Here is a 42,211-nt window from a genome sequence, read left to right on the forward strand (position 1 = left end):
CGTTAGGCTCGTCGGCAGCGTCAGATGTGAATAAGACACAGGGCGACGCCCCCGCAGCCGCCCGCCGGCCCCCACGCCGCCGCGCCCGCGGCCGGCCCGGCGCGCCCCGCGGAGCCGCCCCGTGTCGCGCCGATCCCGCCCGCGCGCCCCGCCGGGCCCGATGCGGGAGGCGAGGACGATCCGCTGCCGCCCGACGTCACGAAGGCGCGGCAGCGCCCCGTCGCCGAGCAGGCCGAGCGGGTCGCCGAGCTCGGCTTCGCCGAGCGGCTGGGGCTCGGGCGTGACGACGAGGACGAAGTGGGGCCGACGGCATGAGACTCGGACTGATCCTCGGCGAGGTCCTCACGGGGCTCCGCCGCAACGCGTCGATGGTCGTCTCGGTCGTGCTCGTCACGTTCGTCTCGCTGACCTTCGTGGGCGCGGCGATCCTGATGCAGGCGCAGATCGGCACGATGCGGGAGTACTTCCAGGACCGCGCGCAGATCGAGATCTACCTGTGCTCGACCCTGTCCACGCAGGAGACCTGCCTGGAGGGCGCCGCGACGGAGGAGCAGACCGCGGCCGTCGAGGCGGAGCTGCGCTCCGACACGCTGTCGTCGGTGATCCAGCGCTTCACCTACATCTCCGCCGAGGAGGCGCACGCGTCGTTCACCGAGAACTTCCCCGATCAGGCGAATCTGCTCACCCCCGAGCAGACGAACGCGTCGTTCCGCATCACGCTGGTGAACCCGGAGGACCCCCGCAACGCGGACGTGCTCGTGGAGGCGTTCTCCGGCATCGCGGGCGTCGAGGGGGTGACGAACCAGATCGAGCATCTCGAGCCGCTGTTCGCCGCGCTCACGATCGCGACGTACATCGCCGTGGGCATCGCGGCGCTCATGCTCATCTCCGCCGTGCTGCTCATCGGCACGACCATCCGCTTGTCGGCCTACGCCCGGCGCCGCGAGGTCGGCATCATGCGCCTGGTGGGCGCGTCGAACCGCTTCATCCAGACGCCGTTCGTGCTCGAGGGCGTCGTCGCGGCGTTCCTGGGCGCCGCGCTCGCGAGCGTCGCCGTGCTGCTGATGGTCCGCTTCGGCGTCGACGGCTATCTCGCCACCAGCATGGGCACCGTGCCGTGGGTGGGCATGGGCGAGGCGTGGCTCGTCGTCCCCGTCATCATCGCGCTCGGCGTCGTGCTGGCCGCCGCCTCGGCCGGCTTCGCGATCCGCCGCTGGCTGCGCGCCTGATCCAGTAGACTCGAACGCTGCCCGTCATCCGGCGGGCGGCGTTCGAGGTGCCGGATCGCGGAAGGGCGGGTGTCGCATGCCGAAGGAGAAGGGCGAGAAGGTCATCGCCCTCAATCGCCGTGCCCGCCACGAGTACACGATCGAGAAGACCTACGAGGCCGGCCTGGTGCTGCAGGGCACCGAGGTGAAGTCGCTGCGCGAGGGCCACGCCAACCTCACCGACGGCTACGCGTACATCGACCGCGGCGAAGCCTTCCTCGACCAGGTGAGCATCCCGCAGTACTCGAACGGCACGTGGACGAATCACTCGGCCAAGCGCATCCGCAAGCTGCTGCTGCACAAGGACGAGATCGCCAAGCTCGCGCGCAAGACCGCCGAGGGCGGCTACACGCTCGTGCCCATGAAGCTGTACTTCGTCGACGGCCGCGCCAAGGTCGAGATCGCGGTGGCCAAGGGCAAGACCCAGTACGACAAGCGCCAGACGCTGCGCGAGCGCCAGGACCGCCGCGAGGCCGAGCGCGCCATGCGCCTGCGCAACCGCGTGGGGGAGTGACCAACAGGCATCCGTGCCACCCCGCCCCGCGCGCCTACGATCGTCCGGATCGGATGGGCGAGCCGCGGGAGGGGCGATGGATCCGGCCTCGGTCGCGCTGGGCGCGGCGTACCTGGCGTTCGGCGCCGGCGGCCTCGCGCTGATCCGCACCGACCTGGCCGAGCACCGGCTGCCGAACGCCATCATGCTGCCGACGACGGGCGTCGTCGCGGCGCTGCTCGTCATCGCCGCGCTGCTGGCGGGGCGCACGTCCGCCATCGGGGGCGGCGCGGCGGGCGCGCTGCTGCTGGGTGGCTTCTACGCCGCGCTGTGGATCGTCGGCCGCGAGAGCGGCGGGATGGGCGGCGGCGATGTCAAGCTCGCGCTGCTGGTGGGGCTGTTCCTCGGCTGGCACGGCTGGGCCGCGCTCGCGCTGGGCGCGGCGGCCGGATTCCTCGCGGGCGGGCTGGTCGCGGTCGTGCTCGTCGCCGCCGGTCGCGCCGACGCGCGCACGCGGATCGCGTTCGGTCCGTTCATGCTCGTCGGCGCATGCATAGGGCCCCTCGTCGGCTGACGCAAGGCCGGGCACCGCCGCGCGGCGGACGCTAGCCTGTCCGCATGGGGGCGCTGATCGGCATCTGGAATCGCGTGCTGGCGTGGGCGCTGCAGCGGCGCCTCGTGCGCTCGCTTCTGCTCTACTCCGAGAGCAACGGACCGGTGCTCGCGGCGAGCGTGACATACCGGGCGCTCTTCGCGCTGTTCGCGGCCGTGCTGCTGGGGTTCTCCGCGGTCGCCATCTGGCTCTCGGGTCGCCCGGAGCTTTGGGACGCGCTCGTGGCCGGTGTCGACAACGTCATCCCCGGCCTCATCGGCGAGGGTGGGGTGATCGACGCGAGCGAGCTGCAGAAGGCGCCGGGCGCCATCACCGTGGCGGGCGTCATCGCGGTTGTCGCCCTCGTGGGCGCGGCGATCGGGGCGATCACGACGCTGCGCACCGCGATCCGCGTGATGGCGGGCACAGAGAACGCGACGACCTCGCCGATCCTGCTCGCCCTGCGCGACCTGCTGTTCGCACTGGCCGTGGGCGTGCTGCTCCTCGCCTCGGTCGTGGTGACGTTCCTCGGATCGGCGTTCGTCACGACCGTGCTGGACTGGCTGGGGCTGGGGTCGGACCTCGCCGGGGCGATCGTGACGAGGATCATCACGATCGCGGTGACCTTCGCGCTCGACGCGGTGATCATCGCGCTGCTGTTCGCGCTCCTGTCGGGCACGCGCCCCTCGCGGCGGGCGCTGGCCGCCGGCGCCCTCGTGGGCGCCACGGGACTCGTCGTGCTGCAGCAGCTCTCCGGGCTCTTCGTCGGCGGCGCCGATTCGAACCCCCTGCTCACGTCGTTCGCCTCGCTCATCGCGCTGCTGCTGTGGCTGAACTTCTCGGCGCAGGTGATCCTGATCGCGTGCGCGCACGTCATCACGACCATGGCGGAGGAGCGCGATCGCGTGGGGGAGCGCTACGGCGCCACGACGCTCGCGCAGCGCAAGGTGCGCAGCGCCGAGCGGGAGGTGCGCATCGCCACGGCGGCGCTGCGCACGGCCAGGGAGCAGGAGAGCGCGGAGCGCGAGGCGAACGCGGCGCGTGAGGCATGACGCGCGCGGGCGCAACCCCCGCGCGCCGCGCGGAGGCCCGGGGTAGGCTCGGCCCATGGCCATCGCACGACTGAACGGCGGACCCCTCGACGGACAGGTCCTGCCCCTGGATTCCACCGACCAGGACCAGCTGATCATGCCCTACGCGGAGGGTCAGCTCGTCTACCGGCGCGAGGGCGACGCGGAGAACACCGGCGAGGGCGACGGGCCCACCGAGGTGGAGTTCCGCTACGCCCAGGAGCTGAACGACATCGACTCGACGGACGACGACGAGCCGAAGGCGGCCGACCGCTGATGGCGGCGGCCGGGATGACCGGACCGACGCGCTTCGTCGAGGTCGAGCGCAAGTTCGACGTGGACGTCGGCACCCCGGTGCCGGACTGGACGGGAGTGCCCGGCGTGGCCGCGGTGACGCCGGGGGAGGAGCGCCACCTCGACGCGCTGTACCTCGACACGGCCGACCTCGCGCTCGGCCGCGCCGGCGTGGCGCTGCGCCGGCGCACCGGCGGGCCCGATGCCGGCTGGCACATCAAGGGGCCGCTCGTGGACGGCGCTCGCGTGGAGCTCGGCTGGCCCCTCGGCGAGGGAGACGAGGTGCCCGACGCCGTGCGCGCCGAGATCGCGCAGTGGACCACCGCGCCGCTGGAGCCGCTCGCGCGGATCGTGAACGACCGCACCGCCTACGAGCTGCGGGACGCGCACGGCGCGACCCTGGCGGAGTTCGTCGACGACCACGTGCGCACGACCGACCTGCGCGCGGGCGACGAGCGCGAGTGGCACGAGTGGGAGATCGAGCTCGGCCCCGCCGCCCCGGCGGATGCCGCGGCGCGCGAGGCCTTTTTCGCCGCGGTGGCGGAGGCGGCGCTGGCCGCCGGCGCCCGCGGCGCCTCGTCGGCCTCGAAACTCGCCCGCGCCCTCGGCCGCTGATCCGCCGACGACAAAGGGCCCGGATCCGAGGATCCGTGCCCTTTGTCGTTCTGGCTGGCTCACATGTTGATGAAGTGACCCTGGAGGCCGTGGAAGCCCTCCTGCAGCGTCTCCGAGAGCGTCGGGTGCGTGTGCACGTTGCGGGCGGCCTCGACGGCCGTGAGGTCCCACTTCTGCGCGAGCGTGAGCTCGGGCAGCAGCTCCGAGACGTCGGGGCCGACCATGTGGCCGCCGATGAGCTCGAGGTGCTCGGCGTCGGCGATGAGCTTGACGAAGCCGATCGGCTCGCCCAGGCCATTGGCCTTGCCGTTGGCGCTGAAGGGGAACTTCGCGACCTTGATCTCGCGGCCCTCCGCGCGGGCCTGCTCCTCGGTCAGGCCGAAGCTGGCCACCTGCGGCGAGCAGAACGTGGCGCGCGGCATCATGCGGTAGTCGCCCAGCGTCTGGGTCTCGGCCTTCGCGATCGTCTCGGCGGCGACCACGGCCTGCGCCTCGGCCACGTGGGCCAGCTGCAGCTTGGCGGTCACGTCGCCGATGGCGTAGATGCCGTCGACGTTCGTGCGCATGAAGTCGTCGATCTCGATCGCGCCGCGCTCCGTGAGCTTCACGCCCGTCTTCTCGAGGCCGAAGCCCTCGACGTTGGGGGCGAAGCCCACCGACATGAGCACCTTGCCGGCCGTGATCTCGCCCGGCTGGCCGTCGCGGGTCTCGTACGTGACGCGCACCGACGATCCGCTGTCCTCGACGGTCTTGACCGCGGTCGAGGTGAGGATGTCGATGCCGTACTTCTTGTACTGCTTCTGGATCTCCTTCGAGACCTCCGCGTCCTCGTTCGGGAGGGCGCGGTCGAGGAACTCGATGATCGTCACCTTGACGCCGTAGTTCGACAGCACGTAGGCGAACTCCATGCCGATCGCGCCGGCTCCGACGATCACGATCGACTCGGGCAGCTCGCGCGAGAGGATCTGCTCCTCGTACGTGACGACGTTCTCGCTCAGCTCGACGCCCGGCAGCAGGCGCACCTTCGAGCCCGTGGCGATGATCACGTTCTCGTACGTGATCTCCTCGGTGGACCCGTCCGACTTCGCCACCGAGATGGCCTTCGGTCCCGTGAAGGTGCCGCGACCCTCGTACTCGGTGACCTTGTTCTTCTTCATGAGGTAGTGGATGCCCTTGACGTGCGTCTCGGCGACCTTGCGGCTGCGGTCGAACGCCGCGCCGAAGTCGAACGAGACCTCGCCGGAGATGCCGAAGAAGTCGGCCTTGTGCGTGAAGGTGTGCGCCACCTCCGCGTTCTTCAGCAGCGACTTCGAGGGGATGCAGCCGACGTTGAGGCACACACCGCCCCAGTACTTCTCTTCGATGATCGCGACCGAGAGCCCGAGCTGTGCGCCGCGCACGGCTGCGACGTATCCGCCGGGGCCCGCGCCGAGGATGACGAGGTCGTAGTGAGCCATGGCTTCAGCCTATCGCCCGGCGGGCGGCGCGTCGTCCGCGTCGTCGGTGCGATCGCGTCGGGCACGCGCGACGAGGATCGCCACGAGGGCGCCGCCGCCGGCGGCCAGCAGCAGGCCGCCGATGATCCACGGCAGGTTGCGCACGAAGCCGTCGCCGTCGGCCGGGGTCCCGTCGGCGGGATCGGGCGTGGCACTCGGCACGGGCGTCGCCGTCGCGGCATCCGACTCGTCCGGCGTCTGCGGGGTCTGCGTGGGCTCGGGGCTCGGCTGCGGCGCGCTCGGGGTGGCGACGGTGAACGAGAAGGTGCCGTCGATCGGATGCCCGTCGCTCGAGACCACGCGCCACGTCACCGCGTACTCCCCGGCCTCCGCCGCCTCGGCCAGCGGCACGGTCACGACGGCGCCGTCGACCACGGGATCCTCGGCGGTCGCGTCGGCACCCGAGGGCGAGAGGACCTGCACGGCCGTGCCGTCGCCCGCGTCGATGAGCTCGGCGCTGTACGTGAGCGTCAGCTCCGCCGGCATCGTCTCGACGGTCGAATCCGCCGCCGGATCCGTCGACACGAGCGTGTCGTGCGCGGCGGCGGGCGAGGCGCTCGCGAGGGAGGCGGCGAGGAGGACGGCGACGGTCGCGCCCAGCACGGGCATGCGGCGCAGGACACGGGTGGTGGCGGACATGCCACCGAACGTACGGTCGGCGGCTGAGCGAACGCTGGCGGCGCGACTGCCGATAGTGGGCCCGGGATCGTCGAGATGTCCGCCATCCGGGGGACGAACGGATCCCGCGCCCGGCGGTCCATCCGATACGCTGGACGAAAGGAAGGATCGAGCGTGACGGATTCGGAGTTCCAGCCCACCTCTGCGGCGTCGGTGCGACGCGACGGCGGCCACGACGGCTCTGGCGATTCCACGCAGTCGTTCGGCCACGAGTCCGACCTGTCGTTCGTGCCGTTCCACGGCGAGCTCAGCGAGACGGAGCTCGAGGCGATCCAGGCGCTGCCCGCGGGCTCGGCGTTGCTGCTCGTGCGTTCCGGCCCCACCGCCGGCGCCCGCTATCTGCTCGACGGCGACGTGACGACCGTCGGTCGCCACCCCGAGGCCGACATCTTCTTCGACGACGTGACGGTGTCGCGTCGCCACTGCGAGGTCCTGCGCACGGAGGCGGGCTTCGAGATCGTCGACCAGCGCTCGCTGAACGGCACGTACGTCGACGGCTCGCGCGTGGACCGCGGTGTGCTGCGCAACGGCAACGAGGTGCGCATCGGCAAGTTCCGCGTGAACTTCTTCGCCTCGCCGCAGGATCTGCCGGCGACGGGGGCCTGATGGCGGCTGCCCACGCCCGTCTGCCGCATCGGGAGCCGGGAGATGGCGCGCTCCTCAGCATCGGCCAGGTGCTCGCCAAGCTCACCCCCGAGTTCCCGCAGCTGACCTCGAGCAAGCTGCGCTTCCTCGAGATGCAGGGGATCGTCAGCCCGCAGCGCACGGCCGCGGGCTACCGCAAGTTCTCTCCCCACGATCTGGAGCGGCTGCGCTTCGCGCTCACCCTGCAGCGCGATCACTACATGCCGCTCAGCGTCATCCGCGAGCACCTCGCCGACGTCGACGCGGGCCGCGACGTGCAGACGCCGGTCGCGCCGCCGTCGATCCACCCGTCCGAGCGCCGCTACAGCAGGGCCGACCTGCTGGCCGAGGCCGGCGCGGCCCCCCAGCTGTTCAACGACGCGGTGAGCACCGGGGTGCTCACGCCGGCCGAGACCTACGACGAGCAGGCCGTCGCGCTGATGCGCGCGCTCGTCGCCCTCGATCGCCACGGCATCGAGCCGCGGCACGTGCGCGGCCTGCGCCAGAGCGCCGAGCGCCAGGTGTCGCTCGTCGAGACGGCCCTGTCGACCGTGCGCCGCCGCACCGACGCCCGCTCCCGCGCGACCGCGGCGGAGCTCGCGCCCGAGCTGGCCGCGCGCCTGGACGAGGTGCGGGCGATCTTCGTCAAGTCGGCGCTGAGCCGCCTGCTCGACTGATCGTCACCGTTCAATAACGGCTCGCGACACGCCACCCGCGAGCGGCCGGATGTCGTTGCCGGGGCACACGCGGGGGCGTACGTTGGGAAGGTCGAATCGGACCACGAGGGGGACACATGAACGCAGGCACTCCGACCGGTGAGCCCGGCTTCGCCGTCGACCTGCTCTTCACCGACGGTCTCCCGGAGCTGGACCCGCAGATGGGCTACCGCGGCGCCGTCGCCGCGCGTGCCGCGGGCATCACCTATCGGCAGCTGGACTACTGGGCCCGCACCGAGCTGGTCGTGCCCACCATCCGCAGTGCCAGCGGCTCCGGATCGCAGCGCCTCTACGGCTTCCGCGACATCCTCGTCCTGAAGCTCGTCAAGCGACTGCTCGACACGGGCATCTCGCTGCAGCAGATCCGCACGGCGGTCGAGCAGCTGCGTGCGTCCGGCATCGAGGACCTCGCGGGCACGACGCTCATGAGCGACGGCGCCTCGGTGTACCTCTGCACATCGAACGATGAGGTCATCGACCTCGTCAGCCGCGGCCAGGGCGTCTTCGGCATCGCCGTGGGCAAGGTCCTGCGCGAGGTCGAGTCGACGCTCGTCGAGTTCGACCCCACCGCCCCGGACCCCGTCGACGAGCTCGCCGCCCGCCGCACGCGGAAGAGCGCTTGATTCTTTAAGATCTGCGCTGTTCTTTTTTGAATCTGCGCCGCTCGGGCACCCGCTTCGCGGGTGCCGCTAGCGTGCTCTCGCCGGCGCTCCCGCGCCGGCGAGGGGGGGGGCCGCCACGCTCGCTTCGCTCGCACAGTGATCGGTGGGAGCACCATCGGCTGAACTCATCGGTTGAAGCCATCGGGTGAAGCCCGTCGGTTGCTGAACGGAGCGGCGCAGCCGCGGAGATGAAGCGACCACCGCAGCGTCATGGACTTGCTGTGGTCGCTTCATCTTCGTTCGCTGACGCTCACTTCGTTCAGCAACCGTGGGGTTTCACCGGTCGGTTGGGCCCATCGGTTGCTGGGCGGTTGGGCGCATCGGTTGCTGAACGGAGGCGCGGAGCGCCGGAGATTAAGCGACCACCACGAGCCGCTGCGGTTGACCCCATCGGTTGCTGGGCGGAGCGCCGGAGGCGCGGAGATGAAGCGACCACCGCAACCGTCATGGAGTTGCTGAGGTCGCGTCCGCTTTGCGCAGGAACCGGGGGTTTCACCGTCCGGCTACATTCATCGGTTGCTGAACGGAGCGCCGGAGGCGCGGAGATGAAGCGACCAGCGCAACCGGTCGTCGACCGAGCGAAGCGAGCGGAGTCGGCTTGAGCGGAGGCCGCGCAGCGGCCGGAGTCGCAAGCAGGGGCTCAACCCCTTGGCTTCGACTCGCTTCGCTCGCCCGGCCCGTCTCCGCTCCGGCGCTTCGCGCCTCCGGTCGACGAGCGGGACGTTGCTGAAGTCGCTTCGTCTTCGTTCGCTGGCGCTCACTTCGTTCCGCAACCGTGCGGTTGAACTGATCGGTTGCTGAACGGAGGCGCGAAGCGCCGGAGAGGAAGCGACCAGCGCAAGCCGGTCGTCGACCGGAGCGGCGCAGCTGCGGAGCGGAGACGGGCCGAGCGCAGCGCCGGAGGCGCGGAGCCGAGGCCGAGGGGGCGACGGTGCGCAACCCGGCCACCGAGCCGGAAACGGCCCGGAGCGGCTTACTGCTCGCGGGGGTCGGGGATCCGGCCCGATCGCATGATGCGGTCCAGCAGTGCGTCGAAGTCCGCGGCGAGCTCCTGCGCCGACTCGCCCGGCCACACGTGCAGCGGCTTCGCGGCGCCCTGCGCCTGCTGCAGCGAGGTGCGCTCGGGCAGCTGGGGCTCGAGCACGAGCGGCCCGAACATGTCCCGCAGCTCCTTGATGCGGAACTGGTGCTCGATCGACTGCGGGCGCACGCGGTTCACGACGATGCCGAGCGGCTGCAGGCGGGGCGAGAGGCCGCGGCGGATCTCCTCGATCGCGCGCAGCGCGCGGTCGGCAGCGGCCACCGAGAACAGCCCGGGCTCGGTCACGACCGCCACGCGGTCGCTCGCGGCCCACGCCGTGCGCGTGAGGGCGTTGAGCGAGGGCGCGCAGTCGATGAGGACGAGGTCGTACTCGCTCTCGATGAGCGCGAGCGCCTCCTCGAGCTTCCACACGTCCTTCACGCTCGGGTGTGGGCCGTCGAAGTTGATCGCCGACGGGCTGCCGATCATGACGTCGATCGTGCCGGGGTGCGCCTTCGCCCAGCCGCTGTGCGTGATGGCCTGACGGACCGTCTTCTCCTTGGGGGAGGTGAGCACATCGGCGACGTTCAGCTTGCCAGCGGCCTGGATGTCCATGCCGGTCGAGACGTCGGACTGCGGGTCGAGATCGACGACCAGCGTCCGCAGCCCACGGGCGAACGCGGCGGACGCGAGGCCGAGGGTCACGGTCGTCTTGCCGACGCCGCCCTTGAGGGAACTGACGCTGAGTACGTGCACGATCCCCACGTTATCGCCCCTATGCTGTGGAGCACGTGCGGACGCCCCGAACCCACGGCCGAAGGAGGCACATGTTCTCGAAAGTCCTCGTCGCGAATCGCGGAGAGATCGCCATCCGTGCCTTCCGCGCGGCCTACGAACTGGGAGCGCGCACCGTCGCGGTGTTCCCCTTCGAGGACCGCGGATCGCTGCACAGGCAGAAGGCCGACGAGTCGTACGAGATCGGCGAGCCGGGCCGCCCGGTCCGCGCCTACCTCGACGTGGACGAGATCATCCGGGTGGCGCTGCACGCCGGCGCCGACGCCATCTACCCCGGCTACGGATTCCTCTCGGAGAACCCGGAGCTCGCGGCTCGCGCCGCCGAGAACGGCATTACCTTCATCGGCCCCTCGGCGAAGGTGCTCGAGATGGCGGGCAACAAGGTCACCGCCAAGGAGCACGCGATCGCGGCCGGCGTGCCCGTGCTGCGCTCCACCGACGCCTCGGACGACGCCGACGCCCTCATCGCGCAGGCCGAGTCGATCGGCTTCCCGATCTTCGTCAAGGCCGTCGCGGGCGGCGGCGGGCGCGGGATGCGCCGCGTCGAGACGCCCGACGAGCTGCGCGGAGCGCTCGAGGAGGCCATGCGCGAGGCGGGCGCCGCGTTCGGCGACGCGCGCGTGTTCCTCGAGCAGGCGGTCGTGCGTCCCCGGCACATCGAGGTGCAGGTGCTCGCCGACCGCACGGGCGCGACCGTGCACCTGTTCGAGCGCGACTGCTCGGTGCAGCGCCGCCACCAGAAGGTCATCGAGATCGCGCCGGCGCCGAATCTCGACGACGACATCCGGCAGGACCTGCACCGCTACGCCGTGGCGTTCGCCGAGTCGATCGGCTACGAGAACGCCGGGACCGTCGAGTTCCTCCTCGAGACGGCGGGGAAGCGCGCGGGCGAGGTCGTCTTCATCGAGATGAACCCGCGCATCCAGGTGGAGCACACCGTCACCGAGGAGGTCACCGACGTCGACCTCGTGCAGTCGCAGATGCGGATCGCGGCGGGCGAGACGCTGGAGGACCTGGGCCTCACGCAGGATCGGATCACGCTGCGCGGCGCCGCGCTGCAGTGCCGCATCACGACCGAGGACCCGTCGCAGGGCTTCCGCCCCGACACGGGCCGCATCACGACCTACCGCTCCCCGGGCGGCGCGGGCATCCGCCTGGACGGCGGCACGACGGCCGCGGGATCGCAGATCAGCGGCCACTTCGACTCCATGCTCGCCAAGCTCACCTGCCGCGGGCGCGACTTCCCGGCGGCCGTCGCGCGCGCCCGGCGCGCGCTGGCGGAGTTCCGCATCCGCGGCGTCGCCACGAACATCCCGTTCCTGCGCGCCGTGCTCGACGACGACGGCTTCGTCTCGGGCGACCTCAGCACGTCGTTCATCGACGAGCGGCCCGAGCTGCTCACCAGCAACCCGTCGCGCGACCGCGCCACGAAGCTGCTGAACTGGCTCGCCGACGTCACCGTGAACCGGCCGTACGGTCCCAAGCCGAAGATGCTCTCGCCCGGCAGCAAGCTGCCCGACATCGACCTGTCGGCGCCCGCCCCCGACGGCAACCTGCAGCGCCTGCGTGAGCTCGGGCCCGAGGGATTCGCCCGCGCGCTGCGCGAGCAGAAGGCACTGGCCGTCACGGAGACGACGTTCCGCGACGCCCACCAGTCGCTGCTGGCCACCCGCGTGCGCACCCGCGACCTCGTGCGCCTCGGCCCGCACGTGGCGCGCATGACGCCGCAGCTGCTGAGCGTCGAGGCCTGGGGTGGCGCGACGTACGACGTGGCGCTGCGCTTCCTCGCGGAGGATCCGTGGGAGCGCCTGGCCGCGCTGCGCGAGTCGATGCCGAACATCCCGATCCAGATGCTGCTGCGCGGGCGCAACACCGTGGGCTACACGCCGTACCCGACCGAGGTGACCGACGCCTTCGTGCGCGAGGCCGCCGAGACCGGCGTCGACATCTTCCGGATCTTCGACGCCCTCAACGACGTCTCGCAGATGCGCCCGGCCATCCAGGCCGTGCGCGAGACCGGCACGGCCCTGGCGGAGGTCGCCGTCTGCTACACCGGCGACCTGCTGAACCCGGCCGAGGACCTGTACACGCTCGACTACTACCTGCGCCTCGCGGAGCAGATCGTCGACAGCGGCGCGCACGTGCTCGCGATCAAGGACATGGCGGGGCTGCTGCGCCCCGCGGCGGCCGCGACGCTCGTGACCGCGCTGCGCGAGCGCTTCGACCTGCCCGTGCACGTGCACACGCACGACACCGCCGGCGGGCAGCTCGCCACCCTCCTGGCGGCGAGCGCGGCCGGCGCCGACGCCGTGGACGCGGCGGCCGCCCCCATGTCGGGTACGACGAGCCAGCCCTCGCTCTCGGCCCTCGTCGCCGCGCTCGCGCACACGGAGCGCGACACGGGCCTCGACCTGCAGGCCGTGTCCGACCTCGAGCCGTACTGGGAGGGCGTGCGCCAGCTGTACCGCCCGTTCGAGTCGGGACTGCCCAGCCCCACCGGCCGCGTGTACCGGCACGAGATCCCGGGCGGCCAGCTGTCGAACCTGCGCCAGCAGGCGATCGCGCTCGGGCTCGCCGACCGGTTCGAGCGGATCGAGGATATGTACGCCGCGGCGGATCGCATCCTCGGGCGCATCCCCAAGGTCACGCCGTCGTCCAAGGTCGTGGGTGATCTCGCGCTGGCGCTCGTGGCCGCGGACGCCGATCCGGCGGACTTCGAGGAGAACCCTCACAATTACGACATCCCGGATTCCGTCGTCGGATTCATGGCGGGGGAGCTGGGCGACCTGCCCGGCGGGTGGCCCGAGCCGTTCCGCTCCAAGGTGCTCGCCGGCCGCGAGGCCACCGTGCGCACCGTGGAGCTGACCGACGAGCAGCGCGAGGGGCTGGCGGGCGACACCGCCACCCGCAAGCGCACCCTCAACCGGCTGCTGTTCCCCGGTCCCGCCGCCGAGTTCGAGCGCAACCGCGAGCAGTACGGCGACCTCTCGGCCCTCGGCACCCCCGACTACCTCTACGGCCTCACGCCGGGCGAGGAGCACATCGCCGAGATCGACCCCGGCGTGCAGCTGTACGTGGGACTCGAGGCGATCGGCGAGGCCGACGACAAGGGCATGCGCACCGTCATGACGACGCTCAACGGCCAGCTGCGCCCGGTGTACGTGCGCGATCGCAGCATCGCCGTCGAGACCCGCCAGACCGAGAAGGCCGATCCGGTGCAGACCGGCCATGTCGCGGCGCCGTTCGCGGGCGTCGTGACGCTCAAGGTGGCGGAGGGCGACGAGGTGCAGGCGGGCCAGCCGGTCGCGTCGATCGAGGCGATGAAGATGGAGGCGGCCATCACCGCGCCCGTCGCGGGGCGCGTACAGCGCCTCGCGGTGACGGGCACGCGGCAGGTGGAGGCCGGCGACCTTTTGGTCGCCGTCGCGCCCGCCGAGTAGTTTTCTCTGTGTGACACCCGACAAGAACGACCTCCTCGACGAACCCGAGGATCATGGGATCCTCGGTGACGCGGTGGCCGACAGCTCCGTGATCGGCGTACCCGGCACGCGGACCTCGCAGCTGCGCGTGCCGTTGCCGCGCGGCTACGAGGACCTCGACGACGACGCCGACGTGGTCGACGACTCCGACGACCTCGCGCGCGGCACGATCGTGCTGGAGCTGCCGGCCGATGACGACGCCGACGACGACTCCACCGACGAGCCCGAGGCGGAGATCGACGAGCCGGCCGCCGAGACCGGCGAGATCGAGGAGGACGCCGTCGCGGCGGCGCGGGCGCGCATCGGCGAGGCCCTCGTCGCGGCCCGCGCGGCGATCGCCGCCGACTCGCCTCTCGCGGCGGCGGACGGGACCGATCGCGCGGACGCGGAGCCCGACGCCTCCGCCGCGCCGGAGGCCGGCGAGGCGGCCGCCGAGGAGCCCGCCACGAGCACCGGGGCGGGCGAGACGATCGAGCCCGCGGATGCCGCCGAGCCGGACGCGACGATCGAACCGCCGTCGGCGCCCGAGCCCGAGCCGGCGCCCGAACCCCAGCCGACGCCCGAGCCCGGGCCCGAGCCGCCGGCGGCACCCGAGCCCGAGCCGACGCCATCGCCCCAGCCCCAGCCGACGCCCGAGCCCGCGCCGGCCGCCGCGCCGCGCGAGCGCGTCGCGGAGGTGCCGCGCCCCGCGGACGCCGCCATCCAGACCGACGCGCACGCGGCGGACGACACCGAGAAGGACGAGCCCGACGTGAGCCCTGCCGACCACCAACCCACGAATGACGACGCGCCGGGGCAGGGCGCCGCAGCCGCCCCGGGCGAGTCGGCGGCGCTCGCGCGCACGACCCGGTTCGTCGCGCAGCCGGTCGAGTCCAAGCGCGTGAACGCCTCGGGCGCCGAGAGCGCCGACCAGCTCACGAGCGACCGGCTCGTCGAACCGGGCCGCCACGCCAAGGTCGAGCCGGAGGGCGCCGCGTGGCGCTCCCTCGTGTTCCGCGCCACGCGCGGCCTCATCAACCCGGGGGACAGCCGCAGCGTGCGCGCCCGCAAGCAGCTGAGCGCGCAGATCTCGTCGCCCCTGCACGGCGGCGCGCGCTTCGTGCCCGTCGTGAGCCGCAAGGGCGGCGTGGGCAAGACCACCGTCACCACCCTACTGGGCATGGCGCTGGCCGACGCCCGCGACGACCGCATCATCGCCGTCGACGCCAACCCCGACCGGGGCACGCTCGCCGAGCGTGTCGCGGGCCGCTCGGGCCGCACGGTGCGCGACGTGGTGCGCGATCACGCGCGCATCTCGGGGTACGGCGACATCTCCGACCTCGTCTCGCGCGACGAGACGCGACTGGACGTGCTCGCCTCCGACACCGATCCGCACGTCGCGCAGGCGTTCGACGACAGCGACTACCGCACGGTGGCGCAGGTCGCGGCGCACTACTACTCGATCGTCCTCACCGACACGGGCACCGGGATCGTGCACTCCGTCATGGAGGGCACGCTCGACCTCGCCGACGAGCTCGTCGTCGTGGCCGGGCTCAGCGTGGACGAGGCGCGCCTGGCGTCCGAGACCCTGACGTGGCTCGAGGCGCACGGCCGCGGGGACCTCGTCGAGCGGGCCGTCGTCGTGCTGAACCAGTCGTCTCCCGGGACGCCGCTCGTGCGCCTTGCGGAGCTCGAGTCGCACTTCGCCAGCCGCGTGCGCGCCGTCGTGCGCCTGCCGTACGATCCGGCCGTCGCGACCGGCGGCGCGATCGACTGGGCCGAGCTGCGGCGCGAGACGCGGCAGGGCGCGCGCGAGCTCGCCGCGCGCGTCGTGGAGGGCCTGCGCGGCACCGCGCGCTCGGCGGCGGTCGCGAAGGGCGGCGCGCGGTGACCGTCCGCGAGATCCGCCTCTACGGCGACCCCGTGCTGCGCACGCCTTGCGCGCCGATCGAGGTGATCGACGCGGGCATCAGGGCCCTCGTCGACGACCTGCTCGACACCGTGAAGCTGCCCGGCCGAGCCGGCGTCGCGGCGCCGCAGATCGGCGTGGGCCTTCGCGCCTTCAGCTACAACGTGGACGAGCGCGTCGGGTACGTGCTGAATCCGCGCATCGTCGAGGTGCGTGGCGAGGCCGTGCCCACGGGGGAGGGGTGCCTCTCGGTGCCCGAGCTCTGGCACGACGCGCTGCGCCACCCGTACGCGCGCGTGGAGGGTGTCGACCTCGACGGGCAGAAGGTCGTGCTGGAGGGCGAGGGCCTGTTCGCCCAGATGCTGCAGCACGAGACCGATCACCTCGACGGCGTCGTGTACCTGCAGCGGCTGCCGAAGGAGGAGCGCGCCGTCGCGATGCGCCGCGTGCGCGAGAGCTCCTGGTTCTGACGCGGCACGGATCGATCCGCGCCGCACGGTGATGCACGAAGGCCCGGCCCCTCGGGGAGCCGGGCCTTCGCGCGTGCGTGTCAGCCGAGCACGACGTTGGTGGTCGTCTCGCCCGTCGCGGCGTAGAGGTCCTCGACCTCGGCCGAGAAGTCGCGCAGGATCTCGGCGCGCTTGATCGACAGCTTCGGCGTGAGGTGTCCCGTCGCCTCCGTCCACTCCGTGCCGAGGATCGTGAACTTGCGGATCGACTCCGCGCGCGAGACGCGGGCGTTCGCCTCGTCGATCTGGCGCTGCACCTCGGCGCGCACGATCGGGCTCTTCGCCGCCTGCTCGAGCGTGAGGTCCGGCGACTCGCCGTGCGTCTCGAGCCACGCGGGCAGCATCTCGGGATCGAGCGTGACGAGCGCCGAGATGAAGGGGCGCTGATCGCCCACGACGACGACCTGGCCGACGATCGGGTTGGCGCGGATCGGGTCCTCGAGCACGGCGGGCGCGACGTTCTTGCCGCCGGCCGTGACGATGATCTCCTTCTTGCGGCCCGTGATGGTCAGGTAGCCGTGCTCGTCGAGCGATCCGATGTCTCCCGTGCGGAACCAGCCGTCGTCGAACGTCGCGGCCGTGGCCTCGGGGTTCTTCCAGTACTCCTTGAAGACGTTGATGCCGCGCACCTGCACCTCGCCGTCGTCGGCGATCCGGATGTCGACGCCCGGCAGCGCCGGTCCCACCGTGCCCACGCGGATGTCGGTCGGCAGGTTCACCGACGCGGGTGCGGTGGTCTCGGTGAGGCCGTAGCCCTCGAGGATCTTGATGCCGAGGCCCCGGAAGAAGTAGCCGAGGCGCGGGCCGAGCGGCGCGGAGCCCGAGACGGCGTACTCGACGTTGCCGCCCATGAGCGCGCGCAGCTTGGAGTACACGAGCTTGTCGAACAGGGCGAACTTCAGCCGCAGCGCGAGGCCGACCGTCTCGCCTTCCTGCACCCGCCGGGAGTGCTCGATCGCCGTCGCGGCGGCCGCCTGGAAGATCCGGCCCTTGCCCTCCGCCTCCGTCTTGGCCTCGGCGGAGTTGTAGACCTTCTCGAACACGCGGGGCACGGCCAGCAGGAGGGTGGGCTTGAACGACCCCAGCGCCTTCACGAGGTTCTTCGTGTTCGGCTCGTGGCCGGTGCGCACGCCCGCGTGGATGTACAGGATCGACATGAACCGGGCGAACACGTGCGCCGTCGTGATGAAGAGCACCGTCGAGGCGTTGCGCAGCGGCAGCTCGAGGGCCTTCGCGGAGTTGCGCGCCAGCTCCACGAAGTTGCTGTGGGTGAGCACACAGCCCTTCGGGCGCCCGGTCGACCCGGACGTGTAGATGATCGTGGCGAGGTCCTCGCCGCGCGCGAGCGACCGGCGACGCTCGATCTCGGCGTCCGGGACGTCGCGCCCCTCGGCGGTGAGCGTCTCGATCGCGCCCTCGTCGAGCCGCCAGACCCTGCCGATGAGCGGCAGCTCGTCCTTGACCTCCTCGTAGCGGGCCACGTGCTCGCCGTGCTCGGCGATGAGCGCGACGGCGCCGGAATCGGACAGGATCCACTGCACCTGGGCGGCGGAGCTCGTCTCGTACACGGGCACCATCACGGCGCCGGCGTAGAAGAGCCCGAAGTCCACGAGCGTCCACTCGTACGTGGTGCGCGCGATGAAGCCGATCTTGTCGCCCGGCTCGATGCCGGCCGCCACGAATCCCTTGGCGAGGCCGATCACCTGCCGCTCGAACTCGCGCGCCGTGATGTCGCGCCAGCCCTCGCCGTCGGGCACGCTGAACAGCGCGAGATCGGGGGTGGCTTTCGCGCGGATCGCCAGCAGGTCTGCGATGTTCGCCTCGGGGTCGGCGGGGACGATCGCGGGTACAGAGGTCACGTTCACGGCAGCTCCTTTGACACCGCTCGGATGGGTCTCTCCACTCTAGGCGCACTGTGGGCGCTGCGCCGCGCGAACGCGAGGGTTTAGGCTCGATGGCGCCCGGGACGACGACGGAAGGCGGGAGCGCGCGGTGTTCTACTGGTTCCTCAAGTACCTCGTCGTCGGTCCGATCGTGAAGGCCGTGTTCCGGCCGTGGATCGTGGGCAAGGAGAACATCCCCGCGGAGGGCGCGGCGATCCTCGCGAGCAACCACCTGTCGGTGATGGACTCGGTCTTCCTGCCGCTGCTGATCGACCGCCCCATGTCGTTCCTCGCCAAGTCCGAGTACTTCACGGGGCGCGGGCTGAAGGGCTGGGCGACGAAGTGGTTCATGAAGGGCACCGGCCAGATCCCCATCGACCGCTCGGGCGGGCAGGCGTCGGAGGACGCGCTGAACACGGGGCTCGGCGTCATCGCGCGCGGCGGCCTGCTCGGCCTCTACCCCGAGGGCACCCGCAGCCCCGACGGCGTGCTCTACCGCGGCCGCACGGGCGTGGCGCGCATGGCGCTCGAGGCGAAGGTGCCCATCGTCCCCGTGATCATGGTCGACACCGAGAAGATGCTGCCGATCGGCTCCACGATGCCGCGCGTCGTGCGCGTGGGCATCGTGATCGGCGAGCCGCTCGACTTCTCGCGCTACGCGGGCATGGAGAACGACCGCTTCGTGCTGCGCTCCGTGACCGACGAGATCATGGTGGCCCTGCAGCGGCTGGGGCAGCAGCGGTACAGCGACGAGTACGCCTCGTCCGCCAAGGCGCGGATCGCCAAGGAGCGCCGCGAGGGCGCCGCCGTCACGCCCTGACGAGCCCCGCGCCGCGCCCGGGCGGGCCGCGCGCGGTCGGGACCGTTCCGAGCGCGCATTAGGATCGGAACATGGCCGATCCGCACCACCTCCATGCCTGGCGTTCGCTTCCGATCAAGCAGCAGCCGGCGTATGCGGACCCCGCGGCGGTCGCCGAGGTGACGGCCGAGCTGGCGGCCCTGCCGCCGCTCGTGTTCGCGGGCGAGGTGGACTCCCTGAAGGCCAGCCTGGCCGAGGCCGCCGCCGGTCGCGCGTTCCTGCTGCAGGGCGGCGACTGCGCCGAGACGTTCTCGGGCGCGACGGCCGACAAGATCCGCAACCGCGTCAAGACGGTGCTGCAGATGGCCGTGGTCCTCACCTACGGCGCGTCGATGCCCGTCGTGAAGATGGGCCGCATGGCGGGCCAGTTCGCCAAGCCGCGCTCGAGCGACACCGAGACGCGCGGCGACGTGACGCTGCCGGCCTTCCGCGGCGAGATCGTGAACGGCTACGACTTCACGGCCGCCTCGCGCGAGGCCGACCCGCAGCGCCTGCTGCAGGCGTACCACACGTCCGCGTCGACCCTGAACCTCATCCGCGCGTTCACGAAGGGCGGCTTCGCCGACCTGCGCGAGGTGCACTCGTGGAACCGCGGCTTCGCGCAGAACCCGGCGAACCAGCGCTACGAGCGCCTGGCGACGGAGATCGACCGGGCCATCAAGTTCATGGGCGCGGCCGGCGCCGACTTCGACGCGCTCAAGACCGTCGACTTCTACACGGGCCACGAGGGCCTGCTGATGGACTACGAGCGGCCGCTCACGCGCATCGACTCGCGCACGAACACGCCGTACAACACCTCGGCGCACTTCCTGTGGATCGGGGAGCGCACGCGCGATCTCGACGGCGCGCACGTCGACTACTTCTCGCGCATCCGCAACCCCATCGGCGTCAAGCTGGGCCCGTCGACCACGCCGGAGACGGCGCTCGCGCTGATCGACAAGCTCGACCCCGAGCGCGAGCCGGGCCGCCTGACGTTCATCACGCGTATGGGCGCCGGGAAGATCCGCGACGCGCTGCCCCCGCTGCTCGAGGCCGTGAAGGCCGCCGGCGCCCAGCCGCTGTGGGTGACCGACCCGATGCACGGCAACGGCATCACGACGGCCACGGGCTACAAGACGCGTCGCTTCGACGACGTCGTCGACGAGGTGCGCGGCTTCTTCGAGGCCCATCGCGCGGTCGGCACGTTCCCGGGCGGCGTGCACGTGGAGCTCACGGGCGACGACGTCACGGAGTGCCTGGGCGGCTCGGAGCACATCGACGAGGCGACCCTCGCCACGCGCTACGAGTCGCTGTGCGACCCGCGCCTGAACCACATGCAGTCGCTGGAGCTGGCGTTCCTCGTCGCCGAGGAGCTCGAGCGCCTGTAGGCGCCTCAGGCGTGGGCCGGGATCACGGCGCCGCGAGGATCGCGTCGGACAGCCACGGGCCGAGCTCTCGGAACGCGGGCCCGTCGCCGTCGCCGTGCTCTCGGCGCGCGCCGGCGAGAAGAGCCGCATCCGGGCAGGGCTGATCGTTGATGATCGAGACCAGTTCGAGGTAGCGGCCCTCGGTCGCGTTGTAGTCCGTGTCCTGGAGCGCCGCGAGGGTGACGCCGTCGAGGTCGCGATAGCGGGCCGCGAGCCGTCGCCTGAGCTCGTCGTCCGCCGCGACGCCGGAGGACTCCGCGAGCTGCTCGACCAGCTGCCCGGCGAGGGCCGCAACCCTGGCGTCGCCTGCGGCGAAGCCCGCCTGGTGGGCGGCCACCAGTCTCGGCATCAGGTCGGCGCCGGCGGAGGCGATGAACTCCTGCACGCGGGGTGTGAACCCGGGGAAGTGCGCATGTGTCTCGCGCAGGTGGGAACGGGTCGCCTCGCGGAACCGCTCGTCCCGCAGCAGCTCCGCCAGGGTGATCCAGGCGTCGAGCTGCTCCGGGGTGGGGTCGGGCGGCAGCACGGGCCGGGCGCGGCGGATCTGCTCGCTCGCCTCGTCCGGAAGGCCCGCGCAGACATCGTCGAGGAAGTCGTCGATCAGTCGCTGGCGCTCCTCGTCGGACATCGTCACCAGCTTGCGCAGGAGGTTCGCGCGCTCCGCCGTGCCCTCCTGCCGCACGAGCGCGCGGAGCACGGCCCGCTTCGCCTGCATGTCGGTCGTCCGCTTCTCGATCACGTCGAGGTGCTCGGCCAGCATGTCGCGCAGCGAGGTGGTGCCGGCGAGGACCGGTCGCACCTGCTCCAGGCCGGTGTCGAGGTCGCGCAGCGTGCGGACGAACTCCAGGCGGGCGATCGCCTCCACGTCGTAGAGGCGATGGCCGCCGTCGGTCGCGTCGGTGGGCTGCACGAGCCCCTCATCGGCGTAGTAGCGGATGGCGCTGACGCTGAGCCCGGTGCGGTGCGCGACCTCGCCGATGGAGGAGAGGGTGTCTTCTGAGATGTTCATGCCCCCACCATGCGACCTCAAGCCGCTTGAGATGCAAGCCCTGCAGCCGGGAACCGTCACCGGATCCGATCGGCGAGCTCGTCCACATGATGATCCGGACCGTCGCGCCGCGTCGGCGGCGGTCGCCGGCGGATGACCCGTGCTGGTGACGTTCGCGCACGCATCCCGGTCGGGCGGGCCGCACGGGCCCTGATGGCTCGGGAGCGCGGCTCGGTCCGGTCCGGTCCGGTCCGCTCGGCCTGGGTGGCTCACGCCCCGGAGCCCGGGAACGGTCAGGCTGCGCGTGGTGGTGGCCCGAAGGCCCAGCGGAGGGGTGAGCGGGTGGGGAGTTCGACGGGTTCGCTGCTGTCGGGTGGGTGGAGCAGGAAGGGGCCGTGGCGGTCGCGGGTGATGCGGTAGCGGTGGTGGTGGAGGTTCATGTGGTGGAACCTGCACAGGAGGATGCCGCGGTCGATGTCGGTGCGTCCGCCGTGGGCGGCCCAGGTGTCGATGTGGTGGGCTTCGCAGTAGGAGGCGGGCATGCCGCATCCGCGCCATCGGCAGCCGCCGTCGCGGATGGCGAGGGCGATGCGCTGTTTCGGGGTGAACAGTCGCTGTTCCCGCCCGACGTCGAGGGGGTTCCCGTGCGCGTCGACGGTGACCGGGGTGTGCCCGGTGGTGCAGATGGCCTGCTCGACGGCCGGGGCGGGGAGCGGGTGGCCGCCGTCCTCGGTGTACCCGGGACCGGGCCGGCCGGGACCGGCCCGCCCGTTCACCGTGGGAGTGCCGGTGGTGTCACGCGTCGGCGGGTGGCCGCTGCCGGTGCGGCCGGCGCCGTTGCCCCGGGTGCTGGCGACTCCGCCGGTCCCGCTGGGAGCGGCGCCGGTGCCTGCCGTCCCGCTGGGAGCGTCGCCCCCGCTGCCGGCGCCGCCGGCGACGTGGCGGGTGGGGTCGATGGTGACGACGCGGACGCCGGGCTGGCGGGCGCCGAAGACGGTTTCGGCGTCGGCGACGGCGCCGGCGCGGAGCACCCCGAGGATGAGGTCGTAGGTGAGCTGGTCGTTCGTCCGGGGGTCGTCGGTGAGCTGTTGCGCTTTCGCGGCCTCGTCGGGGTCGACGAACCGGGGACCGCCGCGGCGGGGCCGCAGGGCCGCGTCGATCACGGCCCGCATCCACGCCGCACCCTCGTCGTCGAACACGATCTTCGCGTGCTGGACGCCGTCCGCGTCCGTCCACATCCGGAACGCGCGTGCCTCGAACCGGGCCAGGAACCGAGCCTCCGCACCCTCCGGGTCCAACCGGTCCCGCAACACCCGCGCCGCGGTGGCGAGATCCTCGACCGTGCACTCGGCCGCGACGGCGACCAGCTGCTCGGCCGCGAGCCGCCATGCCTCCACTGCGGCATCCGCGCTGGCCGGCGACGAATCCTGCGACGAGCCGGTGGGTGGCTGGCCGAGGCCGCGGAGGATCGCGTCCATCTGCGCCGCCGTCACGGCCCCGCTCAGCAGGGCCTGGTCCACCGGGTCGTGCCACGGCGGCGCCGGCGGAACATTCGGGGCATCCGGATCGGCCGGATCGGCGGGACTGGGACCATCCGGCGCAGCACCCGGTCCCAGCGCGGATTCCACCAGCGACTGCCCCACCCGCACCTGCCGGGCGGCGTCGCCGCGGGTGCTTCCGGAGAGCTCCTGCACGAGCGCGACCGCGTTGCGATGCCCCCGCCCCTGCGCGAGACCCTTGTGCCCCGCAGCCCGTGACGACCGCGCGGAGACCACCCCGGCCGCGACCGCGCGGACGCGTTCGGCGGTCTTCGCCAGATCCGTCGCCACGGTCAACAGCGCCAGCACATCCTCATCCGGCAGGGCCGCCACGACAGCGACATCCACCGGCGGCAGCGATGCGACTGCGCCCGCCCGGTCCTGGAAATCGCTGAGGAATGACATACCCGCATCGTCCCACCGACCACCGACACCCGAACCCGCGGAACCCCCGGCCAGGACCCTAAACGCCCGTTCTGTGGATAACCCGGTGGAAACGACGGGTGTGGACGAACCGACACCCCGCACGACCCCAACCAGAAGAGTTGCGCTGGTCGCGGCCTTCGGCGCTCCGTTCAGCAACCGACCGGTGGACAGCCGAGCGCGACGAATCAGATCGGCGAGCTCGTCCGGATGAGGAGCTGGATGGTCGTACCGCGCTGGCGGCGGTCGCCGGCGGAGGGATCCGTGCCGGTGACGTCCGTCCACGCGTCCGGGAACGTGTTCCACAGCGGGTTGTAGCTCACCTCGAAGCCCTGATCGCGCAGGGTCTGCGCCGCCGCGTCGCGCGTCATGCCGGCGACATCGGGCACCTCGAACAGCTCGGGGCCGAGCGATTCGATGAGCGTCACGGTCTCGTCGCGCGCCCACACGCCGTCCTTGGGGACGATGCCGATCACGCGGCCGGCCTCGATGTCGCTGCTGTACTGCTGCTGCCGCTCGCCGGCGACCTGCAGACCGGCTTCGGTGAGGGTGGCCGTGGCGGAGTCGACGCTCAGGCCCGTCACATCGGGCACGGGGCCGAGCGAGACCGACAGGATCGCCCCGTCGCCCTCGTGCGCGGTGCAGCCGTCGATGCAGTCGAGGACCTCGTCGGATCCGCTGGGCTGGATCCGCACGTTGCTCACCCTGCCGCGCTCCGGCTCGAGGAAGTACTCGCGCACCTCGATGACCGAGAGCCCCAGCGCCTCCAGCTGCGCCGTCACCTCGGCCTGCGGGATGTCGGTGAGCTTCGGGATCGCGACCTCGGCGGGCCCGATCGAGACCTCGAGCGTGACCACCGTCTCCTGATCCACGCGGGCTCCCGCATCGGGATCCGTGGCCATCACCTCGCCGGGGGTCACGTCGACGCTGTGGACGTCGCGCCGCTCGGCGACGAGGTTGTGCTCCTCGAGCACGGCCGCCGCCTCGTCGTACGCGAGTCCCTGCACCTGCGGGACCGCCACCGGCGAGCCGGGGCCGGATCCCCACCACCAGCCCGCGCCGCCGGCCGCCGCGGCCAACAGCAGCACGAGCGCGACGAGCAGGCCGCCCCTGCGTGTGCGTCGCGCGCTCGCCCGGCGCAGGCGCGAGGAGTTGTCCTCGCTCGGCGCCACCGGCCCGGTGCTGCGCGGCACGTCGTCGGTCAGAGCGGTCGTGGCGGCGAAGGGCAGCACCTTGGTCGCCTCGGCGTCGCCGCGGTCGACCTCGGGCATCGCGCGGGTGCGCGAGGCGAGCGGCGCGATGCCGAGCTCGCGCTCGATCTCGCGCAGGCGCTCGAGCATCTCCTGCGCGTCGGAGGGCCGCTCGTCCGGCGTCTTCTCGGTCGCCCACAGCACGAGCTCGTCGAGCTGCTCGGGCACGCCGGGGTTCTTCACGCTCGGCCGCGGCACCGAGTCGGTCGCGTGCTGGTAGGCGATCTGCATGGGCTGCTCGCCCTTGTACGGCTGCTCGCCCGCGAGCATCTCGTAGAGCATGATGCCGAGCGCGTAGATGTCGCTGCGGGCGTCGGCCGTGCCGCGCGTGACGAGCTCGGGCGCGAGGTAGGCGATCGTGCCGAGCAGCTGGGCGCCCGTGGCGGTGTTGGCGCTCGTGGCGCGCGCGAGGCCGAAGTCGCCGATCTTGATGCGGCCGTCCTCGGCCAGCAGCACGTTCTCGGGCTTCACGTCGCGGTGGATGAGCCCGGCGCGGTGCGCCGCCGCGAGGCCCGAGAGCACGGCGTCCATCACGGTGATCGTCTGCGTCACGGTGAGGCGCTTCTGCTCCTTCAGCAGCTCGCGCAGCGTGATGCCGGGCAGGTACTCCATGACGAGGTAGGCGAGCTCGCCGTCCTGGCCCTGGTCGAACACGTTGACGACGTGGGGATCGGCCAGCCGGGCCGCCGAGCGCGCCTCCTGGATGAAACGGCTCTGGAAGACGCTGTCGTCGCTGAGATGCGCGTGCATCACCTTGAGGGCCACGCGGCGCTCGAGTCGCAGGTCGGTGGCGACGTAGACCGTCGCCATTCCGCCGCGCGCGATCCGCGCCCGCACACGATACCGGCCGTCGACAAGCCGCCCGATGAGGGGGTCGACCTGCTGGCTCGTGCTCACGGGAGAAGTCTACGGAAGGCGGCCTGGCAACCCGGCCAGCGGCGCACCGCGCGCGCCCACCCCATCGTGCCGCTCAGCCCAGCGTCGCGAGCCAGGCGTAGGCCTGCCGCTCCCACTGGCCGTAGCGCTCGGGGAAGGCGGAGATCTGGACGGCCTGGGCCGCGTCGCCGAACGACAGGCCCTCCCAGCCGGCGATGTCGTAGAGCCCGCGCGGCTCGCCGCCGTTGGGGGCGCCGCGGCCGCCGAAGAACGCCTTGGTGGCGCGGACCGGATCGAGGATCTGCTCGGGCGTGCCCCAGCCCTGGCTGGGTCGCTGCTGGAACAGGCCGAGCGAGTCGCGGTCGCCGTGGTGCACGTTGCGGAGCTCGGACTCGACCATCGCCGTGGCCAGTGCCGTGGCGATGGCGCGGTCGGAGGCTCCCACCTCGCGCCCCACGCGGATGATGAGGCGCGCGTGCTCGGTCTGCTCGGCGTCGAGCGTCGCGTGCCTCTGCGCGTCGGCGGCGGCCGGTTGCGGCATGCTCAGCAGGAGCTTTTGACCCGGGTAGATGATGGCGCCGTCCGAGAGGCCGTTGGCGCGCAGCAGCGTCGACACGGCCACGCCGTGCTTCTGCGCGATCGCCCACAGCGTCTCGCCCACCTCGACGACGTGTGCATCGGCCTGCGCCTCGGGGGCGCCGGCCGCGGGGGAGATCGCGGTGGTGGCGGCGGCGGGCACCGGCGCCGGCGCGGCGCCGATACGCAGCTGCTGGCCCGGGTGGATGACGGCGGCGTCGCTGATCCCGTTGGCGCTGAGGATGGCCTGCACGCTCATGCCGTGCTGCCTGGCGATGGCCCACACGGTCTCGCCGGGCGCCACCGTGTGCGTCGTCGCGGCGGGCGCGGGTGCCGCGGCGGCCGGAGCCGGGGCGGGCGCTGCGGCGGGGGTGGGCGCGGGGGTCGTGAGCGCGAGCTTCTGGCCGGGGTAGATGACTGCCGACGCCTTGAGTCCGTTCGCGGCCAGCAGCGCCTCGACGGTCATGCCGTGCTGACGGGCGATCGACCAGATCGTCTCGCCGGCGGCGACGGTGTGCACCGTGGGGTCGGACGGCGCGGGCACGGGCACCGGTCCCGCCGACGGGGGAGTGAGCCGCAGCACCTGGCCGGGATGGATCGTGCTCGTCGTGCGCAGGCCGTTCCACACGAGGACGTCGATCGTGCGCAGGCCGTTGCGGATGGCGATGCGCGTGATGGTGTCGCCCTCCTCGACGACGTGCTGCTCGGCGGTGGCGTGCGCCGGCGTCGCGTACATCGCGCCGGCGAGCGATCCGACGATCGCGACCGGCGCCGTCGCCAGCATCGTGCGGTGCGCTCGCGCGCCGTCCGTCGAGTTGCGTCGTGTTCCACGCATCACTGACCCCCTCGCGATCTCCAGACACACCGTGTCAGACATGTATATCCGTGTCAACTGGTGCTAGCGGGCGAGGGTGGTGTGACTGGAGTGAATTCTGAGACTGGTGGGACGAGCACTCGGCGCACCGGGGGAGACTCCGGTCGGCCCCGGAGTGCGAGAATGGCGGCGTGGTGGATCAGACTCCTGTGACGTACCCGACCGACTGGCTGCCGCTCCCCGATGTGGCGGAGCTGCTGGGCGAGACCGTGAGCCGCGTGCGCCGGCTGCTGGACGAGCGTGCGCTCGTCGGATCGCGCCGCGACGGCATCCTCAAGGTGCCGTCGGTCTTCCTCGTGGACGGGCGGCCGCTGTCGTCGCTGCGCGGCACGGCGATCCTGCTGCACGATGTCGGCTTCACGGACGACGAGGCCATCGACTGGCTGCTGACGCCGGAGGAGTCGCTCGGCGTCGCGCCGATCGAGTCGCTGCTGGCCGGCCGCAAGGCCGAGGTGCGCCGCGTCGCGCAGGCGCTCGCCTGATCCCGGCGACTCGACGCCTCGCGGCGGTCAGGCGTGCGCTCAGGACGTGCGCTGCGTGGCGGCGCGCGCGAGCTCGCGCAGCGAGCCGACGGCCGCGTTGTCGAGCCGGGCGCCGCTGAGCGCGCGATCCGCCTCGCGTGCGTAGGACGCGATCGCGTCCTCCGTGCGATCGAGAGCGCCGGAGCGGCGGATGGCGTCGGCGAGCATCGAGATCTGGCCGTCGTCGAGCGTCGGGTCGCCGAGCAGCTCGTCGAACACGCGGCGCACCGATCCGGGCACGCTCTCGCGCGCCCACGCGACGAGCACCGTGCGCTTGCCCTCGCGCAGGTCGTCGCCCGCCGGCTTGCCCGTCTCCGCCGCGTCGCCGAACACGCCCAGCACGTCGTCGCGCAGCTGGAACGCCATGCCGAGCCGCCGACCGAAGTCGCCCAGCGCCGCCCGCTGGTCCGGCTCGCCGCCGGCCAGCGCGGCGCCGATCACGAGCGGCTGCTCCACGCTGTAGCGGGCCGACTTCAGCGAGGCGACCCGCAGTGCGCGGGCCGCGTGATCGCCGTCGGGCACCGTGCGCCACGCCGACTCCTCGGCGAGGTCGAGGAACTGGCCCATCGTCACCTCGCGACGCATCAGGGCGTACTCGGCGCGCGTGGCTGCGGCCGTGGTGGGGGAGAGCGCGAGCGCGTCCTCCATGAGGTCGTCGCTCCAGGCCACCAGCAGGTCGCCGACGAGCAGGGCGCCGGAGCGACCGAACGCCGCCGCATCGCCCGCCCAGCCGGCCGCGCGGTGGGCCGCCTCGAGCGCGCGGTGCGCGGAGGGGCGGCCGCGGCGCGTGTCGGCGTTGTCGACGAGGTCGTCGTGCACGAGGGCGGCGGCCTGGAAGATCTCGAGCGCGCACGCGGCCGGCAGCAGGGCCTCGCGCGCGGCGCGCGCGCCGTCGCGATCCGCCACGGCGCGCCAGCCGGCGGCGCAGAACCGGGCGCGCAGACGCTTGCCGCCGCGCAGCGCGGCGGCCGCGTGATCCACCATGAGCACGGCCTCGTCGCCGTGCTCCGAGGCCTCTGCCCTGCGGTCTGCGACGAAGCTATCCAAACGCTGGGAGATGTCCGCGATGAGGTCGTCGGCAGGCTGCACGGGGCCTAGCCTAGTGAGAGGACCCGGCGATAGACTGGGGCGAGCGAAGCACAAGGGGGACCGGATGCCTCTCTCCGAACAGGAGCAGCGTCTGCTCGACGAGATGGAACGCCATCTCATGCAGAACGACACCGACGTCGTCAACGCCTCGAATGCCGGACGCGCGCTCAGCTACCGCAATCTCGTCATCGGCGCGATCGTCGCGCTCGTCGGCCTCGGCGGGGTCATCGCCGGCGTGGCGCTGTGGCAGTCCAACACCGTGCTCGGCGTCGTCCTCGGCGTCATCGGCTTCGTCGCGATGCTCGTCGGCGTCGTGCTCGCCACCAGCCCTTCCGCCGCGCCCCCGATCGCCCCGGGCTCCGCGCCGCGCCGTCCCTCCGGCGGCGGGGCCGGATCCGCCTCGTTCATGGATCGCATGAACGAGCGCTGGGACCGCCGCCGACAGGGCGGCTGACTCCCTTCCCCTCCACTTCGACGAAAGCCCCGGCCATCGCGGCCGGGGCTTTCGTCGTCTCTGCCGCCGCGTCCGGCTGATCCCTCCACTCGCCCTCCACCGGCCTCCACCGCCGCCTTCCCTTGAGTTTCCGGGGAAGGCGGCGGCTTCTTTGTCGTGCGAAGATGCTCTTGACCCTTGCGGGTGGGGGAAAGTGGAGTAAAGTGGGGCGCACCTCGGGTTGGCCGGACGATGAGGGGGGTGAAGGCCGATGCTGTTGGGCACACACACCCCCAAGCTCGACGACAAGGGCCGCGTCATCCTCCCCGCCAAATTCCGGGAGGAGCTCGCCGGCGGCGTCGTCGTGACGCGCGGCCAGGAACGCTGCCTCTACGTCTTCAGCACGTCGGAGTTCGAGCAGGTGCACGAGCGCATCCGGCAGGCGCCGCTGAGCAACAAGCAGGCGCGCGACTTCCTGCGCATGTTCCTCTCCGGCGCGAGCGCCGAGACGCCCGACGGTCAGAACCGCATCACGGTGCCCCAGCACCTGCGCCAGTACGCAGGGCTCGAGAAGGAGCTCGTCGTCACGGGCGTCGGCGCGCACGCCGAGATCTGGGACGCCCAGGCGTGGAACGACTATCTCTCCGCGAACGAGGAGAACTACTCCGAGATGGAGCAGGAGGTGATCCCCGGCCTCTTCTGACCCTCTGGCTGTGACCCTCACCCGACGCGCCCTGACCCCACTTCCCCGGTGTCAGGTCGAGCGGATGGGGATCAGAGCCAGAGGAGCAGGGCCCCGACATCATGAACCTCCGCGACATCCACACCCCCGTCCTGCTCGAGCGCTGCGTCGAGCTGCTCGGCCCTGCGCTCCGCGCCCCCGGCGCCGTCTACGTCGACGGCACCCTCGGCATGGGCGGTCACTCCGAGGCGTTCCTCGAGCGGTTCCCGCAGGCGAGGCTGGTGGGCCTCGACCGCGACCCCGATGCCCTGCGCATCGCGGGGGAGAGGCTGGCCCCGTTCGCCGACCGGATCACGCTCGTGCACACGGTGTACGACGGCATCCGCTCCGCCCTCGACGACGCCGGCGTCGCGCGCGCCGACGCGATCCTCTTCGACCTCGGGGTGTCGTCGCTGCAGCTGGACGAGGCCGAGCGCGGCTTCGCGTACGCGCAGGACGCGCCGCTCGACATGCGCATGGACCCGACGGGCGGCCCCACGGCCGCCGACGTGCTGGCGACCTACGCCGAGGGCGACCTGCGGCGCATCTTCGAGCGCTACGGCGAGGAGAAGCTCGCCGCCCGCTACGCCCGCGCCATCGTGCGGGCGCGCACGGAGGCGCCCATCGAGCGCTCCGGTCGCCTCGTCGACATCCTGCAGGACGCCACGCCGGCCGCCGTCAAGAACGCAGGCCACCCCGCCAAGCGCGTCTTCCAGGCGCTGCGCATCGAGGTCAACGGCGAGCTCGCCGCCCTCGAGCGCGCGATCCCCGCCGCCCTCGACGCGCTCGCGGTGGGAGGCCGGATCGTCGTGCTGTCGTACCAGTCGCTGGAGGACCGCTTCGTGAAGCGCCTGTTCGCGGAGGCCGTCGCCTCGAGCGCCCCGCGGGGGCTGCCCGTGGAGCTCCCGGAGCACGCCCCGCGGTTCCGCGCCCTCGTCCGCGGCGCGGAGCAGGCGAGCGACGAGGAAGCCGAGCGCAATCCGCGCGCCAAGCCCGTGCGCCTGCGCGCGCTCGAGAAGCTGAGGGAGGCCGCATGAGCCTGGCCGAGCAGTTCCCCGCCCTGCCGTCGCGGCACGTCGCGCGGCCCGAGCGCCGCGACGAGGCGCCCGAGCGCCGGCTGCGGCCCGTTGAATCGACCCTGCCGCGCCGGCGCCCTCGCATGGTCTACGCCATCGTCGCCGTCGGCGGCGCGGTGGCGATCGCCGTCGCGCAGATGGCGCTGTCGGTCCTCACCACCCAGGACAGCTACCGCGTCGCCGACCTGACGCAGCAGCAGCGCGAGCTCTCGCTCGAGGCGCAGGCGCTCGAGGACTCCGTCGCGGGCCTGAACTCGCCGCAGTACCTCGCGGCCAACGCCGCCGCGCTGGGCATGGTGGTCGGCGGTGCGCCCACGTACCTGCGCCTGAGCGATGCCGCGATCATCGGCTCCGGCGCGGCCGCCGAGGGGGCCTCCTCGGTGTCGGCGCAGGACCCGCAGGTCGGCAACGCACTCGTGGGCGACACGCCGCTCGTGACCGACCCCGGCCGCTCGCTGCAGGGGGCGGTGCCCGCCGAGGAGGCGCCGGGCGGCGCGACCGGCGGCGACGCCGCGACCGGCGCGGAGACGCCGCCGTCCGGATCCGAGATCCCACCCCTGACCGAGGGGCTTCCGAGCCCCGCGACCCGGTGACACGACAGGAGCATCGCCCATGACCTCGAGGTCGGAGCGCACGCCGCGTCAGCGCACGGTCATCGCGCTGTTCGCGGTCGTCGCGGTGCTCGCCGCGTTCCTCGTCCGCCTCGTCGACATCCAGGTGGTGAACGCCGATGACCACGTCGGCGATGCGCAGGCCATGGGCCTCGCGGGGGAGCGGACGCTCTACGGCAATCGCGGCAGCATCGTCGACGCCGACGGCACGGTGCTGGCGAGCAGCACGCAGCTGTACGACGCGCAGATCGACCCGTTGCTGGCCACGAGCATGGAGCGGCTCTCGGACGACGGCAAGACGAAGGAGATCGTCCCGTTCGCGGACTTCGCGGGGGAGATCGCGCAGGTCACGGGCCAGGATCCGGCGGATCTGGAGAAGATCGTCTCCGACGCCCTCGCGGACAACCCCGAGTCGCGGTTCGCGTACATCAAGCGCGGCGTCAGCACCGCGCAGTACCGGGAGCTCGTCGAGCTCGGGCTGCCGTTCATCACCTTCGCGCCGCAGCCGTCCCGCGTGTATCCGAACGGCGCCGTGGGCGGGAACCTGCTGGGGTTCATGAGCAACGACGGCGAGGCGCTGGCCGGCTACGAGCTGCTCGGCGACGCGTGCCTGCAGGGCTCGAACGGGCGGGAGACCTATCAGCAGAGCCCCGACGGCGTGCGCATCCCCGGCACCGAGACGGTGGAGCCGGCGCAGGACGGCGGCACGCTGCAGATGACGATCGACGCGGACCTGGAGTGGTACCTCAGCGAGATGATCGCGGAGGAGACGCAGCGGATGGGCGCGCTCAGCGGCACCGTGACGGTGGTCGAGGTGGCCACGGGCAAGATCCGCGCCGCGGCGGAGTACCCGGCGCTCGATCCGAACGACGTCCTCGCGTCGGATCCCGCCGACCGCGGCTCGCGCATCTTCACGACGACGTTCGAGCCGGGGTCGACCTTCAAGCCGATCACCGCGTCGATGCTGCTGGACCAGGGGGCGGCCACGCCGATGTCGACCGTGCCGGCGGCCGGGCGCGAGACGTTCCCGAACGGCGCGGCGGTGGGAGACCCGTTCTCGCACGAGACGTACAACTACACGCTCGCCGGCGCGCTGATCGACTCGTCCAACGTGGCCATGTCGAAGTTCGGCGAGAAGCTGCCGGCGCAGGTGCGCCACGACTACCTTGAGAAGTTCGGGGTGGGGCAGCGCACGGCGATCGGCTTCCAGGGGGAGGAGCCGGGCGTTCTGCACCCCGCCGAGAACTGGGACAACCAGACGTACTACGCGACGAACTTCGGCCAGGGCTTCACGACCACCGTGCCGCAGGTGGCGAGCGCGTATCAGGCCATCGCGAACGGCGGCCTGCAGCAGCCCCTGAGCCTCGTCGAGTCGTGCACGAAGGCCGACGGCACGGTGGTCGAGCCGGAGCTGCCCGAGCCGAAGCAGGTCATCAGCGAGCAGGCCGCCGCCGAGACGGCGCTCATGATCGAGAACGTGGCGGCGCAGGGCAGCATCGCCGAGCAGATCGAGGTGCCGGGCTACCGCATCGCGGCCAAGACCGGCACCGCCCAGAAGCCGGCCGAGGGCGGCGGCTACAAGGCGGGCGTCTACTTCACGAGCATCGTCGGCTTCGCCCCGGCCGAGGACCCCGAGTACGTCGTCATGGTCACCCTCGACGAGCCCACTCAGGTAAGGTCGTCTGCGGCCACGGCCCCGGCGATGCAGAAGGCGATGACGCAGGTGCTGAAGCACTACCGCGTGATGCCCTCGACCGGGGAACCCCACCTCTTCCCGAAGTATTGATGCGCGCGCTCGCGCGGAGGTCCAGATGATCGCCCTGACCCTGGCAGAGGTCGCCGCCGCGGTGCGCGGCGACCTGCGGCCGCACGGCTCCGACACCCCCGACACCGTCGTCTCGGGAGGCGTCGACACCGACTCGCGCGCCATCCGCTCCGGCGGCGTGTTCGTCGCGAAGCCGGGCGAGGCGACCGACGGGCACCTGTTCGTCGGCAAGGCGATCGAGAACGGCGCGGCGCTCGCGATCGTGGAGCGGCCCGTCGACGAGCCCGTGTCGCAGATCGTCGTGGCCGACGCCGTCGCCGCGCTGGCCGAACTGGCCCGCGAGGTGGTGGCGCGCGTGCGCGCCGGCGGCCGCCTGCGGATCGTCGGGATCACGGGATCGAACGGCAAGACGACGACGAAGAACATGCTCGCGGCCATCCTGGGTCCCGAGGGCGAGACGGTCGCGCCCGTGGCATCGTTCAACAACGCCGTGGGCGCGCCGCTCACGATGCTGCGGGTCACGCACGACACGCGGTTCCTCGTCAGCGAGTTCGGTGCCGACGCGCCCGGGCAGATCGCGCGTCTGGCCGGCCTCGTCACGCCCGACATCGGCGTGGTCCTCATGGTCGGCATGGCGCATGCGGGCGGCTTCGGCGGCATCGAGGAGACGGTGAAGGCCAAGTCGGAGCTCGTGCGCGCCGTGCGTCCCGGCGGCCTGGCCGTGCTCAACGCCGACGACCCGCGTGTGGCCGGCATGGCGCCGATCGCCGCCGAGCGCGGCGTGGACGTGCGGTGGTTCGGCCGCGACGAGGCCGCCGAGGTGCGCGCCGGCGAGGTCACCGTCAGCGCGGCCGGCACGACGACGGAGGTCTCGATCGCCGGGCGCACGCTGCCGCTGCGCCTGCGGGTGCTCGGCGCCCATCACGTCGTGAACGCCCTCGCGGCGATCGCCGCGGCCACCGCGCTCGGCGTCGAGCCCGAGGACGCCGTCGCGCGGCTCGAGGAGCTCGAGCTCGCCGAGCGGTGGCGCATGCAGGTGCTGGGGAACGACCGCGTGCGGATCATCAACGACGCCTACAACGCCAGCCCCGACTCGTACCACGCGGCGCTGCGCACCCTCGCCCAGATCACGGGCCCCGACGAGCGCATGGTCGCCGTCCTGGGTGCGATGAGCGAGCTGGGCGAGTACGACAACGCCGAGCACGCGAAGGTCGCGCTCCTCGCGGTGCGGCTGCGGATCCCGCGCATCGTGGTCGTGGGCCGCGAGGCGCGCGGGCTCTACCTGTCCGTCATCGCCGAGGGCTCGTGGGACAGCGAGGCGGTGTTCTTCGAGACCGCCGACGAGGCGTACGACTACCTCGTGGGCGAGCTGCGCGACGGCGACCGCGTGCTCGTGAAGTCGTCGAACGCGGCGGGCCTGCGGTTCCTGGGGGATCGTCTGGGAGAATCCTTCTCGTGAGATCACTCCTGACGGCGGCCGCGATCTCGTTCGCGTTCACGCTCTTCCTCACGCCGGTCTTCCTGCGGTACTTCCGCAGGTGGGGGTGGGCGCAGGTGATCCGCACGCCCGACGACCCCCGCAACCCCAATCACGGCGCGAAGCGCGGCACGCCCACGATGGGCGGCGTGATCTTCATCGCCGGCACGATCCTGGGCTATCTCGTCGGCTGCTACGCCGGCAACAACCCGCCGACGCCCTCGGGCCTGCTCGTGATCTGGCTCATGCTCGGCTTCGGCGCGGTGGGCTTCATCGACGACTGGCTCAAGGTGCGCAAGCAGCACTTCGGCGGGCTCGGCAGCTGGCAGAAGATCGTGGGCCAGATCCTCGTGATCATCCCGTTCGCCGTCGCGGCGCAGGCATTCCCCGACGACTGGGGGCAGACCCCCGGTGGCTTCGGCGTGTCGTTCTTCCGCGAGCTGCCCTGGCTCTCGTTCGCGCTCGTGGCACCCGTGCTCGGCTGGCTGCTGTACCTCGCGTGGCTGGCGCTGCTGGGTGTCGGGTTCTCGAACGCCGTGAACCTCACCGACGGCCTCGACGGCCTCGCCGCCGGCATCGGCATCTTCGTGATGGGCGCCTACAGCCTCATCGCGTACTGGCAGTTCAACCAGGCGTGCACCGGCGAGGGCCTCGCGGCTGTCGACCAGTCGGCGTGCTACACGGTGCGCGACCCGCTCGATCTCGCGATCATCGCCGCCGCCGTCGTGGCGGGTCTCGTCGGCTACCTGTGGTGGAACGCGCCCAAGGCGCAGGTGTTCATGGGCGACGTGGGGTCGATGTCGATCGGCGGCGCCGTGATGGGCATGGCGGTGCTCACCCACACCGAGCTGCTCGGCATCCTCATCGCGGGCGGCTTCATGCTCGGCCCGGGCTCGGTGGTGCTGCAGCGCCTGTACTTCAAGGCGACGAAGGGCAAGCGGCTGTTCCTCATGAGCCCGCTGCACCACCACTTCGAGCTGCGGGGCTGGCTCGAGGTGACGATCGTCGTGCGGTTCTGGATCATCGGCGGCATCCTGGCCGTCATCGGGGTGGGTCTCATGTACGTCGAATGGCTGAGCCTCGTATGACCGCCGCCGATCGCCTTGCGTCGCTGACGAGCTGGCGCGCCGACTGGTCCGGCCTGCGCGTGGCCGTGCTGGGGCTCGCCGCCACCGGCTTCTCCGTGGCCGACACGCTCGCCGAGCTCGGCGCCGACGTGCTCGTCGTCAGCGAGAAGGCCGACGAGGAGTACGCGAGCCTCGTGCCCGTGATCGGCGCGCGCCTGCACCTCGGCCCGCTCGAGCCCGTGCCGGCCGAGCTGGAGCAGTTCGACCCCGAGGTCGTCGTCGCCTCGCCGGGGTTCCCGCCGTCGCATCCGGCGATCCGCTGGGCCCGCGAGCGGGGCGTGGCGCTGTGGGGCGACATCGAGCTGGCGTGGCGCGTGCGCGACAAGGTCGTGCGGTCCGACGGCACCCCCGCCGAGTGGGTCCTCGTCACGGGCACGAACGGCAAGACCACGACCACGCGCCTCGCGGCCACGATGATGAAGCAGGGCGGGCTGCGCGCCGCGCCCTGCGGCAACATCGGCGTGCCGATCCTCGATGCCGTGCGCGATCCGGCTGGCTTCGACGTGCTCGTCGTCGAGCTCTCCAGCCACCAGCTCTGGTACCTCGGCCTCAGCGCGCTCGAGGGCCAGCCGGTGCCGCACGCGAGCGTGTGCCTCAACCTGGCCGACGACCACCTGCAGTGGCACGGGTCCTTCGAGGCCTACCGCGACGCCAAGGCCGTGGTCTACCGCAACACCCGCGTCGCGTGCGTCTACAACAAGGCGGACGAGGCGACGCGGCGCATGGTCGAGGACGCCGACGTGGTCGACGGCGCCCGCGCGATCGGCTTCGACCTGGGCGTGCCCGGACCGAGCGACCTCGGCGTGGTCGACGGCATCGTCGTGGACCGCGCGTTCCTCGACGACCGCCGCAGCTCGGCGCTCGAGCTGACCACCGTGGCCGAGCTGGCCGAGCGCGACCTGGGTGCTCCGCACGTCGTGGCGAACATCCTCGCCGCTGCTGCGCTGGCGCGCTCGCTCGGCGTCGAGCCCGTCGCGATCCGCGACGCGCTGCGCGTGTTCCGCCTCGATCCGCACCGCATCGAGGTCGTCGCGCGCGCGGCGGGCATCACCTGGGTCGACGACTCGAAGGCCACCAACCCGCACGCCACCGCCTCGTCGCTCGCGGCGTTCCCCGGCGCGATCTGGATCGTCGGCGGCCAGCTGAAGGGCGTCGACATCGGCGAGCTCGTCGCGGCGCGCGGCCCCGAGAGCAAGGCGGCGATCGTCATCGGCACGGAGCGCTCCGAGGTGGTCGCGGCGTTCCGGCGACACGCGCCGGCGGTGCCGCTGTTCGAGGTGGATCACACCGAGACTGAGGATGTCATGACCAGGGCCGTCGAGCTGGCGGCGCAGGTCGCGCGGGACGGAGACGTGGTGCTGCTGGCACCGGCGGCCGCCTCATTCGACCAGTTCCGCGGCTACGACGACCGCGGGGACAGATTCGCACAGGCCGTCAGGGCACGGCTCGAGAGGGGGACGCGCGATGAGCACGACGACGCGTCCTCCGGCGGCCGCTGACGCGCGCGGGACGGACGAGCCCGGCCCGCGCCGCGGCCTGCTGGCGCGGGTCTCGCTCGGTCAGGCGTTCGCGGCGGCGCCCGTCGAGTTCCTGCTCATCTCGTCGACCGCGCTGATCCTCACGGGCTTCGGCGCCGTCATGGTGCTCTCGGCCACGTCGGCGACCTCCATCACGGCCGGCGGCGGGCCGTACGACGCCGCCATCCGCCACGGGCTGTTCGCGCTCGTGGGCGTCCCGCTGATGTTCATCGTCAGCCGGTTCCCCATCGCGTTCCTCAAGAGGATCTCGTGGTTCGCGCTCATCGCGGCGGTGCTGCTGCAGCTGCTCGTGTTCACCCCGCTCGGCTACGAGTCCGGCGGCAACCGCAACTGGATCGATGTCGCGGGCTTCACGCTGCAGCCCTCGGAGTTCCTCAAGCTCGCGCTCGCGCTCTGGGTGGGGTTCATCCTGTACCGCAAGCGGACCCTGCTGGCGAACTGGAAGCACGTGTTCATCCCGCTCGTGCCGGTGGCACTGCTCGCGATCGGCACGGTGCTGGCGGGCGAGGACCTCGGCACGGCCATGATCCTCGTGCTGCTCGTGCTGGGCGCGCTGTTCTTCTCGGGCGTCAAGCTGCGGATCTTCATCCTCCCCGTGCTCGTCGGCATCGTCGGTGTGTTCGCGCTGGCCGTGACGAGCCCCAACCGCATGGCGCGGATCATGAGCTTCCTCGACTCCGAGTGCGCCGACTACTACGACTCCTGCTATCAGCCGCTGCACGGCATCTGGGCGCTGGCCGAGGGCGGCGTCTTCGGGGTGGGCCTGGGCAACTCCAAGCAGAAGTACGAGTGGCTGCCGGCGGCGGCGAACGACTACATCTTCGCGATCGTGGGGGAGGAGCTCGGCCTCATCGGCTGCGCGGTCCTCCTCGCGCTGTTCGCCCTCTTCGCGTACGGTGCGTTCCGCATCATCCGGCGCACCGACGACCCGTTCGTGCGGGTCGTCGCGGGCGGCATCACGGTGTGGATCGTGGGTCAGGCCCTCATCAACATCGGCGTCGTGCTGCGCGTCTTCCCCGTGCTGGGCGTGCCGCTGCCGTTCCTCTCCTCCGGCGGCACGTCGCTCATCTCGGTCCTGCTCGCGTCGGGGGTGCTGCTCGCGCTCGCGCGGACGCTGCCGCCCGTGGCGGCCACGATGGCCGACGCCGCGCCGACGCCCCGCCGCCGCTGAGCGCGCCCGGCGCGGGCGGTCGGCGACCCGTCGCTCTGCGAGGATGGACGGGTGACGACCTACCTGCTCGCCGGCGGCGGCACCGCTGGCCACGTCAACCCGATGCTCGCCGTCGCCGACGGGCTGCGCGAGCGCTCCGCGGACGACGAGGTGCTCGTCCTGGGCACGCGTGAGGGGCTCGAGGCGCGGCTCGTGCCCGAGCGCGGCTACGAGCTCCTCGTCGTCGACAAGGTGCCGTTCCCGCGCCGTGCGAGCGGCGCCGCACTGCGCTTCCCCGCCCGCTTCGCGCGCGCGATCTCTCAGGTGCGCCGGCACATCCGCGCGCACGGCGTCGATGTCGTGCTGGGCGTGGGCGGCTATGCCTCGGCCCCCGCATACGTGGCGGCGCGGCGGGAGCGCGTGCCGTTCGTCGTGCACGAGGCCAACGCCCGCCCCGGCCTCGCGAACGTGCTCGGCGCCCGATGGGCGGCGGGCGTCGGCGTCGTCTTCGCGGGCACGCCGCTGCGAGGCGCCGAGGTGGTGGGCATGCCGCTGCGCCCCGAGATCGCTCGCCTCGATCGGGCCGCCCGCCGCGCCGAGGCACGGGAGTTCTTCGGGCTCGACGCCGACAGGCCGGTGCTGCTCGTCTTCGGCGGATCGCTGGGCGCGAAGCGGATCAACGACGCGATCGCGGGTTCCTGGCGCGACATCGTCGGCGCGGGCTGGCAGATCCTGCACGCCGCGGGGGAGCGCGCGGACGAGGTGGGCGCGGGCGGCGACGGCTACGTCGTCGTGCGCTACGTGGACCGCATGGAGCTGGCGTTCGCCGCGGCCGACGTCGTGCTCTCGCGCGCCGGCTCGTCGACCGTGAGCGAGATCAGCGCCCTCGGCATCCCTGCCGTGTACGTGCCGTACGCCGTGGGCAACGGCGAGCAGCGGCTCAACGCCGCGGGCGCCGTGCGGGCCGGCGCGGCGACCGTCGTCGACGACGCCGCGCTCACGCCCGACCGCGTCCGCTCCGAGCTCGTGCCGCTGCTGCGCGACGCCGACCGCCTCGCGTCGATGCGCGCGGCGGCGGAGGGATCGGGCACGCGCGAAGGCACCGAGAACGTCATCGCGATGCTGGACCGCGCGCTCGCCCGCTGACCTCGACGCGCGCGGTCGGCGTGCGGCCGGGCGACGCGCGTCGTGCCGCACGACGCGCATCGTGGGAGTCCGCCGCCTGTTCGGGCGCGCCGAGCGCGAGTGTCGGCGCGCGAACCTAGACTCGAAGGGCCATGATCAAGCCCGACCTCTCCGTGCCCATCCCGAGCCAGATCCGCGCCGTGCACTTCATCGGCATCGGCGGATCGGGCATCTCGGGGCTGGCCCGCATGTTCCTCGCCGCCGGCGTCCCCGTCTCGGGCTCGGACCGCTCCGAGAGCCAGAACACGCGCGACCTGGCGGAGCTGGGCGCCACCGTGCACATCGGCCACGACGCCGCGAACCTCGGCGACGTCGACACCGTCGTGTACACGGGCGCGATCTGGCCCGAGAACCCCGAGTACCTCGCGGCGAAGGAGCGCGGTCTCACGCTGCTGCACCGCTCGCAGGCGCTGAAGTACCTCATCGGAGGCCGCCGCCTCGTGTCGGTCGCCGGTGCGCACGGCAAGACCACCTCCACGGGCATGATCGTCACGGGCCTCGGCCGGCTGGGTGCCGATCCGAGCTTCGTCAACGGCGGCGTGATCCAGGACAGGGGCGCCTCGAGCGGCACCGGGTCCGACGACCTGTTCGTCATCGAGGCCGACGAGTCCGACGGCACGTTCCTGCTGTACGACACGTCGATCGCGCTCATCACGAACGTCGATGCCGATCACCTCGACCACTACGGCTCGCACGAGGCGTTCGACGACGCCTTCGTGCGCTTCGCCGACGGCGCGCGCGAGGCCGTCGTCATCTCGGCCGATGACGAGGGGGCGCGCCGCGTGAGCGAGCGCCTCACGCACGCGAACGTCATGACCTTCGGCGAATCGCATCGCGCCGACCTGCGCGTCGTCGACATCCGCACCGACGGGCCCGTCGCCTTCGCCCTCGAGCACGCGGGCGAGCGGGTCGAGGGGCGCCTGCAGGTGCCCGGCCGGCACAACGCCGTCAACGCGGCCGGCGCGGTCGCCGTGCTGCTGCAGCTCGGCTACGCTCTCGAGCCCGCCGTGCGCGCCGTCGAGGCGTTCGGGGGCACGGTGCGCCGGTTCGAGCTGCACGGCGCCGAGCGCGGCGTGAGCGTGTTCGACGACTACGCGCATCACCCGACCGAGGTCGCCGCCGCGCTGGCCGCCGCGCGCACCGTCGTCGGGGAAGGGCGGATCATCGCCCTGCACCAGCCGCACACCTACTCGCGCACGCAGCTGATGGCCGGCGAGTTCGCCAAGGTGCTCGAGGAGCTGGCCGACCACACCGTCGTGCTCGACGTGTACGGCGCCCGCGAGGATCCCATCCCCGGCGTCACGGGCGAGCTCGTGAGCGGCGCGTTCGACGATCCGTCGCGCGTGCGCTTCCTCGCCGACTGGCAGGAGGCGGCCGAGTACACGGCGGGCGTGGCGCGCGAGGGCGACTACGTCATCACCCTCGGCTGCGGCGACGTGTACCGGATCATCCCGCAGGTGCTCGGCGCCCTGCGCGAGGGCGCCGAGGGCTGACGGGGGCATGAAGCGGCCCGGCCCCCTTCCCGCAGCGCGGCCGACCCCGCCCGAGCCGCGCGAGCCCGAGCGGGAGCTCGCGCTCGCGCGCGACGACCACGACCACGCGGTGGACACCGCGCCGATCGCCGACGTCGTCGAGCTGCCGCCCCGTCGCCTCTTCGGCCGGCGGGCCGAGCGGCGGCGTGAGGGGCTCGACGACGGGCCCGACGGGCTCGACGCGACCGTCGATGCCGAGGAACCGGACCTCGACGGCACGCGCGGCGAGGAGCAGGCGACGGGATCCGTCGGCTGGCGAGAGCTCTGGCGCGCCTCCCGCGCCCGCCGCCGGGCGCTGCGCGCGGAGATCCGCCGCTTCACCGCCCGCACGCGCCGTCGCCGCTGGTACGCGATCGGCGCCGCGGCGGCCCTGCTGCTGCTGGTCGGCGGCAGCGTGGGCGCGGCGTACAGTCCGCTGTTCGCGGTGCGCGACGTCATCGTCGTCGGCTCGGAGACCCTCGACGAGGCCGCCGTCGAGGCGGCGCTCGCGACGCAGGTGGGCCGGCCCCTGCCGCTGGTGGACCACAGCGAGGTGAAGGCCGCGCTGCTCGGCTTCCCGCTCATCGAGACCTACGCGATCGAGGCGCGACCGCCGCACGAGCTCGTCATCCGGATCGTGGAGCGCACGCCCGTCGGCGTGATCCAGACGGACGCCGGCTTCACGCTCGTCGACGCCGCGGGCGTGGCGCTGTCGACCACCGCCGAGCCTCCCGCGGGTCAGCCCGTGATCTCCGTCGAGGCGGGTCCCGGCTCCGAGACCTTCGCCGCCGTCGGCCAGGTGCTGCGCTCGCTCCCGGCCGAGCTGCACGGGCAGGTGACCGCGGCCACGGCGAGCACGCCGCAGGATGTGCGGCTCACGCTCGGCGCCACCGGCACCGAGATCGTGTGGGGGACCGCCGACGAGTCGGCCATGAAGGCGCTCTCGCTGCAGAAGATGATGGCCGCGAAGCCGCCCGAGGGCGTCGCCCTGTACGACGTCTCCTCGCCCGAGGCCGTCGTCGTGAGGTAGCGGGGTGTGTTCTTTTCAGAAGCGTCTGCGCCGCTCGGGCACCCGCTGTGCGGGTGCCGCTCGCGTGCTCGCGCCGTCGCGTCCCGCGCCGGCGAGGCGGCGCT

36 protein-coding genes are annotated in these 42,211 nt (G+C 72.4%); 27 read left to right on the forward strand and 9 right to left on the reverse strand.

The annotated features are described in order from the left end of the window. Window positions 1-311: 311 nt before the first annotated feature. From ftsX to ACODR5_RS08705, 6 genes are all read left to right on the forward strand, one after another. The gene (ftsX, locus tag ACODR5_RS08680) at window positions 312-1,229 is read left to right on the forward strand and encodes a permease-like cell division protein FtsX (protein WP_449853924.1); all 918 of its coding nucleotides are present in this window, start codon (window positions 312-314) and stop codon (window positions 1,227-1,229) included. 76 nt (window positions 1,230-1,305) lie between these two features. Continuing rightward, complete coding sequence (gene smpB / locus ACODR5_RS08685; RefSeq protein ID WP_488983356.1) at window positions 1,306-1,782, forward strand: SsrA-binding protein SmpB; 477 nt, start codon at window positions 1,306-1,308, stop codon at window positions 1,780-1,782. A 76-nt stretch (window positions 1,783-1,858) separates the two neighbouring features. Beyond that, entirely contained in the window at window positions 1,859-2,335 is a 477-nt protein-coding gene (locus tag ACODR5_RS08690; protein ID WP_488983357.1) for a prepilin peptidase, read from the forward strand. A 44-nt stretch (window positions 2,336-2,379) separates the two neighbouring features. Next, on the forward strand, window positions 2,380-3,405 hold the full coding sequence (locus ACODR5_RS08695) for a YihY/virulence factor BrkB family protein (protein ID WP_488983358.1): 1,026 nt from the start codon (window positions 2,380-2,382) through the stop codon (window positions 3,403-3,405). A 55-nt stretch (window positions 3,406-3,460) separates the two neighbouring features. Further along, window positions 3,461-3,700 carry a response regulator gene (locus ACODR5_RS08700; RefSeq protein ID WP_449853920.1) on the forward strand — a complete coding sequence of 80 codons (240 nt, stop codon included), beginning with the start codon at window positions 3,461-3,463 and terminating at the stop codon, window positions 3,698-3,700. 14 nt (window positions 3,701-3,714) lie between these two features. Continuing rightward, window positions 3,715-4,332: a CYTH domain-containing protein gene (locus tag ACODR5_RS08705; protein WP_488983359.1), complete on the forward strand. Its 618-nt coding sequence runs from the start codon at window positions 3,715-3,717 to the stop codon at window positions 4,330-4,332. A 59-nt stretch (window positions 4,333-4,391) separates the two neighbouring features. Here ACODR5_RS08705 and lpdA read toward each other — a convergent pair whose 3' ends face one another. Together lpdA and ACODR5_RS08715 are read right to left on the reverse strand one after the other, a co-directional pair. After that, window positions 4,392-5,789 (reverse strand): dihydrolipoyl dehydrogenase, encoded by a 1,398-nt coding sequence (lpdA, locus tag ACODR5_RS08710; RefSeq protein WP_460816632.1) that lies wholly within the window; start codon window positions 5,787-5,789, stop codon window positions 4,392-4,394. A 9-nt stretch (window positions 5,790-5,798) separates the two neighbouring features. After that, window positions 5,799-6,467 (reverse strand): copper resistance CopC family protein, encoded by a 669-nt coding sequence (locus ACODR5_RS08715; protein WP_488983360.1) that lies wholly within the window; start codon window positions 6,465-6,467, stop codon window positions 5,799-5,801. A gap of 153 nt (window positions 6,468-6,620) precedes the next feature. On the opposite strand from ACODR5_RS08715, the gene ACODR5_RS08720 reads away from it, so the two are divergent. The 3 genes from ACODR5_RS08720 (at window position 6,621) to ACODR5_RS08730 (ending at window position 8,469) form a co-directional block, all read left to right on the forward strand. Further along, window positions 6,621-7,112 (forward strand): FHA domain-containing protein, encoded by a 492-nt coding sequence (locus ACODR5_RS08720; RefSeq protein WP_488983361.1) that lies wholly within the window; start codon window positions 6,621-6,623, stop codon window positions 7,110-7,112. Next, window positions 7,112-7,807 (forward strand): transcriptional regulator FtsR, encoded by a 696-nt coding sequence (ftsR, locus tag ACODR5_RS08725; RefSeq protein WP_449853915.1) that lies wholly within the window; start codon window positions 7,112-7,114, stop codon window positions 7,805-7,807. The genes ACODR5_RS08720 and ftsR overlap by 1 nt, the downstream gene beginning before the upstream one ends. Window positions 7,808-7,923: 116 nt before the next feature. Continuing rightward, window positions 7,924-8,469, forward strand: a complete 546-nt coding sequence (locus ACODR5_RS08730; RefSeq protein ID WP_449853914.1) for a MerR family transcriptional regulator — start codon at window positions 7,924-7,926, stop codon at window positions 8,467-8,469. A 1,012-nt stretch (window positions 8,470-9,481) separates the two neighbouring features. On the opposite strand, the gene ACODR5_RS08735 is transcribed toward ACODR5_RS08730, so the two are convergent. After that, window positions 9,482-10,285, reverse strand: coding sequence for a ParA family protein (locus ACODR5_RS08735; protein WP_449854843.1), 804 nt, complete (start codon window positions 10,283-10,285; stop codon window positions 9,482-9,484). Between the two features lie 71 nt (window positions 10,286-10,356). Here ACODR5_RS08735 and ACODR5_RS08740 point away from each other — a divergent pair, with 71 nt between their 5' ends. Genes ACODR5_RS08740 through def form a run of 3 tightly spaced genes read left to right on the forward strand, consistent with a single transcriptional unit; the run spans window position 10,357 to window position 16,161 of the window. After that, the gene (locus ACODR5_RS08740; protein WP_488983362.1) at window positions 10,357-13,764 is read left to right on the forward strand and encodes a pyruvate carboxylase; all 3,408 of its coding nucleotides are present in this window, start codon (window positions 10,357-10,359) and stop codon (window positions 13,762-13,764) included. Window positions 13,765-13,774: 10 nt separating this feature from the next. Further along, window positions 13,775-15,673: a MinD/ParA family ATP-binding protein gene (locus tag ACODR5_RS08745; protein WP_488983363.1), complete on the forward strand. Its 1,899-nt coding sequence runs from the start codon at window positions 13,775-13,777 to the stop codon at window positions 15,671-15,673. Continuing rightward, a complete protein-coding gene (gene def, locus ACODR5_RS08750; protein ID WP_449854820.1) occupies window positions 15,670-16,161 on the forward strand; it encodes a peptide deformylase in 492 nt (163 codons plus the stop codon). Before ACODR5_RS08745 ends, def begins: the two co-directional genes overlap by 4 nt. Before the next feature lie 80 nt (window positions 16,162-16,241). On the opposite strand, the gene ACODR5_RS08755 is transcribed toward def, so the two are convergent. After that, window positions 16,242-18,065: an AMP-dependent synthetase/ligase gene (locus ACODR5_RS08755; RefSeq protein ID WP_488983364.1), complete on the reverse strand. Its 1,824-nt coding sequence runs from the start codon at window positions 18,063-18,065 to the stop codon at window positions 16,242-16,244. 127 nt (window positions 18,066-18,192) lie between these two features. On the opposite strand from ACODR5_RS08755, the gene ACODR5_RS08760 reads away from it, so the two are divergent. Both ACODR5_RS08760 and ACODR5_RS08765 read left to right on the forward strand, forming a co-directional pair. Continuing rightward, window positions 18,193-18,903 (forward strand): lysophospholipid acyltransferase family protein, encoded by a 711-nt coding sequence (locus ACODR5_RS08760; RefSeq protein WP_449854822.1) that lies wholly within the window; start codon window positions 18,193-18,195, stop codon window positions 18,901-18,903. Between the two features lie 71 nt (window positions 18,904-18,974). After that, a complete protein-coding gene (locus tag ACODR5_RS08765; RefSeq protein WP_488983365.1) occupies window positions 18,975-20,309 on the forward strand; it encodes a class II 3-deoxy-7-phosphoheptulonate synthase in 1,335 nt (444 codons plus the stop codon). A 22-nt stretch (window positions 20,310-20,331) separates the two neighbouring features. Here the strand turns inward: ACODR5_RS08765 and ACODR5_RS08770 are convergent, their stop codons facing one another. From ACODR5_RS08770 to ACODR5_RS08785, 4 genes are all read right to left on the reverse strand, one after another. Further along, the gene (locus tag ACODR5_RS08770) at window positions 20,332-21,357 is read right to left on the reverse strand and encodes a helix-turn-helix domain-containing protein (RefSeq protein WP_488983366.1); all 1,026 of its coding nucleotides are present in this window, start codon (window positions 21,355-21,357) and stop codon (window positions 20,332-20,334) included. Between the two features lie 272 nt (window positions 21,358-21,629). Continuing rightward, window positions 21,630-23,279, reverse strand: a complete 1,650-nt coding sequence (locus ACODR5_RS08775) for an HNH endonuclease signature motif containing protein (RefSeq protein WP_488983367.1) — start codon at window positions 23,277-23,279, stop codon at window positions 21,630-21,632. A gap of 206 nt (window positions 23,280-23,485) precedes the next feature. Continuing rightward, complete coding sequence (gene pknB / locus ACODR5_RS08780) at window positions 23,486-25,444, reverse strand: Stk1 family PASTA domain-containing Ser/Thr kinase (RefSeq protein WP_488983368.1); 1,959 nt, start codon at window positions 25,442-25,444, stop codon at window positions 23,486-23,488. A 73-nt stretch (window positions 25,445-25,517) separates the two neighbouring features. Beyond that, complete coding sequence (locus ACODR5_RS08785) at window positions 25,518-26,834, reverse strand: LysM peptidoglycan-binding domain-containing protein (RefSeq protein ID WP_488983369.1); 1,317 nt, start codon at window positions 26,832-26,834, stop codon at window positions 25,518-25,520. Between the two features lie 170 nt (window positions 26,835-27,004). Between ACODR5_RS08785 and ACODR5_RS08790 the strand changes: the two genes are divergently transcribed. Then, complete coding sequence (locus ACODR5_RS08790) at window positions 27,005-27,355, forward strand: Rv2175c family DNA-binding protein (protein ID WP_488983370.1); 351 nt, start codon at window positions 27,005-27,007, stop codon at window positions 27,353-27,355. A 39-nt stretch (window positions 27,356-27,394) separates the two neighbouring features. On the opposite strand, the gene ACODR5_RS08795 is transcribed toward ACODR5_RS08790, so the two are convergent. Next, the gene (locus ACODR5_RS08795; protein ID WP_488983371.1) at window positions 27,395-28,483 is read right to left on the reverse strand and encodes a polyprenyl synthetase family protein; all 1,089 of its coding nucleotides are present in this window, start codon (window positions 28,481-28,483) and stop codon (window positions 27,395-27,397) included. A 64-nt stretch (window positions 28,484-28,547) separates the two neighbouring features. On the opposite strand from ACODR5_RS08795, the gene ACODR5_RS08800 reads away from it, so the two are divergent. The 12 genes from ACODR5_RS08800 (at window position 28,548) to ACODR5_RS08855 (ending at window position 42,107) form a co-directional block, all read left to right on the forward strand. After that, window positions 28,548-28,937, forward strand: coding sequence for a DUF3040 domain-containing protein (locus tag ACODR5_RS08800; RefSeq protein WP_449854831.1), 390 nt, complete (start codon window positions 28,548-28,550; stop codon window positions 28,935-28,937). A gap of 250 nt (window positions 28,938-29,187) precedes the next feature. Further along, a complete protein-coding gene (gene mraZ, locus ACODR5_RS08805) occupies window positions 29,188-29,619 on the forward strand; it encodes a division/cell wall cluster transcriptional repressor MraZ (protein WP_449854832.1) in 432 nt (143 codons plus the stop codon). 101 nt (window positions 29,620-29,720) lie between these two features. Continuing rightward, a complete protein-coding gene (rsmH, locus tag ACODR5_RS08810; protein ID WP_488983372.1) occupies window positions 29,721-30,674 on the forward strand; it encodes a 16S rRNA (cytosine(1402)-N(4))-methyltransferase RsmH in 954 nt (317 codons plus the stop codon). Next, window positions 30,671-31,306 (forward strand): cell division protein FtsL, encoded by a 636-nt coding sequence (gene ftsL / locus ACODR5_RS08815; protein WP_488983373.1) that lies wholly within the window; start codon window positions 30,671-30,673, stop codon window positions 31,304-31,306. Before rsmH ends, ftsL begins: the two co-directional genes overlap by 4 nt. Window positions 31,307-31,325: 19 nt before the next feature. After that, window positions 31,326-33,110, forward strand: a complete 1,785-nt coding sequence (locus ACODR5_RS08820) for a peptidoglycan D,D-transpeptidase FtsI family protein (RefSeq protein WP_488983374.1) — start codon at window positions 31,326-31,328, stop codon at window positions 33,108-33,110. A gap of 25 nt (window positions 33,111-33,135) precedes the next feature. Next, window positions 33,136-34,548: a UDP-N-acetylmuramoyl-tripeptide--D-alanyl-D-alanine ligase gene (locus tag ACODR5_RS08825; RefSeq protein ID WP_449854836.1), complete on the forward strand. Its 1,413-nt coding sequence runs from the start codon at window positions 33,136-33,138 to the stop codon at window positions 34,546-34,548. Beyond that, window positions 34,545-35,654, forward strand: coding sequence for a phospho-N-acetylmuramoyl-pentapeptide-transferase (mraY, locus tag ACODR5_RS08830; protein ID WP_449854837.1), 1,110 nt, complete (start codon window positions 34,545-34,547; stop codon window positions 35,652-35,654). The genes ACODR5_RS08825 and mraY overlap by 4 nt, the downstream gene beginning before the upstream one ends. After that, on the forward strand, window positions 35,651-37,192 hold the full coding sequence (gene murD / locus ACODR5_RS08835) for a UDP-N-acetylmuramoyl-L-alanine--D-glutamate ligase (RefSeq protein ID WP_488983375.1): 1,542 nt from the start codon (window positions 35,651-35,653) through the stop codon (window positions 37,190-37,192). The genes mraY and murD overlap by 4 nt, the downstream gene beginning before the upstream one ends. Next, window positions 37,158-38,402 (forward strand): putative lipid II flippase FtsW, encoded by a 1,245-nt coding sequence (gene ftsW, locus ACODR5_RS08840; protein WP_488983376.1) that lies wholly within the window; start codon window positions 37,158-37,160, stop codon window positions 38,400-38,402. Before murD ends, ftsW begins: the two co-directional genes overlap by 35 nt. A gap of 51 nt (window positions 38,403-38,453) precedes the next feature. Next, complete coding sequence (locus ACODR5_RS08845; RefSeq protein ID WP_449854840.1) at window positions 38,454-39,527, forward strand: UDP-N-acetylglucosamine--N-acetylmuramyl-(pentapeptide) pyrophosphoryl-undecaprenol N-acetylglucosamine transferase; 1,074 nt, start codon at window positions 38,454-38,456, stop codon at window positions 39,525-39,527. Window positions 39,528-39,658: 131 nt separating this feature from the next. Next, entirely contained in the window at window positions 39,659-41,059 is a 1,401-nt protein-coding gene (murC, locus tag ACODR5_RS08850) for a UDP-N-acetylmuramate--L-alanine ligase (protein WP_449854841.1), read from the forward strand. A gap of 7 nt (window positions 41,060-41,066) precedes the next feature. Beyond that, window positions 41,067-42,107 carry a cell division protein FtsQ/DivIB gene (locus ACODR5_RS08855; protein ID WP_449854842.1) on the forward strand — a complete coding sequence of 347 codons (1,041 nt, stop codon included), beginning with the start codon at window positions 41,067-41,069 and terminating at the stop codon, window positions 42,105-42,107. The last annotated feature ends 104 nt before the right edge of the window (window positions 42,108-42,211 follow it).

This window comes from Microbacterium sp. FG3, assembly GCF_057809335.1.

Bases quoted from the DNA above. Each gene is read 5' to 3' on its own strand.
- ftsX (WP_449853924.1), top strand. From the start codon at position 312: ATGAGACTCGGACTGATCCTCGGCGAGGTCCTCACGGGGCTCCGCCGC.
- smpB (WP_488983356.1), top strand. From the start codon at position 1,306: ATGCCGAAGGAGAAGGGCGAGAAGGTCATCGCCCTCAATCGCCGTGCC.
- ACODR5_RS08690 (WP_488983357.1), top strand. From the start codon at position 1,859: ATGGATCCGGCCTCGGTCGCGCTGGGCGCGGCGTACCTGGCGTTCGGC.
- ACODR5_RS08695 (WP_488983358.1), top strand. From the start codon at position 2,380: ATGGGGGCGCTGATCGGCATCTGGAATCGCGTGCTGGCGTGGGCGCTG.
- ACODR5_RS08700 (WP_449853920.1), top strand. From the start codon at position 3,461: ATGGCCATCGCACGACTGAACGGCGGACCCCTCGACGGACAGGTCCTG.
- ACODR5_RS08705 (WP_488983359.1), top strand. From the start codon at position 3,715: ATGACCGGACCGACGCGCTTCGTCGAGGTCGAGCGCAAGTTCGACGTG.
- lpdA (WP_460816632.1), bottom strand. From the start codon at position 5,789: ATGGCTCACTACGACCTCGTCATCCTCGGCGCGGGCCCCGGCGGATAC.
- ACODR5_RS08715 (WP_488983360.1), bottom strand. From the start codon at position 6,467: ATGTCCGCCACCACCCGTGTCCTGCGCCGCATGCCCGTGCTGGGCGCG.
- ftsR (WP_449853915.1), top strand. From the start codon at position 7,112: ATGGCGGCTGCCCACGCCCGTCTGCCGCATCGGGAGCCGGGAGATGGC.
- ACODR5_RS08730 (WP_449853914.1), top strand. From the start codon at position 7,924: ATGAACGCAGGCACTCCGACCGGTGAGCCCGGCTTCGCCGTCGACCTG.
- ACODR5_RS08740 (WP_488983362.1), top strand. From the start codon at position 10,357: ATGTTCTCGAAAGTCCTCGTCGCGAATCGCGGAGAGATCGCCATCCGT.
- ACODR5_RS08765 (WP_488983365.1), top strand. From the start codon at position 18,975: ATGGCCGATCCGCACCACCTCCATGCCTGGCGTTCGCTTCCGATCAAG.
- ACODR5_RS08770 (WP_488983366.1), bottom strand. From the start codon at position 21,357: ATGAACATCTCAGAAGACACCCTCTCCTCCATCGGCGAGGTCGCGCAC.
- ACODR5_RS08775 (WP_488983367.1), bottom strand. From the start codon at position 23,279: ATGTCATTCCTCAGCGATTTCCAGGACCGGGCGGGCGCAGTCGCATCG.
- ACODR5_RS08785 (WP_488983369.1), bottom strand. From the start codon at position 26,834: ATGCGTGGAACACGACGCAACTCGACGGACGGCGCGCGAGCGCACCGC.
- ACODR5_RS08800 (WP_449854831.1), top strand. From the start codon at position 28,548: ATGCCTCTCTCCGAACAGGAGCAGCGTCTGCTCGACGAGATGGAACGC.
- mraZ (WP_449854832.1), top strand. From the start codon at position 29,188: ATGCTGTTGGGCACACACACCCCCAAGCTCGACGACAAGGGCCGCGTC.
- rsmH (WP_488983372.1), top strand. From the start codon at position 29,721: ATGAACCTCCGCGACATCCACACCCCCGTCCTGCTCGAGCGCTGCGTC.
- ftsL (WP_488983373.1), top strand. From the start codon at position 30,671: ATGAGCCTGGCCGAGCAGTTCCCCGCCCTGCCGTCGCGGCACGTCGCG.
- ACODR5_RS08820 (WP_488983374.1), top strand. From the start codon at position 31,326: ATGACCTCGAGGTCGGAGCGCACGCCGCGTCAGCGCACGGTCATCGCG.
- ACODR5_RS08825 (WP_449854836.1), top strand. From the start codon at position 33,136: ATGATCGCCCTGACCCTGGCAGAGGTCGCCGCCGCGGTGCGCGGCGAC.
- murD (WP_488983375.1), top strand. From the start codon at position 35,651: ATGACCGCCGCCGATCGCCTTGCGTCGCTGACGAGCTGGCGCGCCGAC.
- ftsW (WP_488983376.1), top strand. From the start codon at position 37,158: ATGAGCACGACGACGCGTCCTCCGGCGGCCGCTGACGCGCGCGGGACG.
- murC (WP_449854841.1), top strand. From the start codon at position 39,659: ATGATCAAGCCCGACCTCTCCGTGCCCATCCCGAGCCAGATCCGCGCC.
- ACODR5_RS08855 (WP_449854842.1), top strand. From the start codon at position 41,067: ATGAAGCGGCCCGGCCCCCTTCCCGCAGCGCGGCCGACCCCGCCCGAG.